The sequence below is a fragment of the Ruminococcus flavefaciens genome (assembly GCF_900108555.1).
GTDB lineage: Bacteria > Bacillota > Clostridia > Oscillospirales > Ruminococcaceae > Ruminococcus > Ruminococcus flavefaciens_P.
This window is the reverse complement of sequence record NZ_FNWV01000001.1, coordinates 724,344-766,902: the sequence shown is the minus strand read 5'-3', so window position 1 is coordinate 766,902 and position 42,559 is coordinate 724,344. Positions and strand designations below refer to the sequence as shown.

At 43.0% G+C, this 42,559-nt stretch carries 25 protein-coding genes (1 of these 25 running past the window's edge); 12 read left to right on the top strand and 13 right to left on the bottom strand.

All coding sequences use genetic code 11. The features are described from left to right. The coding region (locus tag BLW60_RS03205; protein WP_242872816.1) for an endo-1,4-beta-xylanase at positions 1-1,155 on the top strand (1,155 nt) is incomplete at its 5' end. 100 nt (positions 1,156-1,255) lie between these two features. Here the strand turns inward: BLW60_RS03205 and BLW60_RS03200 are convergent. Next, positions 1,256-2,395 carry a glycerate kinase family protein gene (locus tag BLW60_RS03200; RefSeq protein WP_074714430.1) on the bottom strand — a complete coding sequence of 380 codons (1,140 nt, stop codon included), beginning with the start codon at positions 2,393-2,395 and terminating at the stop codon, positions 1,256-1,258. 827 nt (positions 2,396-3,222) lie between these two features. Between BLW60_RS03200 and BLW60_RS16175 the strand changes: the two genes are divergently transcribed. Beyond that, on the top strand, positions 3,223-4,845 hold the full coding sequence (locus BLW60_RS16175) for a DUF5131 family protein (RefSeq protein ID WP_081348092.1): 1,623 nt from the start codon (positions 3,223-3,225) through the stop codon (positions 4,843-4,845). A gap of 69 nt (positions 4,846-4,914) precedes the next feature. On the opposite strand, the gene BLW60_RS03185 is transcribed toward BLW60_RS16175, so the two are convergent. Genes BLW60_RS03185 through BLW60_RS03165 form a run of 5 tightly spaced genes read right to left on the bottom strand, consistent with a single transcriptional unit; the run spans position 4,915 to position 10,652 of the window. Continuing rightward, complete coding sequence (locus BLW60_RS03185) at positions 4,915-5,592, bottom strand: CPBP family intramembrane glutamic endopeptidase (protein WP_074714429.1); 678 nt, start codon at positions 5,590-5,592, stop codon at positions 4,915-4,917. A 48-nt stretch (positions 5,593-5,640) separates the two neighbouring features. Next, positions 5,641-7,986 (bottom strand): ABC transporter permease, encoded by a 2,346-nt coding sequence (locus BLW60_RS03180; RefSeq protein WP_074714428.1) that lies wholly within the window; start codon positions 7,984-7,986, stop codon positions 5,641-5,643. Between the two features lie 10 nt (positions 7,987-7,996). After that, positions 7,997-8,758, bottom strand: a complete 762-nt coding sequence (locus BLW60_RS03175; RefSeq protein WP_074714427.1) for an ABC transporter ATP-binding protein — start codon at positions 8,756-8,758, stop codon at positions 7,997-7,999. Between the two features lie 59 nt (positions 8,759-8,817). After that, entirely contained in the window at positions 8,818-9,969 is a 1,152-nt protein-coding gene (locus tag BLW60_RS03170) for a HAMP domain-containing sensor histidine kinase (protein WP_074714426.1), read from the bottom strand. Further along, positions 9,969-10,652, bottom strand: a complete 684-nt coding sequence (locus BLW60_RS03165; protein ID WP_074714425.1) for a response regulator transcription factor — start codon at positions 10,650-10,652, stop codon at positions 9,969-9,971. The genes BLW60_RS03170 and BLW60_RS03165 overlap by 1 nt, the downstream gene beginning before the upstream one ends. Positions 10,653-11,055: 403 nt before the next feature. Between BLW60_RS03165 and BLW60_RS16660 the strand changes: the two genes are divergently transcribed. From BLW60_RS16660 to BLW60_RS03130, 3 genes are all read left to right on the top strand, one after another. Then, a complete protein-coding gene (locus tag BLW60_RS16660; protein WP_175460865.1) occupies positions 11,056-21,108 on the top strand; it encodes a leucine-rich repeat protein in 10,053 nt (3,350 codons plus the stop codon). A 261-nt stretch (positions 21,109-21,369) separates the two neighbouring features. Then, positions 21,370-21,672, top strand: a complete 303-nt coding sequence (locus BLW60_RS03135) for a hypothetical protein (RefSeq protein WP_074714424.1) — start codon at positions 21,370-21,372, stop codon at positions 21,670-21,672. Positions 21,673-21,759: 87 nt separating this feature from the next. Further along, on the top strand, positions 21,760-22,812 hold the full coding sequence (locus tag BLW60_RS03130) for a metal ABC transporter substrate-binding protein (protein ID WP_074714423.1): 1,053 nt from the start codon (positions 21,760-21,762) through the stop codon (positions 22,810-22,812). Positions 22,813-22,934: 122 nt separating this feature from the next. On the opposite strand, the gene BLW60_RS03125 is transcribed toward BLW60_RS03130, so the two are convergent. The 4 genes from BLW60_RS03125 to BLW60_RS03110 form a co-directional block, all read right to left on the bottom strand. Further along, positions 22,935-24,122, bottom strand: a complete 1,188-nt coding sequence (locus BLW60_RS03125) for an alpha/beta hydrolase-fold protein (protein WP_074714422.1) — start codon at positions 24,120-24,122, stop codon at positions 22,935-22,937. 126 nt (positions 24,123-24,248) lie between these two features. Continuing rightward, entirely contained in the window at positions 24,249-24,986 is a 738-nt protein-coding gene (locus BLW60_RS03120) for a purine nucleoside phosphorylase YfiH/LACC1 family protein (protein WP_074714421.1), read from the bottom strand. A gap of 28 nt (positions 24,987-25,014) precedes the next feature. Next, complete coding sequence (locus tag BLW60_RS03115) at positions 25,015-25,647, bottom strand: carbonic anhydrase (RefSeq protein ID WP_278289824.1); 633 nt, start codon at positions 25,645-25,647, stop codon at positions 25,015-25,017. A 25-nt stretch (positions 25,648-25,672) separates the two neighbouring features. Further along, positions 25,673-28,423 (bottom strand): CotH kinase family protein, encoded by a 2,751-nt coding sequence (locus BLW60_RS03110; RefSeq protein ID WP_074714420.1) that lies wholly within the window; start codon positions 28,421-28,423, stop codon positions 25,673-25,675. Between the two features lie 552 nt (positions 28,424-28,975). On the opposite strand from BLW60_RS03110, the gene BLW60_RS03105 reads away from it, so the two are divergent. Then, positions 28,976-29,776 carry a class I SAM-dependent methyltransferase gene (locus tag BLW60_RS03105; protein WP_074714419.1) on the top strand — a complete coding sequence of 267 codons (801 nt, stop codon included), beginning with the start codon at positions 28,976-28,978 and terminating at the stop codon, positions 29,774-29,776. 53 nt (positions 29,777-29,829) lie between these two features. Here BLW60_RS03105 and BLW60_RS03100 read toward each other — a convergent pair whose 3' ends face one another. Then, a complete protein-coding gene (locus tag BLW60_RS03100) occupies positions 29,830-31,842 on the bottom strand; it encodes a metallophosphoesterase family protein (protein WP_074714418.1) in 2,013 nt (670 codons plus the stop codon). Positions 31,843-32,437: 595 nt separating this feature from the next. On the opposite strand from BLW60_RS03100, the gene feoB reads away from it, so the two are divergent. The 3 genes from feoB to BLW60_RS03085 all read left to right on the top strand — a co-directional run bounded on the left by feoB (position 32,438) and on the right by BLW60_RS03085 (position 35,962). After that, complete coding sequence (gene feoB, locus BLW60_RS03095; protein WP_074714417.1) at positions 32,438-34,786, top strand: ferrous iron transport protein B; 2,349 nt, start codon at positions 32,438-32,440, stop codon at positions 34,784-34,786. Next, positions 34,787-34,924, top strand: a complete 138-nt coding sequence (locus BLW60_RS03090; protein WP_081348090.1) for a FeoB-associated Cys-rich membrane protein — start codon at positions 34,787-34,789, stop codon at positions 34,922-34,924. A gap of 120 nt (positions 34,925-35,044) precedes the next feature. Next, the gene (locus BLW60_RS03085; protein ID WP_074714416.1) at positions 35,045-35,962 is read left to right on the top strand and encodes a magnesium transporter CorA family protein; all 918 of its coding nucleotides are present in this window, start codon (positions 35,045-35,047) and stop codon (positions 35,960-35,962) included. A gap of 44 nt (positions 35,963-36,006) precedes the next feature. Here the strand turns inward: BLW60_RS03085 and BLW60_RS03080 are convergent, their stop codons facing one another. Continuing rightward, complete coding sequence (locus BLW60_RS03080) at positions 36,007-37,035, bottom strand: 3-deoxy-7-phosphoheptulonate synthase (protein WP_074714415.1); 1,029 nt, start codon at positions 37,033-37,035, stop codon at positions 36,007-36,009. Between the two features lie 75 nt (positions 37,036-37,110). Next, complete coding sequence (locus tag BLW60_RS03075) at positions 37,111-37,464, bottom strand: C-GCAxxG-C-C family protein (RefSeq protein WP_074714414.1); 354 nt, start codon at positions 37,462-37,464, stop codon at positions 37,111-37,113. A gap of 141 nt (positions 37,465-37,605) precedes the next feature. Between BLW60_RS03075 and BLW60_RS03070 the strand changes: the two genes are divergently transcribed. The 3 genes from BLW60_RS03070 to BLW60_RS03060 all read left to right on the top strand — a co-directional run. Beyond that, positions 37,606-39,213: a leucine-rich repeat protein gene (locus BLW60_RS03070; protein WP_074714413.1), complete on the top strand. Its 1,608-nt coding sequence runs from the start codon at positions 37,606-37,608 to the stop codon at positions 39,211-39,213. A gap of 112 nt (positions 39,214-39,325) precedes the next feature. Beyond that, on the top strand, positions 39,326-40,222 hold the full coding sequence (locus BLW60_RS03065; protein WP_074714412.1) for a helix-turn-helix domain-containing protein: 897 nt from the start codon (positions 39,326-39,328) through the stop codon (positions 40,220-40,222). Positions 40,223-40,285: 63 nt separating this feature from the next. Next, positions 40,286-42,559 carry the 5' portion of a glycoside hydrolase family 44 protein gene (locus tag BLW60_RS03060; protein WP_074714411.1) on the top strand. 192 nt of this gene lie beyond the right edge of the window, so only the first 2,274 of its 2,466 coding nucleotides appear in the window; its start codon is at positions 40,286-40,288; its stop codon lies off the right edge, out of view.

Below are 42,559 nucleotides of genomic sequence, written 5' to 3'. Positions count from 1 at the left end.
CAGAACCAGAATCAGGGTTGGGACTGGAATAACCAGAACAATAATCAGTGGAACGGCGTTGTAAACAACGACTGGAACAATAATAATCAGTGGAACCAGAATAATAACAACAACAATAACAACAACAATAACAATAACAACCAGCAGCAGAACAACAATGCAGGTTCAAAGGACAGCCTCAAGGGCGCATTTGCAAGCTACTTCAAGATCGGTACATCTGTAAGCCCTAACGAGCTTAACAGCGGTGCAGACTTCATCAAGAAGCACTACAATTCTATTACTCCCGAGAACGAGCTCAAGCCGGACAGCATTCTCGATCAGTCAGCTTGTCAGCAGAGAGGCAACAATGTAAATACTCAGATCAGCCTCAACAGAGCTGCTCAGACTCTGAAGTTCTGTGAGCAGAATGGTATCGCACTTCGTGGTCATACATTCGTTTGGTACAGCCAGACTCCTGACTGGTTCTTCCGTGAGAACTTCTCACAGAACGGCGCATACGTATCAAAGGATATCATGAACCAGCGTCTTGAGAGCATGATAAAGAACACATTCGCAGCTCTCAAGCAGCAGTATCCAAGCCTTGAGGTTTACTCATACGATGTATGTAACGAGCTCTTCCTCAACGACGGCGGCGGAATGAGACCTGCAAGCAACTCTAACTGGGTAAGAGTATATGGTGATGACAGCTTCGTTATCAACGCATTCAAGTATGCAAGACAGTATGCTCCTGCAGGATGCAAGCTCTATCTCAACGACTATAATGAGTATATCCCTGCAAAGACAAACGATATCTACAATATGGCTATGAAGCTCAAGCAGCTTGGCTACATTGACGGTATCGGTATGCAGTCACATCTTGCTACAAATTATCCTGATGCTAATACTTATGAGACAGCTCTCAAGAAGTTCCTCAGCACAGGTCTTGAAGTTCAGATCACTGAGCTTGATATCACTTGTACAAATACTCAGGAACAGGCTAATCTCTATGAGAAGATATTCAAGCTTGCTATGCAGAACGCAGATAAGATACCTGCTGTTACTATCTGGGGTACTCAGGACAGCGTAAGCTGGAGAAGAGAGCAGAATCCACTTCTCTTCTCTAACGGCTATCAGCCTAAGCCGGCTTATGAGAAGGTAATGGCACTTGTAAAATAAGGTCAAAATGTTAAGCCTGATCTTATAGATCATAATAATAAAACAGTCACAGGACCATAAGTGATCTTGTGACTGTTTTCATGTATTACGGGTATTTTTGTCAGCTGAAAAGCTTTATGGTCCTGAAAACCTGCTCTGACGTGTGGGCAAGGTTTTTATAGGCAGTCTCTTTTCTCATAGCCTGCTCAAGTGTACATATACCGCGCAGAACAGGGAAGTATGCATCAATTCCGCTTGCGTTGCACAGCTCTGCACCTTCGCGTACCGAGCCGCAGAAAGCTATGACAGGCTTGCCGTACTTCTTTGCTATCTTGGCAATACCTATGGGAGCTTTTCCCATAGCGGTCTGACTGTCGAGACAGCCTTCACCTGTGATAACGATATCAGCGCCTTTTATGATATCTTCCAGCTTTGTTTCGCGTATAACAAGGTCAACACCTGATTGCAGCTCTGCGTTCAGATAATACATCAGTGCGAAGCCAAGTCCGCCTGCCGCGCCTGCACCTGCTGTATACGGCGAAGCAGAAGGACAGTACGTTTTAGTAAGCTCGGCATATCTGCTGAGATAGCCGTCCATAAGGCTGATGCTGTTTTTGTCCGCGCCCTTTTGCGGAGCAAATACTTCGCTGCAGCCGTTAGTGCCGCAAAGCGGATTTGTAACATCACAGGCAACATGAAAGCTGCACTCTTTCAGTTCACGGACTGCATTGTCGTCAGTGATACGGGCGAGCTGTGAAAGTCCGTTTGCGCCATAGCTTACCTGCTGTCCATTGCTGTCGAGCATACCAAATCCCAGTGCCTGCAAGCAGCCGATACCGCCGTCATTTGTGGCACTTCCGCCTATACCTATGATAAAATTGCGGCAGCCTCGTCTGACAGCGTCAAGTATCATCTCGCCTGTGCCGTATGTAGTTGTATACATGGGATCGCGTTCGCTTTCCGAAAGCAGCGTCAGTCCCGAAGCAGCTGCCATTTCGATAACAGCAGTATTGTCGGGGAGTATACCGTATTTAGCTGTGATACGCCTTCCGAGAGGATCACATACGTCGGTTTCAATGAACTTTCCGTTCAGACCTGATACGAGTGCGTCAACAGTACCTTCACCGCCGTCGGCAACGGGCACGATCACAGTATCTGCGTCGGGAAAAATACGGTGTATCCCTTCTGCTGCGGCTTTGCCTGCTTCAAGAGAAGTGAGACTTCCTTTGAATGAATCTATTGCTATAACAGCATTATGCATGGTGTTTCACCTCTATTTGTTAATTTGATAGTTTATATTATATGCATATTTTGCAACTCAGTCCAAATTTTAACATTAAAAACTTCTGCTGTCAATACATTTTAAATAATAAAATATATATAATTAAATGAATTGGTAATAAATAATAATTATTATTGATGTTTGATATATTTATTTTATAATACTGAAGAAAAAATATTAGAAAATGCTTAAAATTTGCAAAAAACCAGCTTTTGTTTATCAATATAAGGATAAAATTATACTTGACGAAATTGTGCATATAGTATATAATATAAATAGTATTTCCTTATATTGAAAAAATCTTCAAAAGCTTAATTTTTACCTTTTTATAATATTACTTTTAATAATTTTTCTGATACTTTTTTTTACTATTTTTTCAAAACTCCCACTTTGTTTTATTATGGTAAACAGGGATAAATGTGGGGAATATTTACTAATCGTTTTTGATTTCATCGGTATTCTTTTTAGCATGATATGATCAACAGTTATTTTATGATATTTAATTACAGGCAGATCTAAAATAATAAACCGTAAGTTTGATTATAATTTTTCTGTCGTATGCGTTTACTTTTAATGTGCCGTTCTATGATAAGCAGCCATTATAATCGCATTATGCATATCTCTGCGACTTATGAAGTATCATATGCACAGAGCATATCATATGTACTTTTTAAATTCATTTCGGCATAAAGGATATCGCGCAGCATAGGAAAAGACAGATAGGATCAACGCTCTGAATGCAGTTTACAGCTGCTTTCGGCAAAAAAATCGTGGAAAGAAATAAATATTGAGGGGCAAGATGTTTTATGCTGAGAATTGAAGACTATTATACTGACGCTCCGTCAGCGGGTATTATCACAATGCTCGAAAGACCTGAGGTCGTAAACAGGCTGTTGAATATACTTATCTGTAATTTCAGCGGCTTTAATTATACGAAGCTGAAGGTGAATATGTACTCAGTACAGGAAGAACTTGAAGAGTATAGGAATATGCATCAGGAATATCTGAGCCAGATACAGATGCTTCATGCTTACTATGACGGTCATCAGCTTGCGCTTAAACGTATACTTAAAGATATCAACTATGATACACACCTGAATACGAAGGTGTATTCTCCAGTTATTGGATGTCCTATCGGCTGCAAGTACTGCTTTACAAAATGCGTAGTAGATCATTTTGGCATTACTGAGGATTACAAGAAGCAGATATTCCGCGGTTTCTATAAAATGACAAAGGACGAAGAGGGAAATGATATCCCTGAGCTCTTCAATATCGAAAATGAAAATCCTATCGACTGGTTCCTTACATATATGTCGGATTTTGGCTGCTGGAAGCCTGAGTGGCAGGAAAATGTTCTTCAGCAGATCATTGCTGCAAGTAATATAAAGCGCAGACAGAGAAGATTTGTTGATACATTCCAGCTTGTTACAAAACGTCCCAGCGGAATTGACCTCAGTCCCATACCTGTGGATACTGATATGAGAAATGTCATTATTTCCTGTACAGTTGACCGTAATGCGTGTACAGGACGTATTACCGATCTTATTGAAAAAACCAAGGATTACAGGATCACTGCTTGTGTTGTATATCAGCCTGTGCTTGAATATATAGAACCTGTCCACCTTGATGAACTTGTCAATACATTCGGCAAGGACTATACATGGGTAATAATCGGCGGAGAAGTGGGCGGAGCTAATCCGCTTAGGTTTGAATGGATCAAGGATCTCATTGACAAATGCATCGAGCTTGGCATACCTCTGAAAATTGAACGTGATATAATGAAAACCGTTCTGGAAAGCGGATATGAGTTCATGGAACAGAGTCCTAAGCTTTTGAGAGAAGCAAAGGCTATCCGTGTAAGAAATCTTGAACTGAAGAAGGGTGCTGTTGCCGAATACTACGAGGTCAAGATAGCAGAGCTCAATGATGAACTTAAAAGATGTGCTCCTGCTGACAGGCTTGATATCGCAGCTTCTATACTTTATGGTGAGGTTGAGATAATTGCAGAAAACGCCAAGAGGCTTCTTGAGAGAATGCCTGAATTCGATCTGATATTCAGTGCTGAGACAAAGGGTACTCCGCTTGCATATGAGCTTTCAAGACAGAGCGGAAAGGATTGTATCATTGCTCATAAGTCTGTAAAGCTTTATATGGAGGATACCTTAGAAGTATCCGTCAAATCGCTTCTGTCGGAAAAAAAGAAAAAGTTTTATCTTTCCGCAGAAGAAGCAAGAGCATTTGACGGAAAGCGCGTTCTCATTGTCGACAACGTTATCAGTACTCCCGAGTCTCTTAGAGATTTGGAGGTAATTGTTGAAAGGTTAGGCGGTACGCCGATCGCAAATGCAGCTATATTTACGGAAGAAGGCAATATCAAGCGTGATGATACGTTCTTCATTGCACCGCTTCCTGTTCAGGAATATGCATAATAATATACATAAAAAACAGGAGAGCTGATCAAAGCTCTCCTGCTTTTTATTTGTATCAGTTTATTGTGCTCATTCAAGCATCATCACAAGCAGATCCCAGTACATATGAAGCAGTATGGGGATAAAAATGTTTCTGCTTTTGAGAAAGCTCAAACTTAATATTACGCCTAAGGCAATTAACTCAATAAATCCAAAACCTGTAAACGCCGAAACGAAAGTATCATGCTTTATCCATGTGGGGAAATGTATCATCATGAACATGACCGAATTCAACGCTATAGCCTGCCATTGCTTATTCTTATCGCTGCTTATGGTTGCATTGAGCAGCCAGCCGCGGAACACCATTTCTTCGGTCAGTCCCACGGAAAGGATAATGATGATAGTTGCTGCTCCGAAATCGGGACTTATCTTAAAAGAATGGTGCATCATATAGTGATTTGTCAGTATGTATACAGTGAAGAATGCAAAGATAGGAAGATAGTGTAACCATTTTACTTTAGTTGTAAACATTTCCTTGAGCTTGATATGTACCTCTGATGAGAAGTGATGTACCAGAAGCATGGCAGGAAGCGTCCACACAAGGTTTTTGATACACTCCTTGATGATCTGACATACTGCCGCATTTTGGAAATGTTCTTCAAGAAACGGTGAAACCAGGAATGTATACATTGTCCATGTGCCATAGAAAATGATTATATAGACCAGTAACGTGATCTTTAATTTTCTGCTTTTCGTTGTAATTTCCATATTTTATGCCTCCAAAGATTTTTAATGTATAGTTTATTTTGGTATTCGTTATTCGGTTATGAGCTGTCTTATGCCGACTTTTTTTATCTTTCGTGATACAAGAAGTGCGAAAAGGAAGAAGCATACGCATATAGCAGCGGCTGGTATAAGGATACTTGCAGGAGTAAGAGGTGTATAGAAGTTCGTTACACCTATGCCTTTAAGCAGAAAAGTGAGCAGCTTATTCATGAACAGACTGCACATTAAAGTTCCGAGCAGTGCGCCGAGAATGGATACAATAAGAAATCTTACCGCAAATTGCAGCCTGAGCTTGCCTGTAGTGAAGCCCTGTGACTTGAATATGCCTATATCGGTCTTTTCCTGGGTGAAAGCCTTTGAGCTTACCATTGAAACGACTACCAGAGCAAAGAACATTGAGAATGAGTAGATTATCAGCCTCATTATTTCTATTGCTGACTCTATAAGCTTGTTTTCGTCATCGGATTTGCCGAGAGTTACTTTCAGAGTGTCCCCGTATTTATTTTCAAGAGCTGTTTTTATCTCTTCCGCTTTGGTTTCATCTTCAAGCATGATACTGCAATAGTCGGTACGTTTATGGAGACCGAGACTTTCGCCTGCTTCTTCCGTGATCGAAGTACTCATACCTGTGTCAGCCATTGACTGGTATATTCCGCAGATGACGAACTCCTTGTGGTTATCGAATTTTGCTATTTTTACTATGTCGCCGAGTTTAAGATCAAACTCGTCAGCCACCATTTCGGTTATAACTATCTCGTTATCATATTTAGGAGCTCTGCCTTTTGTGGTAATAATATCCTCGGGATAAAAATCCATACGGCAGTATATTTCTTCACCGTTCAACGAAATATATGTACCTAATGAGACATATCTTCTGTGGATAGGATCATACTCCTTGACTGTTTCCATGATGTCATCTATTTGGTCTTTTTGTGTCATCTCATTGAAGTTAATAATTACATCTTTGACTTCGATACCCATAGTTTCTCCTGCTTTTCGTGAATTTATTGCTGCGCTGAGAGCATTTGACATGAGCATGAAGCTTACAAGTATCGCAGCAATTATCACAGAAGCAGCGTATCTTCTTTTTGCAGATGTGAACTGACGAACAGCAAGTGTTGGAGAAAGCAGCTTTGCACTTATGGGAAGCTTTATGCGGCTGTCGAAGTATATTTCATTTCTGCCCCCTGATATAGCACGGATAGGGGATATCTTGCATACCTTGTGAGTTGTGATGATAATAAACACTACACTTATCTCGATGATAGCAAGCAAATAAAGAAGCGTTTTGCACAGGGCAGGGTGTGTTTCTGTGATACAGCCTGATATGGTATCAAATACACTTGTAATGATGCCTATGAGGGGGAGTCCGCAGAATATTCCGAGGACACCGCCTATGACTTCCGCGATAAGATATTGAAGCAGTATGGAGATACGTATCTTGGAGTTGCCGAAGCCCTGAGATTTCAGTATTCCCAGATTGGTATGATCCATTTCGATACCCGTTGAGATACTGTGTCCCATAACGATGAGAACGACTGTGGCAAGGATAAGAATGAACACAAGCAGTATGCCCATTATGATATCAGAGTAGATGTTGGTATAGTGCGTTGATGTATCTTTTGTCATAGAACCCCATGCATTTGAGATGATATCTGTGTCAAGATTTACCTGTCGGCGGAATTTGCCGTCTGAAAGTGTACAGTCGTCTGGCTTGTATATCTGCACTATATATCCCGTGCCGCAGTGGTCGTCACTGTTTTCGGCAGCATTTGCTGCCATTATCATATCAAAATCTTCCTGTGATATGAACTGCCACTTCCAGCCTATCACCATAGCACCGAACATAGGCTCAACAACAAAGCCCTTTACAGTGAGATCATAGTCTCCGCTTATGGTGTGAGCGGTGACTTTGTCTCCGATATTACATTTGAACTTGCTCTTCGAGCCGTAGCTCAGGTATATCTCACCTTTTGAAAGCGGCGGTATCTTTTCAGCATAGCCGTTACATTCTTCGTTTACAAGCTTGATACCCTCAGTAAGGGGAGTAAAGAAACAAGAATTCTTATTGCTTACTTTGGGTGAGTCAATACCGTATGAAATAACAGCGGTAGGTGTTACTGTGTAATGGTCGATAATTGCTTCGTTATCAAGCTTCTGCCTCATTTCATCTGTGAGGAGCGCGTCTTTGAGCATAACGGTGACATCTGCGCTTTTTGCGCAGGAATAAGCATCATTAAGAGAGTCATCGCAGCTTTTTCTGATACTGAATATAAGCGTCAGTGCCATTGAGATGATGAACATAAGAATGACGATGCTTATGAATGTGCCCTTTCTGCGGCGTATATTTGCTTTCAGCAGGGTGATTATCTCCATAGCTCTCACCTCACCACTCAAGTGAATTTAGCCATGCGTTTACCTGAGCTTCGCGGCTTTTTTCTTCGGTCTGACCATATGGGCTGAGATTGAGCTCGCCTATGATATTTCCGTCCGAGAGGTAAAGCAGCCGTGATGCTCTTACAGCAGCGCGTATATCATGTGTTACCATGAGTATGCTCTGACCGTTTTTGTTAAGGTCTGTGAGCAGGTCAAGCACTTCGGTGGTATTTTTGCGGTTCAGTGCGCCTGTAGGCTCGTCTGCAAAGAGGAGCTTTGGTTGATTTATCACGGCTCTTGCTATAGCGCATCTCTGCTGTTCGCCGCCTGATACTTGTGAGGGAAGGTGAGTTTTTATGTGGTCTATGCCTATTCTCTTGAAAAGCTTGTCTGCACGTTCTCTTACCTCGGCAGGAGAATTCTTTTTGTTGAGATAGCCTGAGACTACAACGTTTTCATAGAGTGACAGATTGCTTACAAGGTGCATCTGCTGGAAAATAAATCCAAAGTCGGAGTATCTCAGCTTTGCAAGCTCTTTCTCGCCCATGAGGACGATGTTTTGGTCATCGTACATAACAGAGCCTGCGGTAGCCTTGTCCATACCGCTGAGAGCGTAGAGCATAGTGGATTTGCCCGAGCCCGACGCTCCCATTATAACGGTAAAGTCTCCTTCATATATATCCAGGTCAACGCCTGACAGTATGTGGACCTGTTCGCCGTTGTGAGCAAAGCTCTTTGAAAGTGACTTTGCTGTCAGAATAGATTTTTTCATATCCGTTTTCCTTTCGCTTTTACTGTCTTGATTATACAGCAAAAGTTATTAAGAAGTATTTAAGATGATCCCGAATTAAGCAAGGGGAGCGATATCGTTACTTCGAGACCTCCATCGGGGAGGTTCCTGAGGCTTACCTCTCCGTTCTGAGCTTCGGTGAGGTATTTTACGATATAAAGTCCGAGACCTGAGCCCTGCTCATTGCCTGAATTCTTTCCGCGATAGAACTTGCCGAATATGAACGGTATATCCGAGTCGGGGATACCGCTGCCGAAGTCGCGGAAGCGTATGAGCACATCGTGCTGTTCAAGCTCCATAGATATATTTATATCGGTATGAGCGTATTTCCTTGCGTTGTTTATAAGGTTCTCGGTGATCTGCATTAGCCTGTTCCTGTCTGCACTTACCTCGGCTGTGAAGTTCGGACGGATAAAGCTGATATCATCATGCTCGGCTGCTATTTCCTTTACGGTATTCTCCATAAACTCAGTCAGCTCCAGCTGTTCTGGGTGTATTTTCAGCTTGTCAAGGTCGGAGAGCGTGTGCAGGAACAGATCGTTTGTGAGCTTGGATACTTCATCGCATTTGCGCATAATTACCGATAAGTATTTGCGCCTTTTTTCGGGAGAGCTGTCAAGATTTGCGTCAAGTCCCTCTGCATAGGCTCTTATGGAAGAAACAGGAGTTTTTATATCATGTGAAAGCGTAGCGATAACGGTCTTGTTATTGTCTATGGCTTCGCGCTCGCAGGCTCGCGCTTTCGTTATCTCACGGCGCATACTGTCGAAAGCCCATGTGAAGCTGCCGAAATAGTTTGAACGCTCGTATTTCAGCGGGATATCAAAGTTTCCCTGAGCTATTTTCTCGGCAAAAGCCTTCATCTTATCAAAGGGGCGGAGTATGGAGAAATACACATATCCGAAAACAGTGACCGCGAATATACAGCCTATGATACATATAATAAATGTACCGGAGTTTTCACGGACAGGCTTTTCCTGACGGCGTATAGTATCTTTGAGCAGGGCTGCTTTTTCGGCAGCTTTCTGTGTTTCACCCATATTTATAAGCTGCTCCACTTCGTTCAGCGAGACTATGAGCTCGCCGTTTGAGTCGGAGTCGTAATTTTGTTTCTCGTTATGCACGAAAAATACAGAAACACCTGCGATAAGCATTATGAAGAAAAGAGTAATGCCGATTATCCTGCTTTTCATTATTCGACCTCCAGTATATAGCCAACTTTATAGACTGTTTTAATGTATCGCGGTGACGCAGGATCGTCCTCAAGCTTTTCGCGGAGCCAGCGTATATGTACTGCAAGAGTTGACGGTTCTACAGCGGAAAAAGCTCCCCATACCGCTGAAAACAGAGCTTCCTTTGATACAGCCGTTCCCATATGTTCGCACAGGTAAGCGAGGAGGTCGAACTCTTTCAGTGACAGTGCCACGGCTGCACCGTTCTTAGTGACCGAACGTGCGGAGATATCAACATTAACATTGCCGAAGGATATGGACTTTTTCTCGCCGCTGTCTCCGTAGGCTCTGCGCATGAGAGCTTTTATGCGCGAGAAAAGCTCAGCCATAGAATAGGGCTTTGGAAGGTAGTCGTCTCCGCCTATGTCGAAGCCTGTTATCCTGTCGGATTCACTTGTACGGGCACTTGCAAAGATAACAGGCACATCTGATACCCTGCGAAGCTCGCTGCATATCTCAAATCCCGTAGAATCGGGGAGATTGATGTCAAGTAGAATGAGATCAAAGCTTGCTTTGCTCAGAAGCTCAAAGGCTTCTTCGGCAGTTTCGGCAGCGGTAACGTTGTAGCCGTAGCCTTCAAGCATATCCGATATAACGAACGAAAGATCGGCATCATCATCTATAATAAGGATACTGTTTCTCATGTTGTCCTCCGTGTTTTACAATAATGTATGAAATGCAATTTAGCTGCATTTTCACAGTGGGTATGATATTAAAATCATACAACATTACAGTTTTAATGTCAAGACAGATAAGGCAGGGGAGAGGCTGCTGCTCATAGCATTTTTGTGATATTGATTAATAAATTATGATATATAACATAGATGACGATATTTTTTACACGATATGTTACTGTTTTTTTAACAAAGACAAATCTAATTTTTTATTACTTTTAGTAGTTTTGACATTGAATATTGCTACAAGTTAGTTAGCTTTTACCAAAATTTGTTTACAAAAGTTCCATTTCTATTGACCTTTCCCCTCATCATGGTATAATTATGGTGGTGAATTACATTCATTTAATTTTTAATAAGGGAGGTAATTGAAATGGGACATAAACATCCCGGGAAGATCACCAAAAAGTTCGTTTCCGTGCTTGCCGCGTCTGCTATGCTCACAACGCAGATACCTGCAAACCTTTCAGCAGGTGCAGCAAACACTGATATCGGACAAAAAACACTGGTCGGTTCCATATCCGCTTCAGATATTATCAATATAACATCTGATAAAATTATGGAGACAAACAACAACACAACAATCACAACAAGCCCTGTCGCAACAACTCCTCCGGCACCAAAGGCAGCTGCATCAGCTGTAGCTTCAGCAACTACGACAACAACTACTACGACAACAAAAGCGACAGTTAGTTCTACTACAACATCTACTATACCGGAATCAGAAAGGGTTCAGCCTGATCCGGAAATTTCATTAAGCCATACAGTTGCAAAGCCAGGTTCGACAGTAGCTCTGACTATCAAGGTCAATGATCCTAACTTCGCCGCTAATGAGGAATACTACTCAAGCGCGACTGTTTTCGTAGATCTGGACAGCCGTCTTACACTTAAAAGCGTTGAGGGCGGAAAAGAAGACGGAACAGCAGGTATGTACGTAAGTTATTCAAGCTATTCTCCTACAAGCAGCAGAAAAACTTATGGTATATACGCAAACAGCAGCACTGCAACAGATGGTACTGTAAAAAGAGGTAAAAATGGTACTTACGCAACCTTGAATTTGGAAGTACCTGCCGATGCAAAGCCAAATGATGTGTATTATGTAAACATTTGTTCAAACAATAATTATCCTCAGCATTATTTTTACTTTACAACTCCGAGATTAAAGTCTGACTATTATTCAAATGTTTCCCATACCGCCAAAACAGACAGTGACTCTTACCTCAAGGGAACTCCTTTTGACGGATATGTCCTTATTGATCCTTCTTCAACAGCAGGCACTTCAACAAAGGATTATGAAGTTGTAATGAAGGATCTTATATACTACAACGTATATAAGGATCACGCAGAGGTTGCTTACTGTGACTATGAAGCAGAAAAGGCTGTTATCCAGTCAGAGATAAACGGCAAGAAGGTAACAGCTATAAATGACTATGCTTTTGCCTGGTCAAAGATAAAGTCGGTCTCTATCCCTGAGACTGTAAAATCTGTCGGCACTTCTGCCTTCAATAATTCATCTCTTGAGTCGGTAGAGATGCCTTCAACAGTTGAGACTTGGGGCGACTATGTATTTTATAATTGTAAAAATCTCAAGTCAGCAAAGCTCCCGAGCAATTTGAAGTCTATCCCATATGGATTTTTCGCAAATTGTTATACGCTTGCATCGATCGATATCCCCGAAACTGTTTCAGCTATTGGAAATTATGCTTTCCAGCACTGCTCATCACTGACAGAACTGAAGCTTCCAAGCAAGGTCACTGTATTATCATCTTATATGTGTCAGGGTTGTTCAAAACTTGCAAGTATCAATCTTGACAATATAACTAAAATCGAATATAATGCTTTGAACGGTACAGGCTTTACAAAGCTTGAGATACCTGATACTGTTGAAACTATTTCAGGCAGCGCATTTGCAAGTTGTACAAAGCTTACTTCTGTAAAGCTTCCTTCAAATACTAAAGTTATTGCAGATAGCTTGTTCTCAGGCTGTTCTTCACTTGAAAGCATTGATCTTCCTGATACTGTTGAGACTATCGGATACAGTGCATTCTATTCCTCAGGTCTTAAAGAGTTCAAGTATCCTAAGAATTTGAAGTCTATAGGTCAGGCTGCTTTCAGAAATACAAAGTTTGAGACAGTAACATATCCTGACAATTCTATCAGCTGTGGTTCAGAGATATTCAGAGACTGTACCAAGTTAACAAGCATAACATTCCCATCAGACCTTGTCACAGTAGCTTCAAGTGCTTTCTACGGCTGTACAGCTCTTGAAAAGGTAACACTTCCTGATACTGTAACGTTCATTGGCAGCTATGCATTTTATAATTCAGGAGTAAAGGAAATAAACATTCCTAAGTCAATGACTCTCCTTAGCTCATATTGTCTTGCAGGTACAAAGATCGAAAGCTTTAAGATACCTGACAACATAACAAGCTGGAGCTCTGGTGTACTCAAAGATTGTTCAAAGCTTACTTCAATAGATTTCGGAAGCAAGATTGTAAATATACCTGACTATTGCTTCCAGGGCTGTACTGCTCTTGAAAAGCTTACTATCCCTGAGAATTTTACAACACTCGGCAATTATATCTTTGGCAGAACAGCAATAAAGGAAATCAAGATACCTGCTGCTGTAAAATATGTTCAGGCTAATACATTCACAGATTCAAACATTGAAACTATACTATATCCGGATGATGCAGCAACAATTCCTAGCTATGCTTACGGCGGTGCTGCTAAGATGAAGGATCCCAAGCTTCCTTCAAAGCTCGAAACTCTGCCATACTATGTATTTACAGGCTGTACTCAGATAACAAGCTTTGAGATACCTGCAAATATCAAAACTATCGATTCATATGCTCTTGCAGGAAGCAGCATAAAGAGCATAAAGGTACCTTCCACAGTTGATACGATCTATTCCAATGCTTTTGCAAATACAAATCTTGAGTCTGCTGAGATAGATGATAAGTTTACTCAGCTTAACACCGGTTTATTCAACGGTTCTTCAAAACTCAAGTCTGTAAAGCTTCCTTCAAAGCTTACAATTATCCCAAGAAGTACGTTTACAGGTTGTTCTTCACTTACTGATGTGAAGATACCTGAAACTGTTACAGCAATTGATAACTATGCGTTCCAGAGCTGTAGTTCTCTCAAAGAGGTCAAGCTGCCAAGTGGTCTTAAGTCAATATATACATATGCTTTCCAGTATTGCAGCAGCCTGACAAGTCTGGAGCTTCCGGAAACATTAGAGACTATAGGTTCATCTGCTTTCTATAGCACAGGAATAAAGGCAATAACTATCCCTGATTCTGTAAAGAGCCTTAGCAATTCATTCTATGGTTCAAATATCGAGACTATCACATACTCTGATTCTCGTACAGAACTTCCTGCAAATGCTTATGCAGGTGCTGCAAAGATGACATCAGTAAAGCTTCCTTCAAAGCTTACAGCTATCCCGAGCTATGCTTTCAGCAACTGTACAGGTCTTACAAAGTTCACTATACCGAGCAGTGTAAAGACTCTCAATTCAAACGCTTTCAGTAACTGCAGTATAAAGGAATTAACTGTACCTTCTACTGTTGATACGATAAGCAATTATGCATTTGATAATTCAAATATTGAATTCATTATATTTGATGATAAGTTCACAACACTTCCGTACGGAGTGTGCCAGAATTCAAGGAGCCTCAAATCAGTTAAGCTTCCTTCAAAGCTTACAGCTATCCCGCAGTATGCTTTTTATAACTGTACAGCTCTCAAGAGCATAGATGTCCCTGAGACAGTAGAAAGCATTGGAAATAATGCATTCTCTTATTCAGGACTTACATCTATTGAGCTTCCCGAGTCTGTTACATCTTTAAGTAACTGTGCATTTTATTATGCAGCTTCACTTGAATCAGTAAAGCTTTCTTCAAAGATCGAAACTATCCCAAGTAATGCTTTCCAATCTTGTACCGCACTTACTGATGTCAAGCTTCCAAGCTCTCTTACAAAAATAGACACTAATGCTTTCTATAATTGTTCAAAGCTTACTAAGCTTGAACTTCCTGAGAAGCTTGAAACTCTTTCTTATAATGTATTTGCCTATACAGGAATCAAGGAGATCAAGATCCCTGATTCGGTAAAGAATGTGAATATCAGTACATTCTCAGGCTCAAACATCGAGACTATCACATATTCTGATTCTCGTACAGAGCTTCCTGCGAATGCTTATGCAGGTGCTACAAAGATGACATCAGTAAAGCTTCCTTCAAAGCTTACAGCTATTCCGAACTATGCATTCAGCGGTTGTACAGCACTTGAGAGCATTACTATACCGAGCACAGTTACAAAGATCGGTTCAGGCGCTTTCGCAAGCAGCGGTATAAAGAAGCTGAAGCTTGAAAATAATATCGAAACACTTGACTACAATGCTTTCAGCAATTCACTTATCGAAGAGATCGAGCTTCCTGAAAATATGACTGCAATTCCAAACAGTGCATTCTATGCCTGCAAGAAGTTGAAGAAGATAGTATTCCCTTCAAAGCTTGAATCTATCGGAGATAATGCATTTACTTACTGTGAAGGTCTTGAAAGCATTACATTACCTGATTCTGTAAAGACTATCGGAAATTATGCATTCTCTTATTGTCCTGCACTTTCAAGTGTGACACTTCCCGAGTCTCTGACAACTCTTGGCAACTATGCATTCAATAACTGCGGCAAGCTCACAAAGATCGAACTTCCTAAGAATCTTGAAACTATCGGGTATACTCCTTTCACAGGAACAGGTATAACAGAGATCACTATCCCTGATTCTGTAAAGACACTTAATAACTCATTCGCTAATACAAACATTACAAACATCATTTATTCTGATTCACGTACAGAGCTTCCTGCGAATGCTTATGCAGGTGCTTCAAAGATGACATCAGTAAAGCTTCCTTCAAAGCTTGAAGCTATTCCTGAATATGCTTTCAATAATTGCAGCGCACTTACAGAGATCAATATCCCAGGCAGTGTTAAGACAATTGACAGAAATGCATTCTACGGCAGTGCATTTAAGGAAATAAAGCTTCCTGAGAGTGTAGAAACAATTACAGGAAATGCATTCAATAATTCAGTAGTTGAATCTGTTGAGCTTCCTGCAAGCATGACAGCTATCGGTGATTATGCATTCAGCGGTGCAAAGAAGTTAAAGACAGTTAAGTTCCCTTCAAAGCTTGAAACTATCGGAAATTATGCGTTCAGCAGCTGTACTGCACTTGAATCTATAACACTTCCTGATACTTTAACTGCTATCGAAAATTATGCATTTAACTACTGCACAGCACTTAAGGACGTTAAGATCTCTGATTCTGTAAAGACTATCGGAAACGGTGCATTCAACAACTGTACTGCTATCACAAGCATCGAGCTTCCTGAGTCACTTGAAAGTCTCGGACAGTCTCCTTTCTCAGGCACAGGAATAACATCTATCAAGATACCTTCAAAGCTTGAAGCTATCAGCAACTATTGCTTCCAGAACACAAAGCTTGAATCTATCGAGATACCTGCAAATGTAAAGACTATCAATACAGGTGCATTCTACAATCTGGCAACACTTAAATCAGTTAAGCTCTCATCAGGACTTGAAACTATCGGAAGCAACGCATTCTACGGCTGTACAGCTCTTACAGGAATAAAGCTTCCTGATACATTAAAGACTATCGGCAGCAATGCATTCTACAATGATGCAGCTATCACAGAGCTCGTTATCCCTGCTTCTGTTGAGAGAATAGAGAGCGGTGCATTCTATGGCACAGGTCTCAAGTCTATCGTTATCCCTGACACAGTTAAGGCTTTATACACATCAAACCTGTTCAGAGATTGTAAGAACCTTACATCAGCAGTTCTTCCGGCTACAGTCACAAACTTCGGAAGCGATACATTCCGCGGCTGTACATCACTCAAATCATTTGAGATCCCTGAGTCAGTAACATACATCTACAATGATATATTCAGCGATTCAGGTGTAACTTCAGTTTATATCCCTGCAAGCGTTGCAAGTGCTTCAAGCATTAACGGCAACTTCCTCAGAAACAGCAAGGTAGATACTATTGTTGGTTATAAGGAAACATATGCAGAGAAGTACGCTGCTGACAACAACCTTAAATTCGTAGAAGCTGAGACAAAGACATGGAGCAAGACGGACAGTCTTCCTACATCCGGTAAGTACAAGCTTGACTGCGATGTAACTGTTGAAGGCGATATTTACAGCAATACAATGCTGGATCTCGACCTCAACGGTCACAAGGTAAGCATCAACAGAGTAAGAATAGGCAGCAACGGTATAGTTACAGTAAGAGACAGCAGCAAGGCACAGACTGGTACTATGAACGCTACCGGTAACTATGAACTGTTCAATGTAGACGGTACACTCAGACTTCTTGCGGGTACTTTCTACGGAAATGATAAGAACAATTACGCAACAGTAGGAGTAAACAGCAACGGTAACTTTACTCTTAACGGTGCAACTGTTATTTCAAACACATCTAATCCGCTTTCACTCAGATCAAGCAAGGGCACAACTAACCTTATAAGCGGTACTCTCGAGTCGAAGGCTGTTGCTAATAACAATCGTTATTATGACCGCGCAGGCATTTACATGGACAGCTCTTACTCAGGTGTTATCAACCTCAGCGGTGCTGCTGTAAAGGCAGATGACGGTTACGGAATCTACTCAAAGTCAAACAACGGTACTATCAACATCACAGGCGGTAAGATATCAAGTACAGATAACTATGGTATCTACTGCACAAATAATACTAAGATAGCTATAAGCGGCAAGCTTGACATCAGCAGCCCGCTGGCAAATATCTATATTCCTGCTGACAAGACTATCGACATTATCGAAAAGCTTACAGGCGGTAAGGTAAGTATCGAAGCTATCAAGACAGGTACTATCACAAACGGCTATGCTAAGTACAATAAGGGCACAAATCCTTCAGAGTACTTCACAGCTGTAATGGGCGGTACATTGTCTACTGACACCGCAGGCGAAGTAGTATACAACGTTCCTACTTCAATGACAACAACTACAACTACTAAGAAGACAACTTCTTCAACTACATCTACTACTACAACAACAGCTAAGACAACTTCTACTACATCTAAGACTTCAACATCAACAACAAAGAAGCCTACTACAACTTCAACAACTACAACAACTAAAACTACTACATCAACAACAAAACAAACTACAACTACAACAAAACCAACCACAACTACAACAAAGCCAACTACAACTACAACAAAGCCAACCACAACTACAACAAAGCCAACCACAACTACAACAAAGCCAACCACAACTACAACAAAACCAACCACAACTACAACAAAACCAACCACAACCACAACAAAACCAACAACAACCACAACAAAGCCAACAACAACCACAACAAAGCCAATTACAACAGTTAAACCTACTACATTAACTACATCACAGCCAACCACAAATAAACCAAATATATCAACTTCAACAACCACAACAACTCTGACAACAAGCACAACATCTACAACAACAACTCAGCCAAAACTTAATGTCGACGGTGAGCTTCATGTTAAGCCAATGACCAAGGAAGAAGTTGAAAAAAGAGGCATAGACCTCAGAAATCCTGACAACTTCAACTGTGTACAGTATGCTATCGAAGCTGATTTTGACACAGCAGGCGTTGTTATCAACAAGATCGTTGAGTACGATGAAGGCTGGGAGCCTGTTAACTATGTATACCTTGAGATAGACGGTCATGATCCGATACTCATTACCGACAAGAAGGTAGTATGGGTAGATGAGATCCATGCACACGTTATCCACGAGGAGACAGTAGATGAAGATATGTATCTGTTCATCTATGGTCAGAGCAAGTGGCTCAAGGAATTCTATGACGTACAGCTTATCGTAACAAATAAGGGTACAGGTACTCTTACAAACTGCAAGGCTAAGCTTAACGTACCTACCGGACTTACACTTGTTGACGGAAGCGTTACTGAAAGCATCGGCAGTGTTGCTCCTAATCAGGTAGTAACAAAGAACTGGGCAGTACGCGGCGATGAACCGGGTGATTACACACTCAGCGCAGAATTCAGCGGAATGAATGGTACTGAACCGTTCAATCTTACATTCAAATCACAGGAAAATCTCCACGTATATTCAAGCAATGCACTTAAAATGACCATCGAGCTTCCTGAGTTATCATACTACGGAAAGACATATCCTGTAAAGATCACTCTTAAAAATGTGTCTGACAAGTCTATCTACGACCTTGAAAACACAATTCTGGGAGCACAGCAGGGTTCAAAGGCAACTTTGTACTTCGGCAATCTTGACACAGACGGCAATATCACTTCACTTGGTCTTATAACAAAGGAACAGACTATCTACACAGCAAATGGCGGTCCTTCTGTTAAGGTCAGCGAACTCAAACCAAATCAGTACGTAACAATTCAGGTTAATTTACCTGACCTCTGGAAGTCTATCTATGAGAGATATATCAGAGCAGAAAGAAACGATGCAGTAGTTGATACTATAGTCAACATGGTACAGAATTATCCTGAGATCATGGGTATAGACTTTATCCGTATGATCTATGCAGGCGCATTGAGCGAGCTCCCTGTTGAGCATATCCTCAAGGGCTTCAAGGTAGGATTTATAGGTTCTAACCCGATACCATTCGAGGTTATTATCACACCTGTAGCACGTCAGCAGCACATTCCTGTAAGAAGAGTAGCAACAAATACTGCAAGAAATCTTGTAAGTGAGATATTCTTCGACGCATACAGAAACGGCACAACTACAAGAAGCGGATATATCGAATTCACAGATCGTTATATCGGTGTATCTCTCGGTGCAGATAACTTTACATCTTCACTGAATGATTATCTCAACAGATATAATCAGAACCTTATCCCATTTGAGGACGAGTTAGACCTCATACTCCATACACATGGAGATCTCCCTGCAAATGTAAGAATAGTTGCAGACATACGTCGTAATGCTCCTTCTGAGACAGGTGCAACAACTACAACAGTAAGCAATCCATTTACACTCGCTGATATCAACGGCGCAAAGGTCGATGAAAACGGCGTTCTTACAGTAGACGGTGATACTATCATCAGAGTAAGCACAAGTCAGGTCGGCGCAAGCGGTACACTTATCGTTGACTATTCAGACGGTACAACAGAAGAGATCAAGGTACGCAGCATTGAAGAGCACGAGTGCAAGTCAACAGGCGGTTACACTCTTGTAGCTGCTCCTAAGAACGGTCAGCAAGGTCTTGCAGTTCAGAGATGTGATACCTGCGGTGAAGTAACAGACGCTATCACTATCAATCCAAAGGCAACTGCAATGCTCAGCAATAAGAATACTTATGCTGATGTCAAGGTAGCTGTTGAGGAAGCTGCTCAGCTCAACACTAAGACAGAGCTTTCACTCTTCGGTAATATCACAATAGCATCTGACGTAACTATCCCTGAGAACGTTGATGTTCTTATTGCTCCTGATACAAACATCACTGTAAAGAACGGTGCTAAGCTTGTAGCTAAGGGCGATGTAAAGGACTACAGCGGACGTGAGTACAACCTCACAGGCAATGGTCCACTTGTTGCAACAACAACTACTACAACAAATACAACAACATCTACTACTACAACTACAACAACTGCAACATCTTCGACAACATCAAAGGCAACTACAACATCTACTACATCAACATCAACAACAACATCTAAGCCAACTACAACAACTACTACATCTACTTCAACAACATCTAAGCCAACCACAACATCTACTACATCAACATCAACAACAACATCTAAGCCAACTACAACATCTACTACATCAACATCTAAGCCAACCACAACATCTACTACATCAACATCAACAACAACATCTAAGCCAACTACAACATCTACTACATCAACATCTAAGCCAACCACTACATCTTCAACTTCAACATCTACAACAACATCTGAGCCAACAACTACATCAACTGTAACAACAACAGTTCCTGTTGTCGTAAACTACGGTGATGTAAACAAGGACGGATTAATAGATGCAGTTGACGCATCAGCAGTTCTTCGTCAGTACGCACTTGTTTCTACACATCAGGAAGGTATCCTCAAGGAAGACCAGATCGCTCCTGCTGATGTAAACAATGACGGTTCTGTAGACGCTGTTGACGCTTCGATCATTCTCAGATACTATGTTTACTATTCAACAATAACTGAGCCTGTATCACTTGAGAAATTCGTTAAGAATAACGTGATCGAGTCAATTGAGCTTGAAGCAGATGTACAAAGCGATGATGAGCCTGTTACAACTACAACAACTGCGGCTGCAACATCTGCTGAATCCAAGACAACAACTACAACTACAACAACGATCGCTGTTCCACAGACAACTAAAATTGACTGATCCTAACAGCGAATGACACAAAACAAGAAGAGTCCTCACGATCTGTGGGGACTCTTTTTTGCGCTTATAAGCTAAATGAAATGAAGTATTCAATGCGGGGATTGTTCATTTTTAATAGTTTCAAAATGAGAAACATTATCAATTTGCAGAGGGCGTAGAAAATCATAGCCATGCATTGACATGGACTGTCATAAGAGTTATAATTAATAGTGCAAATATGATAATCATTATCATATTATATTTTGATAAGCTGAGGTGAGCATGATGAATAACAAAAACAGAATACTCTCATTTATGACATTTCTCATATTCAGCTTTGTTATTTTCAGCTCCGCTTGTTATATAGCAGTTCATACCGACCACGTATGTTCGGGGGAGAACTGCTCCGTCTGCGTCGAACTTGCTGAGTGCAGTCATGTGCTTCATACGGTAAATGCAGGTGCAGCAGGTGTTATAAAGCTTATGCTGCTGCTCATTACGGTGGCGGCACTTATAAAAGCAGTTATCAGAGTATATTCAGAGCATGATACTCTTGTATCGCTGAAGGTTGAGCTCCTAAGCTGAAAAACGCCAGTTTTATAGGACAGCTATGCCTTTTCAGGGCAAAGCATAACCAAATCTGTCAGTTATTCAAAATGGAGGTCAAATTTTATGTCAAAGAAAAGTAAGGTTTTAACAGCAATGAGTTTAATGCTGGCTATTTCAGCATTTACTGGCTGTTCGTCTGCTAATGGTAAAGCAGCATCTGAAAAAAGTGAGACAGGTGCGTCTGTAACGAATACAGAGAATAAGGAAACAAAAACTGATGCAGAGCCATTGAAGGTCGTATGCACTATATTCCCCGAGTATGACTGGACAAAGGAGATACTCGGCAGCCATGCCGAAAACGTTGATATTTCCTATCTGCTTGACAGCGGTATAGATCTTCATAATTACCAGCCCACAGCTGATGATATAATGAAGATATCGACCTGTGATCTGTTCGTATATGTAGGCGGCGAGTCTGACGAGTGGGTGGAAGATGCGCTCGAAAACGCAGTAAACAAGGATATGAAGGTCATTAACCTTATGGACGCTCTCGGCGATTTTGCAAAGGCTGAGGAGCTGAAAGAAGGTATGCAGGGCGAGGAAGAAGAGGAGTCCGAAGAGGAAGATGAGGACGAGATCGAATACGACGAACACGTATGGCTCTCACTGAAAAATGCAAAGGTGCTCTGTACAGAGATAGAGAGCGGTCTTGAGACAATAGATCCTGCAAATGCTGCTGATTATAAGTCTAACCTTGCAAGCTATGTTTCAGAGCTTGATGAGCTTGACAGCAGCTTCAAGGCACTTGTTGACGGTGCTTCCGTAAAAACGCTTATATTTGCTGACAGATTTCCGTTTCGTTATTTTGTAGACGATTACGGACTTGATTACTTTGCCGCATTTATCGGCTGTTCCGCTGAATCCGAAGCAAGCTTTGAAACTATCAAATTCCTTTCAGACAAAGTAAAGGAGTTAGACTGCGATAATGTTTATATACTTGAAAATTCAAACAAGGATATAGCAAATGCAGTTATTTCAAGCTCGGGAAAGAGCGGTGTAAAGATAGCCGAACTCAATTCGCTCCAGTCAGTATCCCAAAACGATATAAAGGACGGTGCAAGCTATATCTCGCTCATGCAGAAGAATTACGATGTCCTGAGCGGTACGCTCAAGTGAGATGCGGAGTTACTGCACTTACAGTGATCAACAATTAAGAAAAAAATTCGGCGAGTACGATAATAGAATGAACAAGCCCCGAGGCGATGCCTCGGGGCTTAGCTTTTATATAAGTAACAGCATTATTTAGCTTTGAATACATATCTGAGGAAATTATACATATGCGCTCTTACGGATATTGCACCGTGGTCGCCGTCAGTTAGCTGATGCCAGATATGTTCCACGCCGTTTTGAGTGAGCGCGTCATGGTAGCTGTCGGGAGCGTCTCCTACAGTACCGTCAAATCTTGTGCAGGTTATCATTAAAACATATGGGCTCGGAGCTGAACCGAAACAGAATTCACTTGGAGACATACAGCCCTCGTGAGTCATATTTCCGTCAACAGTAGGGAATATACCAGGAGCAGGGCATACTCCGCCCACATAGCCGTAGAGCTGAGGTCTTGTGACTCCCACATAGAGAGCCTCTCTGCCGCCCATTGAGAAGCCTGTAACGGCTGTATTCTCCCTGCCTTCCTTTATAGGGTAATTCTCCTTCATAAACGGCATGATGCTGTTTTCGAGATCCTCGCGGATAGCATCGTATGCCCGTGAGGACTCATTTGTGAATGCAGGGAAGATATTTTCCTTTGTGGTGAACATCTGCGGGAAAACGATTATCATTTTTTCAGCTTCGCCCGAAGCAACAAGGTTTCCGAGCATTGTCTGTATCTTCATGCTGTCATCGAGCATGGAGTCCTCAGAGCCGAATATACCGTGGAAAACATACATTACAGGGTATTTCTGACTGCTGTCATATCCCGGTGGGAGCAGGATATTGAGGTTCTTTTCGCGCTGAGCGTCCTTTGAGAAGTAAGTTTTCTTCTCAATCGTTCCGTAGTCAACGCCTGACTTTTTCTCAGTTGAGGACGATTCCTCGTGAATGTGTATATCAGCTGCCATTTTCTTCATGTAGCTGTCACCGCTTGGAGTTGTGACAGTCGTAGTTACAACAGGTGCAGAAGTTGTAGTAGTAGTTACGGCAGTTGTGGTCTGCGGAAATTCCTTTATAGTGCCAAGCACGTATTTTTGCAGCAGTACAAGGTCGTTTATCTGTATAGAGCCGTTGCCGTCGATATCAGCAAGCAGGTCAGTCTGACCGCCCGAGAACATAGTTATGATGTTCCTGCGGCATAGTACCACATCGAATGAGTCGATAGTGCCGTCGTTGTTAAGGTCACCTCTTACAGCAGCTGATGCAGGCATAACAGAAGATACAGCTATAGCTGCGGCAGCTGCAAATGAAGCAGCAGTTTTTTTGATAATATTCATTTTAATACCCCCGAGTCCAATACTCAATTTACTGTTTAATTTTACCGTAAATTTCCCGAAAAGTCAAGGAATTCGGAAGGTTAAATACTAAAAAAAGAAGCGGCACAGCCGCATTAAACATTTAAATTATGCTTTCATCATAATAAATGCGGAATTCTGTCTGCCTCTGTCGCCACGTCTGTATGAGTATAATGACTTGTCATGGAAAGTGCAGCAGTTTATGTCAGAGAAGTTTTCATCAGGAATACCTTCTGCCGCAGCTTTTGAACGTACAGCTTCCGACAGGTGGAGATACAGCTTATCATTCCTGAGAACGAATATCTTTTCAAGCTGTTTTTTCGTGAATGCTTCGGCGTAAACTTTGCGGACTTCTTCGCCCACTTCATAGCACTCAGCACAGATATGAGGTCCTGTTATCACCTGTATCTCAGCAGGAGCAGCACCAAGCTCCTTCATGCGCTGAACGGCATTATGGAGAAGTGAGCCTGCTGCCGAACGCCAGCCGCAGTGCAGAAGCCCGATGACTGCCGCCTTTTTGTCAATAAGATATATTGGAACGCAGTCCGCCGCGAGAACGCTGAGAACGATGCCTTTTTCGGCAGTTACGATACCGTCCACCTTTTTGAGAACGTTATCCTTTATGACTCCCATGCCGCCGTGTTCAGCATGGACTATCTCAACTCTATCGCCGCTCGCCTGATATGGGCGAACTATCCGCATCAACGGCACTTCAAGGCTGCCGCTGAGGGAAATATAATCAGCTGTAGGCGGATCGGTGGGAGCGTTTCTTGTCCATATGCCCTCATTACCCGAAGTAAAACCGCCGATAGAGAACTCATCGTCAATTATGGTTATGCTTTTCATTTATATTACCTCATAGCGGTCAGAGATATCATAAGAATTCGACCTCGCCGCTTTCAAGATGATAGATAGCCCCCAGCACCTTTAAGCCGTATTCTTTCTCATCTTTCTGTATTTGCAGACTGTGCTCGATAATATCACAGCTGTGCTCAACATTGAGGCAGCAGGCGCGGAATTCGTCCTTTTCATCGCCTATAGCCTTTGTTATCTCGTCCGTTATGTACTTTATATAGCCCTCAGGCTCATGGTTCATAGCAGCGTCAACTGCACCGCAGTGGTCGTGACCGAGTACAACGATAAGTCCTGTACCGAGATGTTCAGCGGCATATTCTATGCTGCCCAGCTGGTGAGAGTCGATGACATTTCCTGCAACTCTGATAACGAAAAGATCGCCGATACCTGCGGAGAATATTAGTTCAGGTACTACTCTTGAATCCGAGCAGGTAATGATGATAGCGTAGGGCTGCTGACCTGTATGGCTGAATTTCAGCAGAGTTTCGGGTGAAACATCGGTTTTCAGTTCTCTTGCTGCGATATATTTCTGATTGCCCGTGACAAGCTGTTTTTTTGCCTGATCGGCAGTAATTCTGTATGACTCCATATTTATCACCTCAGTATTTATTATATCATCTCTGCATGAAAATGTAAACAGACCGTCTGCCATATGACAGACGGTCTGTTTTTATGTTTTAGTTTTTAAATTCTTTTATCTCGCCTGTGATGTACTTCTTGAGAAGTGTAAGGTCATCGCTGGTGATAGCTTTATCGCCGTTGATATCGGCAGCTGCGAAGTGTTCTGCACTGCCTGAAACGACTGCCTTTCTCATCTGGCTGAGATCATAGATGTCCACAACTTCGTCGTTGTTGAGGTCGCCTAAAATATATTCTTCATCGGGTTCTTCGGAAATAGTACCTTCCGAATCGCCGTAAACTGCTTCAATTGTTGCATCTGAGCTGAGTCTAACCGTGATAGTTGCCGAAGTCTTGTCTCCGCTTATTATCTCCGCACCCTTTATGTTCCAGCGTGTGAAAGACTCATCGCCGCTGGCATTTGCTGAGATAGTGATGTCGTAATCGGAGTGGTATTTGCCGCTCCACTGGTCGATGTTTCCGAGCTTGAGGGTATTAAGATCTATGGTACCCTTATCGCCTGAGTTTATTACTGTGAGCTTATGCGGCTCGGAAGAAAGCTTCATTGCCGATCTTGTGGTACGCTCCGCATAGGAATAACGCTGAGCGTAGAAGTTTGCAACTGTTGAGAGCTCGCTCTCGAATTTGCCCGAGCTTCCAGAGTTGAAACGCTCATAAGTATCTGCGATCTGCTGCTTGTAGTTGTTCTTGTAATAGCTGATGACTTCGTTGACTTTTTCGGGAACGAAGTTATAGTTTGCCATATCCATCATAGTTCTTGAAAAGTCCAGTCTGAACTTTTCATTGCCCGAAAGAGCAGTGAACATTTTAGCAAGCTGGCTGCCGTCCTGTTTCAAGCGGCTGTAGCAGTCGGCTGAGAATGACTTGTCGTAAGAACCGTAAAGTCCCTGACCTGATTCCGTATCGAAGAGAACCATTCTCCACTTGCCGTCAGCATATGGATTTTCCTCGTCAATGGCATCTGAACGCCATGCGGTATAGTTTCTCTTCGGCCAGTCTGCATTAGCCCAGTATATCTGAGCTGCAAAGTAGTCCATGAATCCCTGTATATCCACTTTCTGGCAGAATTCATCGTAGGATATGCTGCCGTTTGCAACACCGCTGCAAAGAGACTGCCAGTCACTGAGGTCACTTTCGCTGCCCTCTTCAAGCTCGCCGTTCTTTATCATAGCGATATCGCTTTTCTTAACTCCGTAGTGAGAGCTGAGGTAGCTGTCGCTTATTTTTTCCATCATCTGGTATGTGCCCCAGAATTCGCCGTCGATAAATACGACACATTCTGTAGTAGCCTGATAAGCAAATGCTCTGTCAGTGATAAGGCTCTGGTTTATGCTGTCGCGGAAGAAAGCCGCACCGTTGTCGTTGCCGCCGTTGCGGAGAACGAGTCCGTCGTACTTTTTGATAGCCTTTCCGTTTTTAGCTTTGGTAGCCTTTCCCGAGAAGAAGTCGTAATCAAACTCTGCACAGCCGTAATCCTGTCTTGTGTAGATATTGAAGCTCTTCTGCGCAAGGCATCTTGAATAGTTGCCCTTTATGCGTATACCCACATTCTCCTGGAGTACCATTTCGCCGCCGTCAAAGAGAGTAAAGTTAGCAGGACGTTCCCATTCTTTTCCTCTCTGAGTATAATTGGCTTCCATTTCCCATATGTTGCCGTTTTGCGGAGCTCTGCTGCGTCCGGGTCTGCCGCCCTCGGGACCTGTATGTTCCTCGGGCTTGTTTTCCTCAGGTTTGTTATCCTCAGGTCTTTCGCCCTCAGCCTCTTTGTGCTCCTCGGGTCTTTGCTCCTCCTGCGGATCGTTTGGATTTTTGTCGCCGTAGAACACCTTTCCGAGACAGTAGATGCCTTTTTCGTAATCGAAAAGGTTGTCAGGATCTGTGACTAATGATACTACCTTCATCTGCTTGTAGTATCCCGAATTTGTTTTGCCTATAAAATACGTCTTTGTTACAGGTTCGCTTGCACGGCCTTCGCTGTCAACTGATATTGCGCGTATCAAAGCTGCCTTGTCAACGCTGTTTCGCGGTGCTGTCGCTTTGTTCGGAGTTATATCGGTACGTGCGCTGAGGCGGTTCTGAGTATCCGACATATCTTCGACAGTGATAGGTGCTGTGTACTTTTCAGACTCTGTTGTGGGATCGCTGCCGTCAGTGGTATAGTAAATGGTACAGCCTTCTTCTGCGGTAAGGTTCAGAGAGAAGCTGCTATCATAAAAACCGCTTTCCTGTGAGAACACAGGCTGACGTACAGCTGCACTGCCTTCGGGAGCAGCGTTTTCTTTGTTTGGTGTACAGCTCAGTGTGTAGAATTCGCCGCTGCCGTCGGGATACTGTCCATATGAAGTATCCGAAGCAAGTGTGCCGACTGTAAGAGTCTGAGCTGTTTTGCCCTGTGAGTCTGTAAGTACAAGAGTTTCGCCCGAAGCAGATAATCCGAATGGAGCAGTCTTGCTGTCACTGGCTGCGGCATCGGTGTCGCAGAACACAACAAGCCTTCCGTTTGCAGGTATATGAGTTCCGCTCGGGAAAGTATACCTGTAAGGCTCCTGCTCCTTGTCTGAAAGTCCCCAGCCTGAGATGTCTGCTTCTGACTTTCCGCTGTTGAAAAGTTCGATCCAGTCATAATATTTCCCGTCACCCGACTGGTAGGTGGTGTTTTTGGTGCATACCTCATTTATGGTCACTGCACCGTTGTTGTCTGCGTTTGCAGGGAGATATGCTGCTGACTGCAACAGCATACCAAGACACAGTACTCCCGCAGCAGTACGTTTCTTTGATCTGTTTTTCATGTTCTCCTCCGATAATTTAGATTAATCATCCTCATTGAACCGTTATTACCGGAACATTTTTCTGTCTTATAGATTCCCTGTCGTAATCCGCATTCCCATTTACATTGCATTATTTATATCATATAAGCGAAGCGTTATGATATAATTGCCCGATATGCAGGGAGCAAATCTCGGATTTGCGTATCTGCAAGGGCTTTTAAATCAATTATAATGAATGCTTTTGCGTTCATTATATCATATAAGCGAAGCGTTATGATATAATTGCCCGATATGCAGGGAGCAAATCTCGGATTTGCGTATCTGCAAGGGCTTTTAAATCAATTATAATGAATGCTTTTGCGTTCATTATACCATATAAGTAAAACGCTATGATATAATTAATGTGCTACATTTATTATAGCACACATAAACACAAAATGCAATATATGTGGAAATAATTACTGTATTTAATATTTTTGATGTTAATATTTAGCGTATAATCTCGTTGCTTGACTTTTGGTATGATATGTTATATAATGATTATCCTATGTTGTTATACGGAGGTGCATTGCAATGACAGCAGAAAATGAGCTTAAACGTACTTTTGACAGTGTTTCATCAGCATATGATAAGATGCGTCCGGGATATGTCGGTGAATTATATCAGAAGATATTCGGCTATGTACATATTGATAAAAACAGCCGTGCTGTCGAGGTAGGAAGCGGCAGCGGTCAGGCTACAAAGCCTGTGCTTGATACGGGTTGTGACCTCACAGCAGTAGAATACGGTGAGAATTTGTCCGAACTTTTGAGGGAAAACTTTAAGGGATACCCGAATCTGACTGTTATGACAGGAAAATTTGAAGATATGACTTTTTCCGAAAATACCTATGACCTTGTATTCTCCGCAACTGCATTCCACTGGATACCCGAGGAGACAGGCTACCGAAAGGTATTCTCCATGCTCAGACAGGGCGGAGCATTTGCACGTTTTGCCAATCACCCCTGCATAAGCAAAAAAGATAACGCACTTGCACAGGCAATAGAAGATGTCTATGATAAATACTACTACAGCTATTATCCCGAGAAGAAGCGCGGTACTGCCGCCGAGTATACGGCAGAGCAGTCCGAGAAAACCGCAAATATATCAGGCAAATACGGCTTCACCGATATTCAGTTTCATCTGTTTTATCGTGAACGTGTTTTTACTGCTGATGAGTACATTCAGCTCCTCGGCACTTACTCAGACCACATCGCCATTGAAAAAGGAGTAAGGGAAGAGTTCTTTTCAAGCATAAAAGAAGCCGTAAACGCTCACGGCGGCAGGCTTGTCATATCCGATACCTTAGACCTGCAACTGGCGCGAAAGCTTTAAGAATATATGCAAAAAGCTCCCGAAAACAGTAATCAGCTGCTTTCGGGAGCTTTTCATTTAACGGTCATTCTTTTGCGCTTTCTGCTTATCAGCATAAGTACTGCCGCAGGGACGGCAATGCCGATAATGCTGAATTTATCGCCTGTAGCAGGGCTGTTAGCCCCTTTTTTTGCGGAAGTTCCTGCTGCTGTTGTCTTAGTTGTGACAGTTGTTGATGCCGAAGCAGTGACAACAGGCTCTTTGAATGTATTTTTCGCCTTGATGTCGGTATGTCTGACCGTATTATCGTAAGTGCTCATAAGGTCAAAGCTGTAGTTTTCACCGTTGCGGTATACGAAGCTGAAATGGGCATCGGCACAGCCTATGGTAGTGGAAAGATAGCCCGAATGTGCATAGGTGAATTTCAGCGGCTGAGTATCGCAGCTTCTGCTGCTGTATTCAACAGTGCTTGTGATGTTGTCGCCGTCTGTCATGATAAGCTCGCTTTCCTGACGGGAATGGTCGTGACCGAATAGGTACATTATATCCATATTGTATTTTTCGGCGTAGCTGTTTATAAGCTTAGTCAGCTCATAGGAATTATCAACATTGTACTGATTTTCGCCTATCCATTTGCTTATCTGAATTCCGTAGCGAGTCATTGACTCAGGCTGAACACCCAGTACATGAAGTCCCGAATGAGCCGATATGACCACAAGTTCGCCGTGATAATCCTCAGCAGTCTTTTTCAGAAAGCTGTCAAGCTTATCTAACGTTCTGTCGTAGGAGTAAGTGATATTATTGCCGCTTCCTTCGATAGACGCTTCAAAGTTAAGACCGTATACCGTGATACCTTTTGCGAAACGGCTGCTCTTGCCGTTTTTAGCAGCGGCTTGGGAAGTGCCTTTAAATATCTGTCCGCCGTAAGGTGAACGGTCATTCTCACAGCCAAGACCTGCTTTGTCTGACATTATGGAAGCTGCTTCTCCCGAATCATGGTTGCCTGATACGAATACTGTATCAAGTCCGCCGAGATATGATACTATCTGAGGGTAATAGCGGTCAAGCATCTTCTCCTTGCTTGCAGTCGGTCCGTTTACAAGGTCGCCAGTGCATATGACAAGTGAAGGCACGTATCCGCCTGTTTGCGCCATTATCCTTTCTATGGCATCGGTGATAAAGAAGTACTGCTCGTGTACATCTGAAAAAGTCATAAAGGACTCGGGCGTAACTCCCTTTGCAACAATAAATGCTGCGTCTGCCGACTTTTCACGGTAATGGATATCATTGCCGTCGTGTCCCTCGATAAGGCAGTTTACGCGGTAAACTCCTGTTTTTTTATTTCTGAGAGCATCGGCGGTGAACGAAAGCTCTGCGCAGGACTGTTCTTTTCCGTTAATGAACCACTTCACGTTATCGACAACGATATCATCTGAGTAAAGCTTTGCTGTAAATACAGGTGCAGCATAACCGCTTCCCTCGATAACATAGCTTTCTGCGGAAGGGTGCTCCGCAATGCAGCGGCTCAGGTATTCGCTGTTTGAATACAGGCTTACTTCGGCAGCTTCTGCGGCATTATGGGTACAGGTAAAGGGAACATCGCTTCCTTCACTGTATTTTAGATAAGAAACGCTTCCGTCCTCTTTGTAGCAGAGATTGCCGTTATGATACTCCCACGCCATTTCGCCTGATGACCACCAGTTTGATACAGTATACAGCTCGTTCTCGTGGCAGGCAAGGGAGAATGAACGAGAGATGAGGGTAGTGTACTCGGGAGCAGTGCTGGTCACCATAGTGCTTCTGTAATAATGCCAGATATATTCGCTTATATCGTCATTTGAAGCAGTCAGCATAAGCTCTTTATCGTCAGAGCCTTTTACTGTTATGATGTAGTCATTCCCGTTTTCAAATTCGTTTACTTTATACCATTTTTCGCCGCTGTCCAGAGTGAGAACGCCTTTTTCGAGACTGAACGGCGCAGTAGCGATATAGCTATCGGCTGCGGCGACCTGCGGCTTAAAAGGCATGAACATGGCTGAAAAAACTGCGGCAGACAAAACAGCTGCTGCTTTTTTTAGGATATTCATATATGAAAAACTCCGATCTCTATGAATAAAATACGTATCATATGTATTATATCATGTATCGGCGAATAATGCAATGTTTTGGGAAAAAACGAATAATATCCAAAATAAGTTAGAGAAAACTAATTTATTTGTTTATGCTTACAAAAAGTGTTTTAATGTTGTTTAAGCTATTGACAAAAGATTATGCAAGTGATATTATAAGTATAAAGGTTAGTGAGAACTAACCCTAATGAATAAAGCAGGGTTTGTTTAAACTAACCCTCGATGATACAAGGTTTAACGCAGTATTTACCATATAAAAGCAAAACAGGCACAGAAACCTGTACCTGTTTTCCGAGGATATGATTAAATCAAAGAAACATTTTCCGCAGCGATGGGGGGAGTGAACTGCGAAAAGTTTCCGAGGGCTTGCTAATGTGGTAGTAGTAATTACGCTCACATAAATACAAATCGTATCAGAATAGTTTAATCAGACATATTCGGAAATATTTTTTTATTTTAACAATGATAATGGGGCTTCTGAAAGAATTGATTTGATATATCCTTTGCGATATAATAGAAAAAAATATGATCTTTACAGGTTTAGGAGCAGGTTATGGAAACGCTTAAAAACATAAAAATAGGAGAGACCGTCAGAGTTGAAAAGGTCGGCGGAGAAGGTGCGCTGAGACAGCATTTTCTTGATATGGGACTTATCCCGGGAGCAGAGGTGACTCTTGTAAAATACGCACCTATGGGTGATCCTATGGAGCTGAGACTTCACGGGTATGAGCTTACTCTCCGTCTTGCTGACGCAGACGAGATCGAAGTCTGTCCTGTCACTGACAAAAAAGAAGAAGTCAGGGAAAAGAAGAAAAAACAAAAGACCGAGCACCCGGGACTTGGTGAGGGCGGACGCTTCCACGCTAAAGGTGACGGTGTACCGCTGGAAAAGGGCACAGTGATACGTTTTGCACTTGTTGGCAATCAGAACTGCGGCAAGACCACACTTTTCAACCGTTTAACGGGTTCAAAGCAGCACGTAGGCAACTTCCCGGGTGTTACCGTTGACCGCAAGGACGGCTCTATCATAGGCCATGACGATACACTTATCACAGACCTGCCGGGTATATATTCAATGTCGCCGTATAGCAGTGAGGAGATAGTTTCGCGTAATTTCGTACTTAATGAGAAGCCTCACGCTATAATCAATATCGTAGATGTTACCAATATAGAGCGAAATCTCTATCTTACAATGCAGCTCCTCGAAATGAACATACCTATGGTAGTTGCACTGAATATGATGGACGAGCTGACCTCAAACGGCGGAAGTATCGACATAAACCATATGGAAAAGCGTCTGGGAGTACCTGTTGTGCCTATTTCCGCAGCTAAAAACAAGGGTATCGAGGAGCTTGTTGAACACGCGATGCACGTTGCGTATTATCAGGAAAGACCGCTGAGATATGATTTCTGCGACAAGACCGAGAACGGCGGTGCAGTACACCGCTGCCTGCACGGCATATCCCACCTTATCGAGGATCATGTTGAGGCAATAGGAATGCCGCTGAGATTTGTCACCAGCAAGGTCATTGAGGACGATCCTCTTGTAATAGAAAAGCTTGACCTTGACCAGAATGAGATCGAGACTATGGAGCACATAGTCTCTCAGATGGAAAAGGAGCGCGGTCTCGACAGAAGCTCCGCTATAGCAGACATGAGGTTCAGATTTATACACAGGCTCTGCGACGACACCGTAAACAAGCCTGCGGAGAGCAAGGAGCATATCCGCAGCCGCAGGATAGACAAGGTACTAACGGGCAAATATACTGCCATACCTGCGTTTATCCTTATTATGGGACTTGTTTTCTTCCTGACCTTCAATGTTATCGGAGCATTCTTACAGGATCTTTTTGAAATGGGCGTAGATAAGGCCACGGAGCTTACCGATAAAGCTCTTGTCCATGCACACGTAAATACAGTCATACACGATCTTGTTATAGACGGTATTTTTGCAGGTGTGGGAAGCGTTCTCAGCTTTCTGCCTGTAATAGTAACGCTGTTCTTCTTCCTGTCAATGCTTGAGGACAGCGGCTATATCGCGCGAGTAGCCTTCTTTATGGACAAGCTCCTGCGAAAGGTGGGACTTTCGGGAAGAAGTATAGTTCCGCTGCTTATCGGTTTCGGCTGTTCAGTGCCTGCTGTAATGTCCACAAGGACTCTTCCCAGTGAGCGTGACCGAAAGATGACCATACTCCTCACGCCGTTTATGAGCTGTACCGCAAAACTGCCTATATATGCGTTTTTCGTAAATGCTTTCTTCCCAAAACGAGGCGGTTTCATAATGGTCGGACTTTATCTTCTCGGTATAGTTACGGGAATACTTGCCGCTTATCTCTTCAAGGGCACTTTGTTCCGCGGCGAAGCTGTTCCTTTTGTAATGGAGCTTCCTAACTACAGACTTCCTGCCGCAAAGAACGTTGCGCAGCTTCTCTGGGAAAAGGCGAAGGATTTTTTGCAGAGGGCTTTCACGGTAATACTCATTGCTACAGTTGTTGTATGGTTCTTGCAGAGCTTTGACACTCATCTGAATATGGTAAGCGATGCAGGGGACAGCATACTTGCAGGCATAGCAGGTATATTCGCACCTGTAATGAGCCCTGTTGGACTTGGCGACTGGCGCATACTTGTTGCGCTTATAAGCGGATTTATGGCTAAGGAAAGCGTAGTTTCCACACTTGAGATACTGTATTCGGGCAGCGTTGGTGCTGCAATGACATCTCTTTCCGCAGGCTGTCTGCTGGTATTTTCACTGCTTTATACTCCATGTGTTGCGGCTATTGCAGCTGTAAAGAGGGAGCTTGGCAAAAAATATGCTCTGGCAGTGGTAGTATGGCAGTGCGGAGTTGCGTGGGTGGTAACACTTATAATACGTGCTGTACTTATAGCGATAGGAGTGAGCTGAATGAATATAGCTGATATTGTCCTTATAGTACTTATAGCTGCGGCTCTTGTCTTTGCGGTAAGGGCAACGGTGAAGAATGCAAAAAGCGGAAGCTGCTGCGGTAACTGTGCTAAATGCGGCGGCTGTTCTAAAAAATGAAAAATACCTGTAAAGCTGAGGGAAAGAGGCTTTACAGGTATTTATTTTTCGGTGATATTGATTTGTGTGTACTTGTGTGATATAATGAAAAAAACGTTCGTGATACAAAGGGAGAATACTATGTTTTATCTTATTAAGGATACTCTTGAAAAATGCAAGAATTTAAGACCAAAGGACTCAAAGGCAAAGTATGTTGCGGTGCTTTCGACTGAGGAATGGCTCGGCAACAGTTCAAAATTTGATATGGGCATTGACCTTGAAGTGAGTACCTCAGAGATACACAGTACAAAGGCGGAAGTGAACTATGATTCACTTACAGGTACATTTTCTATTCCCGACAGGCATAATATTGCGGAAAAAAAGAATAATTTCGCTTTTGCTCTGGACGAAAAGGGAATAGTGTTCATTGATGACAGCGGTACTGTTGAGGAGATAATCAAAGAAATCGTAAAAAGCAAGCGTTGGACTAACCCGTCCCTTGAAAGGTTCATCTATGATTTCTTAGAGCAGATAATCTATATAGATCAGGGTATTCTTGCAAAATACGATGCTGAGCTCGACGAAATGGAGGATAAGATCCTTGCAGGAGAAGAGGATAATTATCCCAAGCGTTTAAGTGAGATAAGAAGCGATCTCCGCGATATGAGGATACACTACGAACAGCTTGAGGATCTCGGACAGGAGCTTGAGGAAAATGAGAATAACTTCTTTGCACACGAAAACCTGAGATATTTCCGCCTCTTTACTCAGCGTATCGCGCGTCTCCATAATACTACCGCAGCTCTGAGAGACTATACCGCGCAGATACGCGAGCTTTATCAGTCCCAGCTGGATATAAAGCAGAATCGCATAATGACCATACTTACCATTGTAACGACTATTTTTATGCCGCTTACTCTCATTGCAGGCTGGTACGGAATGAACTTCAAATATATGCCCGAGCTTGAATTCAAAGCGTCATATCCCATAGTTATACTGATAAGTGTTATAATAGTTATCGTGAGCCTGATATTTTTCAGAAAGAAAAAATGGCTGTAAACCGAGTCGATAAGAAAAGCTGCCTTTAAAGGCAGCTTTTCTTATCACAGTCTGTCTGCGATATCAAGTATCATTTTTTCGGTCTTTTCCCAGCCGAGACAAGGATCGGTGATAGATTTGCCGTAGATATGCTCATCTATCTTCTGTGAGCCGTCCTCGATGTAGCTTTCGACCATGAAGCCTTTTACAAGCTTGCGGATATCGCTGTTATAGCGGCAGCTGCTGATGACTTCCTTGACTATTCTTGGCTGTTCGAGGGGGTGCTTGCCTGAGTTGCAGTGGTTGGTATCAACTATAACGGCAGGATTTTCAAAGCCCTTCTGCTGATACATATCAAAGAGGAGCTGTAAGTCCTCATAGTGATAATTAGGCATATGCTGACCGTAATTGTTCTCAAAACCTCTGAGTATGGAATGTGCAAGGGGATTGCCCTTTGTGCTTACTTCCCAGCCGCGGTACAGGAAGGTGTGACCTGACTGTGCAGCCTCGATAGAGTTCATAAGTACAGGTATACTGCCGCTTACAGGGTTTTTCATGCCTACAGGTATATTGAGACCGCTGGCAGTAAGACGGTGCTGCTGATTTTCAACGGAACGAGCTCCCACAGCCACATATCCGAGGAGATCGTTGAGATAACGGTGATTTTCGGGGTAGAGCATCTCGTCAGCGCAGGTAAAGCCTGTTTCCTGTATTGCGCGGAGGTGCATTTCACGTATTGCAACTATGCCCTTGTACATATCAGGCTCTTTGCTTGGGTCGGGCTGATGCAGCATTCCCTTGTAGCCCTTTCCTGTAGTTCTTGGCTTGTTTGTGTAGATGCGTGGCACGATGAGTATCTTATCCTCTACCTTTTCCTGCAACTTTCTCAGACGGCAGATGTAATCGAGAACGCTTTCCTCGATATCAGCGGAGCAAGGTCCGATGATAAGGAGCATCTTGTCGGACTTTCCGCTTATAACATCGGCGATCTGCTTGTTTCTTGCTTCTATTACCTTTTCAAGCTCCTCCGAAACGGGGTACTGTGCTTTGACCTCGGCAGGGATAGGAAGCTTGCATTTGAAGTTCATATTCATACAGTATTTCTTCCTCTCTGATGATTTATAACAAAAGAATTATATCACTTTGCGTGAAAAAAATCAATAGCGTTTTCAGCTGTTGCTGAGCATTTCTTCAAGTATCTCGGCGGAATCTGTAACGCAGCCTCTGCAAGTGCGCAGACCGCTTTTTAATTCGCGGCAGATCGCAGACTTGTTGCGTGAAATGAACTCTTTTTCAAATTCGCTTATCTTGTCTGTATCTTTACCGTACTTCATTGCGAGAACATATTCTGCCGCCATTACAGCACCGCATTTTATCATTTTTCCGCCTGCAAATGGCGCAGCTGCGGCTTTTGCCTGTTCCATGTCCAAGCCTGCGTCATCGGCAAAGGCACAGAGTACAGATGCGGAACAGCTGTAAAAGCTTTTATGATACTTTACGGCTTTTTCGGTTTTTTCTGCCATTTTGAACACTCCTTGTGATTGATAACTATATAATAGCAGAAAAAACGGCAAAAGTAAAGACTGCTTAATAAAAATATAATGAAATCCATGGCATTTTGTGCTATTATTAATATATAAAATTTTTTGGAAATGAGGATAGCAATGAATAAAATAAAACATACAGCAATAACCGCAGGAGCATTGATGCTTACACTTGTACCGACTGTCGGAAGTACGGGGAGCTTATCAGGATATGCAGCAGATACACCTCCCATATATTACTATGGCGGCGGAAACAGGCTCGTTTCAGATGAATGGGAAGCTACTATATCAGGATTTTACGGCGAATATGCTGATTTGCACGAATATAAGGGCAATAAGGAAAATGTAGTGATACCTGAATATTTTGAAGAGATGAAAGTCAGAGAATGTGATATCGTATGGAGTGATCATCCGTTTGTAAAGTCGGTCACATATCCTGATGTCGAATTTTATAGTTATTATATTGCTGATTCCAATGTAGAAGATCTTTATCTGCCTTATGTTACCGATGCAAGTGAGATATGCTTTGAGGGGAACGAAAAGCTGAAGATCATCGGATTTGCCGACAGTGTAAACACCCTTGAATTTACCAGCGATGCATTTAAAGACTGCACAGCTCTGGAAAAGGTGAATATGCCCACGGAGTACAAGAGAGTTAAGGTGGGATCTTATGCATTTTCCAATACAAATTTAAGCGAGGTGGATTACGATAAGCCGTCGGTCATCGGCAGAAGTGCGTTTGCAAATTGCAGATCGCTGAAAAGCGTGAAGCTCAATAACTCCGAGGTAGACTCACGCGCTTTCAGTGACTGTAATGCCCTTGAAGAAATAAGCTTTTCGGGCAGTATAGCCCTTAGTGATCTCAGCATTTACAATTGCCCCGAGCTTGAAAACATTGACCTTACAGACGCTGAGGTGACTTCCGATGCTTCTTTTGACAATTGCCCCAAGCTTATGAACATAAACTCTAAGCCTGCCTTTGACAGTAAGACAGGGGATTTTGTTCCCGAGTACAAGGAGTTCATTTTCGAGCATTTCGCCTCATCTGATAATGTGGGATTTGTAGATCAGTACGTCACGGCACAGGTAAGAAAGGTAGTTGCCGAGAATATCACAGATGATATGACAGATGTTGAAAAAGTCAGGGCACTGCACGATTGGATATGCAGGAACACAGAATACGATCCGGGTGATGAGACAAGCAGAAAAAACCACAACGATGCATCTGTGTTCATGAATGAAACAACGGTATGTGAGGGATATGCAAGGATATTAAATCTTCTCTGCCATGATGCAGGCATAGAGACTTGCTTTGTACAGAACGGTATACACTCGTGGAATATCGTAAAGCTTGGCTGCCATTATTTCCACATTGACACAACATGGGACGATATCGACAGCAGCAGTATATCCTATGACTGGTTCATGAGATCGGACGCAGAGATGAAAAAAGCAGGAGGAGCACACGCAAGCTGGAAGATCTGCAAACCTACTTCGCTTCACAGCTTTCAGAGCAATGTAACGCCTGTGTGTGAATACAGTATGGGAGATATGAATACGGACGGCGAGGTCGGCGTATCCGATCTTGTGAAAATGAGCAGATATCTTCTGGGAAAAGAATCCATAAGTGAGGACGACCTGCCTCTTTCAGACCTTGATCTCAGCGGAAACACCGATGTTTTTGATATGATAAAACTCAGAAAAGTCCTTGTAAATAGTGCGGAGTAGTTTAATGAACAGCAAAAATCAACCGTTGGTTGTATTTAATCTATTTATATTCGCTTGTAATCTACCTGAAGTTGTGGTAGAATGATTATAGAAACGAAAAGGTGAGATGAAAATGGATAAAAACAGCACTTTCCGAACAAACCTTGTAAAACGCAGAAAAGCTTTAGGGCTGACTCAGGAACAGCTTGCGGCACGGCTGAATGTTTCGCCGCAGGCAGTATCAAAATGGGAGAATTCAAGTTATCCCGACGGTGAGCTCCTTCCGCGGCTTGCAAAGGAGCTTAACATCTCACTTGATTCTCTTTTCGGTGTAAAGGTCATGGACAGCGAGAGGGATATAGAACAGCTCATAGATGACGAGATGCGTTCTGTTCCCGAAGAAAAGCGTTCAGAGCTTTTCATGAAAATGATGTATACTGCGCTTTGCGCCTGCAACCCCAATAAAGATACAGTGGGCAGGCTGCGCACAAGCTTTGAGCACGAGACCTTTGCAGGACTTAAAACAGACCGTGAATTAGCACTCTCACGGCTGAATACCGATCTCAGGTACTTCTGTTTCCTTGAGATACCCGAAAAGGGCGTTAATTCCTACTTCGGTGACACCACAAATATGGTAAGGCTGTTCAATACACTTGCCGACGATGATGCAATAAGTATAATAAGCTATCTCGGAGCAAGCGTAAGGAACAAGATGTTCTCGGTAGCGATGATATCGGAAAAACTGGACATACCGTCGGAAAAGGTCCAGCACATCATCGACAGGCTCGACCGTTTCGGACTTGTCTGGCGCGTTTCTGCCGATATTAATGACCAGCCTGTCATACTCTACGGCTACACACATCATACTTCACTTACACTTATACTGGTACTGGCTAAGACCATTACCAACTATCTGAAATACATGGATCCCAATGTTGAATTATGGGAGCGCGGAGCTTTCAGACGTGAGAACGGTGAACAGGACGAGATAGTACCGCAGGTGCCGTGGTGGAAGGAAGGCGAGCTATAGGCGATAACAGCATAAGCTGTTAAAAAGACCGTTTAGGCATGGTTAAAAACAGGAGGAAAAAACATGAAAAAGACAGCAGCGTTTCTTGCAGCCTGTGTCGTATCAGGCTGCGCAGTTACTGCTCCCATGAGCGGTATCTCTAACAGTACCGCAAATGCAGCAGGCGGCTATGATATGAATATCACAGTCGATCTCAAGGGTGAAAGAAAAGAGATATCTCCCCTTATCTATGGCGTGAATCAATACACCACTAATCTAAAGGACGTGAAAACCTATGCTGTCCGTCAGGGCGGCAACCGTATGACAGCATACAACTGGGAGACAAACGCTTCCAACGCAGGTTCTGACTGGAAGCACAGCTCGGACACAAATCTCTCGGAATCAGATGATCCCGCTGACTGCGTTCAGGTACTCTCAAAGGACGCAGCAAAGAACAATGTGGGCTACAAGCTCACAACACTGCAGCTTGCAGGCTATGTTTCAGCAGATAAGAACGGCACGGTAACGGAGGAGGAGAAAGCTCCTTCAAAACGCTGGAACAAGGTAGTTCTCACAAAGGACGCTGCTTTTGCAGATACTCCGGATCTTACGGACGGAGTAGTATACATGGACGAGTATGTGAACTACATCATCAAGAAGCTGGGCAATTCAAAGTCTGAGACAGGTATTCAGGGCTACAGCCTTGACAATGAGCCTGTACTCTGGAACGACACACACAGCAGAATGCACCCCGAGCCTGTAACTATCAAGGAGCTTGGTGAAAAGTCCATAGAAATGGCAAGAAATGTAAAGAAGCTTGATCCAGATGCAGAGGTGTTCGGACCTGCTCTCTACGGCTATACAGCTTTCGACCACCTCGATGACGACGATGCACATACCGAGTGGGAGGAAGTAAAGGCTGCAAATAACTATCACTGGTATCTTGACTGCTATCTTGACCAGATGAAAAAGGCTTCCGAGGAGACAGGCACGAGACTCCTTGATGTACTTGATATCCACTACTACTCAGAGTCTGCAAGAAACGGCATTGAGGACAGACTTCAGTCTGTACGCACTCTCTATGAGGAAGGCTTCTCCGAGAACAGCTGGATAGGTCAGTGGTGTATGCAGAATGTACCGATACTCCCGACTATACAGGCTTCCATCGACAAGTACTACCCGGGCACAAAGCTCGGTATCTCCGAGTACAACTTCGGCGGCGGAAATGATGCTTCGGGCACTATCGCTGAGGTCGAGGCACTTGGCTGCTATGCGGATCAGGGCGTTTACTTCGCATCACTCTGGGGCGGCGAGCCGTTCATCGTTTCGGGCATCAACCTTTACACAAACTATGACGGCAAGGGCGGAAGCTTTGGCGATACACTTGTCCCTGCCAAGAGTGAGGACGTTTCAAAGTCCAGCACATATGCTGCTGTAAATGCAAAGGACGACTCACAGGTAACTGTAATGGTCACAAACAAGGACCTCAAGGAAGCTGAAAATGCAGTTATCGACCTTAAAAACACAGACAACAAGTACAAGTCGGCAGCTGTTTACGCCATTTATGGCGATGACGAGCAGATAAAGCTCATCGACATCGTTAAGGACGTAAAGGATAACAAGGTAAATGTAGAGCTCCCTGCTTTCTCTGCTGCTATGGTAGTAGTTTCCGATAAGGCAGACGCTTTTGACGGACTCAAGACCTTTGAAGAGACAAAGACAGAGACAGTAACAAAAGAATACACAGATATAAAGAAGCTTACAAATGACAAGGGCTATGTTGTAGTGCCTATCGAGGACGCAAAGCACCTTTCAAAGATAATCATCAACGGCAATGTTACTTCAAGTGCAGGTTCAGGCTGGGGAACAGCAGGCTGCGCAGTATGTATAAACGCAGTTTCAGACGCAGGCGAGAACTTCTGGACATACAAGAGCTACAGCCTTAATCTGGGCAATTCCACGGCTACAGTCAAGTTTGACGGCATACTCAACAAGGAAACAGGTGAGGGCGCTGACAAGGTAGTTGAGGAGCTCAAGGCAACTGTTGCTGACGGCAAGATAGAGCTCCAGAAGTGGTGGGACGCTTCCGAAAAGAGCGAAGCTTCCGTAGAAGATGTTATCGCAGTTGATTACAAGAGCATACAGGTAATATATGAGTATGCACAGGGCGAAACACCTACAGTAAAGCCTGATACAACAACTACGACCACAACTTCAGCAACTACAACAACATCAAAGGCAACAACTACAACTTCAACTGCTGCTTCAACAACAGTAACAACATCAGGTACACCTGCCGATGTTAAATACGGCGATGCTAACTGCGATAATGAAGTTGACCTCTCAGACGCAGTACTC

Excerpts from the sequence above, each read along its gene's own strand:
- BLW60_RS03175 (WP_074714427.1), bottom strand. The coding sequence starts at position 8,758 with ATGAAAAAATCTATTCTGACAGCAAAGTCACTTTCAAAGAGCTTTGCT.
- BLW60_RS03065 (WP_074714412.1), top strand. The coding sequence starts at position 39,326 with ATGGATAAAAACAGCACTTTCCGAACAAACCTTGTAAAACGCAGAAAA.
- BLW60_RS03100 (WP_074714418.1), bottom strand. The coding sequence starts at position 31,842 with ATGAATATCCTAAAAAAAGCAGCAGCTGTTTTGTCTGCCGCAGTTTTT.
- BLW60_RS03200 (WP_074714430.1), bottom strand. The coding sequence starts at position 2,395 with ATGCATAATGCTGTTATAGCAATAGATTCATTCAAAGGAAGTCTCACT.
- BLW60_RS03080 (WP_074714415.1), bottom strand. The coding sequence starts at position 37,035 with ATGAATATGAACTTCAAATGCAAGCTTCCTATCCCTGCCGAGGTCAAA.
- feoB (WP_074714417.1), top strand. The coding sequence starts at position 32,438 with ATGGAAACGCTTAAAAACATAAAAATAGGAGAGACCGTCAGAGTTGAA.
- BLW60_RS16660 (WP_175460865.1), top strand. The coding sequence starts at position 11,056 with ATGGGACATAAACATCCCGGGAAGATCACCAAAAAGTTCGTTTCCGTG.
- BLW60_RS03105 (WP_074714419.1), top strand. The coding sequence starts at position 28,976 with ATGACAGCAGAAAATGAGCTTAAACGTACTTTTGACAGTGTTTCATCA.
- BLW60_RS03115 (WP_278289824.1), bottom strand. The coding sequence starts at position 25,647 with ATGGCAGACGGTCTGTTTACATTTTCATGCAGAGATGATATAATAAAT.
- BLW60_RS03090 (WP_081348090.1), top strand. The coding sequence starts at position 34,787 with ATGAATATAGCTGATATTGTCCTTATAGTACTTATAGCTGCGGCTCTT.
- BLW60_RS03185 (WP_074714429.1), bottom strand. The coding sequence starts at position 5,592 with ATGGAAATTACAACGAAAAGCAGAAAATTAAAGATCACGTTACTGGTC.
- BLW60_RS03130 (WP_074714423.1), top strand. The coding sequence starts at position 21,760 with ATGTCAAAGAAAAGTAAGGTTTTAACAGCAATGAGTTTAATGCTGGCT.
- BLW60_RS03180 (WP_074714428.1), bottom strand. The coding sequence starts at position 7,986 with ATGGAGATAATCACCCTGCTGAAAGCAAATATACGCCGCAGAAAGGGC.
- BLW60_RS03135 (WP_074714424.1), top strand. The coding sequence starts at position 21,370 with ATGATGAATAACAAAAACAGAATACTCTCATTTATGACATTTCTCATA.
- BLW60_RS03125 (WP_074714422.1), bottom strand. The coding sequence starts at position 24,122 with ATGAATATTATCAAAAAAACTGCTGCTTCATTTGCAGCTGCCGCAGCT.
- BLW60_RS03070 (WP_074714413.1), top strand. The coding sequence starts at position 37,606 with ATGAATAAAATAAAACATACAGCAATAACCGCAGGAGCATTGATGCTT.
- BLW60_RS03165 (WP_074714425.1), bottom strand. The coding sequence starts at position 10,652 with ATGAGAAACAGTATCCTTATTATAGATGATGATGCCGATCTTTCGTTC.
- BLW60_RS03120 (WP_074714421.1), bottom strand. The coding sequence starts at position 24,986 with ATGAAAAGCATAACCATAATTGACGATGAGTTCTCTATCGGCGGTTTT.
- BLW60_RS03075 (WP_074714414.1), bottom strand. The coding sequence starts at position 37,464 with ATGGCAGAAAAAACCGAAAAAGCCGTAAAGTATCATAAAAGCTTTTAC.
- BLW60_RS03170 (WP_074714426.1), bottom strand. The coding sequence starts at position 9,969 with ATGAAAAGCAGGATAATCGGCATTACTCTTTTCTTCATAATGCTTATC.
- BLW60_RS03110 (WP_074714420.1), bottom strand. The coding sequence starts at position 28,423 with ATGAAAAACAGATCAAAGAAACGTACTGCTGCGGGAGTACTGTGTCTT.
- BLW60_RS03085 (WP_074714416.1), top strand. The coding sequence starts at position 35,045 with ATGTTTTATCTTATTAAGGATACTCTTGAAAAATGCAAGAATTTAAGA.
- BLW60_RS16175 (WP_081348092.1), top strand. The coding sequence starts at position 3,223 with ATGCTGAGAATTGAAGACTATTATACTGACGCTCCGTCAGCGGGTATT.